This is a genomic window from Bacillus mobilis (genome assembly GCF_001884045.1).
Classification (GTDB): Bacteria; Bacillota; Bacilli; order Bacillales; family Bacillaceae_G; genus Bacillus_A; species Bacillus_A mobilis.
The window spans coordinates 57,672-100,856 of record NZ_MACF01000078.1 but is presented as its reverse complement, the minus strand read 5'-3'; the positions used below and the strand labels follow the sequence as shown (position 1 = coordinate 100,856).

Annotated in this window: 33 protein-coding genes and 5 pseudogenes; 4 read left to right on the top strand and 34 right to left on the bottom strand. The window is 34.5% G+C overall.

Annotation, left to right across the window (positions count from 1 at the left end):
* On the bottom strand, positions 1-563 hold a 563-nt coding region (locus BAQ44_RS14430; protein ID WP_148662574.1), incomplete at its 3' end, for an alcohol dehydrogenase catalytic domain-containing protein.
* Between the two features lie 124 nt (positions 564-687).
* Between BAQ44_RS14430 and BAQ44_RS14425 the strand changes: the two genes are divergently transcribed.
* The 4 genes from BAQ44_RS14425 to BAQ44_RS14410 all read left to right on the top strand — a co-directional run bounded on the left by BAQ44_RS14425 (position 688) and on the right by BAQ44_RS14410 (position 4,853).
* Positions 688-1,050 carry a winged helix-turn-helix transcriptional regulator gene (locus BAQ44_RS14425; protein ID WP_000234131.1) on the top strand — a complete coding sequence of 121 codons (363 nt, stop codon included), beginning with the start codon at positions 688-690 and terminating at the stop codon, positions 1,048-1,050.
* Positions 1,051-1,679: 629 nt separating this feature from the next.
* Positions 1,680-2,828, top strand: coding sequence for a zinc-dependent alcohol dehydrogenase (locus BAQ44_RS14420; RefSeq protein WP_000649094.1), 1,149 nt, complete (start codon positions 1,680-1,682; stop codon positions 2,826-2,828).
* Between the two features lie 80 nt (positions 2,829-2,908).
* The gene (locus BAQ44_RS14415) at positions 2,909-3,343 is read left to right on the top strand and encodes an ASCH domain-containing protein (protein WP_000866541.1); all 435 of its coding nucleotides are present in this window, start codon (positions 2,909-2,911) and stop codon (positions 3,341-3,343) included.
* Positions 3,344-3,755: 412 nt separating this feature from the next.
* Positions 3,756-4,853, top strand: coding sequence for a hypothetical protein (locus BAQ44_RS14410; RefSeq protein ID WP_001273064.1), 1,098 nt, complete (start codon positions 3,756-3,758; stop codon positions 4,851-4,853).
* A 1,346-nt stretch (positions 4,854-6,199) separates the two neighbouring features.
* On the opposite strand, the gene BAQ44_RS14405 is transcribed toward BAQ44_RS14410, so the two are convergent.
* The 33 genes and pseudogenes from BAQ44_RS14405 to arsA all read right to left on the bottom strand — a co-directional run bounded on the left by BAQ44_RS14405 (position 6,200) and on the right by arsA (position 43,173).
* The gene (locus BAQ44_RS14405) at positions 6,200-8,482 is read right to left on the bottom strand and encodes an ATP-binding cassette domain-containing protein (protein WP_000930527.1); all 2,283 of its coding nucleotides are present in this window, start codon (positions 8,480-8,482) and stop codon (positions 6,200-6,202) included.
* A gap of 245 nt (positions 8,483-8,727) precedes the next feature.
* A pseudogene (locus BAQ44_RS31420) lies at positions 8,728-8,880 on the bottom strand (CPBP family intramembrane glutamic endopeptidase); the annotation flags it as partial.
* 737 nt (positions 8,881-9,617) lie between these two features.
* Positions 9,618-9,920, bottom strand: coding sequence for a DUF3947 family protein (locus BAQ44_RS14400; RefSeq protein ID WP_373983968.1), 303 nt, complete (start codon positions 9,918-9,920; stop codon positions 9,618-9,620).
* Between the two features lie 771 nt (positions 9,921-10,691).
* A pseudogene (gene dsdA, locus BAQ44_RS14390) lies at positions 10,692-11,597 on the bottom strand (D-serine ammonia-lyase); the annotation flags it as partial.
* A 108-nt stretch (positions 11,598-11,705) separates the two neighbouring features.
* Positions 11,706-12,410, bottom strand: coding sequence for a CPBP family intramembrane glutamic endopeptidase (locus BAQ44_RS14385; protein ID WP_000675653.1), 705 nt, complete (start codon positions 12,408-12,410; stop codon positions 11,706-11,708).
* A 49-nt stretch (positions 12,411-12,459) separates the two neighbouring features.
* The gene (locus BAQ44_RS14380; RefSeq protein ID WP_000425110.1) at positions 12,460-12,852 is read right to left on the bottom strand and encodes a hypothetical protein; all 393 of its coding nucleotides are present in this window, start codon (positions 12,850-12,852) and stop codon (positions 12,460-12,462) included.
* Between the two features lie 236 nt (positions 12,853-13,088).
* A complete protein-coding gene (locus BAQ44_RS14375) occupies positions 13,089-13,484 on the bottom strand; it encodes a hypothetical protein (RefSeq protein ID WP_000594391.1) in 396 nt (131 codons plus the stop codon).
* 53 nt (positions 13,485-13,537) lie between these two features.
* A complete protein-coding gene (locus BAQ44_RS14370; RefSeq protein WP_001041411.1) occupies positions 13,538-13,939 on the bottom strand; it encodes a YoqU family phage-derived protein in 402 nt (133 codons plus the stop codon).
* A 66-nt stretch (positions 13,940-14,005) separates the two neighbouring features.
* A pseudogene (locus BAQ44_RS14365) lies at positions 14,006-14,494 on the bottom strand (hypothetical protein).
* 71 nt (positions 14,495-14,565) lie between these two features.
* Positions 14,566-15,807, bottom strand: a complete 1,242-nt coding sequence (locus BAQ44_RS14360) for a glutathionylspermidine synthase family protein (RefSeq protein ID WP_000886565.1) — start codon at positions 15,805-15,807, stop codon at positions 14,566-14,568.
* Between the two features lie 18 nt (positions 15,808-15,825).
* Entirely contained in the window at positions 15,826-16,461 is a 636-nt protein-coding gene (locus BAQ44_RS14355; RefSeq protein WP_000784093.1) for a hypothetical protein, read from the bottom strand.
* A gap of 87 nt (positions 16,462-16,548) precedes the next feature.
* Positions 16,549-16,854, bottom strand: coding sequence for a DUF2325 domain-containing protein (locus BAQ44_RS14350; RefSeq protein WP_000426064.1), 306 nt, complete (start codon positions 16,852-16,854; stop codon positions 16,549-16,551).
* Positions 16,845-17,228: a hypothetical protein gene (locus BAQ44_RS14345; protein ID WP_001237723.1), complete on the bottom strand. Its 384-nt coding sequence runs from the start codon at positions 17,226-17,228 to the stop codon at positions 16,845-16,847. Before BAQ44_RS14345 ends, BAQ44_RS14350 begins: the two co-directional genes overlap by 10 nt.
* Before the next feature lie 164 nt (positions 17,229-17,392).
* Complete coding sequence (locus BAQ44_RS14340; RefSeq protein WP_033656677.1) at positions 17,393-17,968, bottom strand: hypothetical protein; 576 nt, start codon at positions 17,966-17,968, stop codon at positions 17,393-17,395.
* Positions 17,969-17,984: 16 nt separating this feature from the next.
* Positions 17,985-20,198, bottom strand: a complete 2,214-nt coding sequence (locus BAQ44_RS14335) for a lysozyme family protein (protein ID WP_000081395.1) — start codon at positions 20,196-20,198, stop codon at positions 17,985-17,987.
* Positions 20,195-24,175: a TrbL/VirB6 family protein gene (locus BAQ44_RS14330; RefSeq protein ID WP_000884600.1), complete on the bottom strand. Its 3,981-nt coding sequence runs from the start codon at positions 24,173-24,175 to the stop codon at positions 20,195-20,197. Before BAQ44_RS14330 ends, BAQ44_RS14335 begins: the two co-directional genes overlap by 4 nt.
* Positions 24,176-24,205: 30 nt before the next feature.
* Positions 24,206-25,348 (bottom strand): annotated as a pseudogene (locus BAQ44_RS14325) (VirB4 family type IV secretion system protein); the annotation flags it as partial.
* A gap of 116 nt (positions 25,349-25,464) precedes the next feature.
* Entirely contained in the window at positions 25,465-27,297 is a 1,833-nt protein-coding gene (gene ltrA, locus BAQ44_RS14320) for a group II intron reverse transcriptase/maturase (RefSeq protein ID WP_000914978.1), read from the bottom strand.
* Positions 27,298-28,030: 733 nt separating this feature from the next.
* Positions 28,031-28,984: pseudogene (locus BAQ44_RS14315) on the bottom strand (VirB4 family type IV secretion system protein); the annotation flags it as partial.
* Between the two features lie 2 nt (positions 28,985-28,986).
* Positions 28,987-29,901, bottom strand: a complete 915-nt coding sequence (locus BAQ44_RS14310; protein WP_046199529.1) for a hypothetical protein — start codon at positions 29,899-29,901, stop codon at positions 28,987-28,989.
* Positions 29,902-30,252, bottom strand: a complete 351-nt coding sequence (locus BAQ44_RS14305) for a PrgI family protein (RefSeq protein ID WP_046199528.1) — start codon at positions 30,250-30,252, stop codon at positions 29,902-29,904.
* A gap of 66 nt (positions 30,253-30,318) precedes the next feature.
* Positions 30,319-30,654, bottom strand: a complete 336-nt coding sequence (locus BAQ44_RS14300; protein ID WP_071722025.1) for a hypothetical protein — start codon at positions 30,652-30,654, stop codon at positions 30,319-30,321.
* Positions 30,655-30,888: 234 nt separating this feature from the next.
* Positions 30,889-31,077: a hypothetical protein gene (locus tag BAQ44_RS14295; RefSeq protein WP_044797362.1), complete on the bottom strand. Its 189-nt coding sequence runs from the start codon at positions 31,075-31,077 to the stop codon at positions 30,889-30,891.
* 206 nt (positions 31,078-31,283) lie between these two features.
* Positions 31,284-32,171, bottom strand: coding sequence for an Rpn family recombination-promoting nuclease/putative transposase (locus BAQ44_RS14290; RefSeq protein WP_046199526.1), 888 nt, complete (start codon positions 32,169-32,171; stop codon positions 31,284-31,286).
* Between the two features lie 107 nt (positions 32,172-32,278).
* Positions 32,279-32,440 (bottom strand): hypothetical protein, encoded by a 162-nt coding sequence (locus BAQ44_RS31055; protein ID WP_169833827.1) that lies wholly within the window; start codon positions 32,438-32,440, stop codon positions 32,279-32,281.
* A gap of 641 nt (positions 32,441-33,081) precedes the next feature.
* A complete protein-coding gene (locus tag BAQ44_RS14285) occupies positions 33,082-34,965 on the bottom strand; it encodes a TnsD family Tn7-like transposition protein (RefSeq protein ID WP_000888139.1) in 1,884 nt (627 codons plus the stop codon).
* A gap of 6 nt (positions 34,966-34,971) precedes the next feature.
* The gene (locus tag BAQ44_RS14280; protein WP_001285624.1) at positions 34,972-36,612 is read right to left on the bottom strand and encodes an ATP-binding protein; all 1,641 of its coding nucleotides are present in this window, start codon (positions 36,610-36,612) and stop codon (positions 34,972-34,974) included.
* A complete protein-coding gene (locus BAQ44_RS14275; RefSeq protein WP_000631828.1) occupies positions 36,605-38,749 on the bottom strand; it encodes a TnsB C-terminal domain-containing protein in 2,145 nt (714 codons plus the stop codon). Before BAQ44_RS14275 ends, BAQ44_RS14280 begins: the two co-directional genes overlap by 8 nt.
* The gene (locus tag BAQ44_RS14270) at positions 38,730-39,569 is read right to left on the bottom strand and encodes a heteromeric transposase endonuclease subunit TnsA (RefSeq protein WP_001129155.1); all 840 of its coding nucleotides are present in this window, start codon (positions 39,567-39,569) and stop codon (positions 38,730-38,732) included. Before BAQ44_RS14270 ends, BAQ44_RS14275 begins: the two co-directional genes overlap by 20 nt.
* Positions 39,570-39,687: 118 nt before the next feature.
* Positions 39,688-40,116, bottom strand: a complete 429-nt coding sequence (locus BAQ44_RS14265) for a protein-tyrosine phosphatase family protein (protein WP_033695785.1) — start codon at positions 40,114-40,116, stop codon at positions 39,688-39,690.
* A 27-nt stretch (positions 40,117-40,143) separates the two neighbouring features.
* Positions 40,144-40,425 carry a HesB/IscA family protein gene (locus BAQ44_RS14260; RefSeq protein ID WP_001027747.1) on the bottom strand — a complete coding sequence of 94 codons (282 nt, stop codon included), beginning with the start codon at positions 40,423-40,425 and terminating at the stop codon, positions 40,144-40,146.
* A gap of 16 nt (positions 40,426-40,441) precedes the next feature.
* Positions 40,442-41,386: a thioredoxin-disulfide reductase gene (gene trxB / locus BAQ44_RS14255; protein ID WP_000549739.1), complete on the bottom strand. Its 945-nt coding sequence runs from the start codon at positions 41,384-41,386 to the stop codon at positions 40,442-40,444.
* 23 nt (positions 41,387-41,409) lie between these two features.
* Positions 41,410-43,173: an arsenical pump-driving ATPase gene (gene arsA, locus BAQ44_RS14250; RefSeq protein ID WP_000182869.1), complete on the bottom strand. Its 1,764-nt coding sequence runs from the start codon at positions 43,171-43,173 to the stop codon at positions 41,410-41,412.
* Positions 43,174-43,185: the final 12 nt, after the last annotated feature.

Below are 43,185 nucleotides of genomic sequence, written 5' to 3'. Positions count from 1 at the left end.
GCCCCTTCTTCTACTTTTGCTGTGTTGTGTACCGCACCAATCCCAGTAGTCACACCGCATCCAAATAGGCCAACCTTATCAAGCGGCGCCTCTTGGTCAATTTTTGCTAAAGAGATTTCAGGAACGACTGTATATTCACTAAACGTACTTGTTCCCATGTAATGATAAATAGGCTCTCCATTATAAGAGAAACGAGTTGTTCCATCAGGCATTAAACCTTTACCTTGCGTTTCTCGTACGGCACTACATAAATTTGTTTTACCCGAACGACAGAACTTACATTCTCCACATTCAGCCGTGTATAGTGGAATCACATGATCACCAGGTTTTACTGAAGTCACTTCATCACCTACTGAAACGACAACACCGGCACCTTCATGACCTAATACAGCAGGAAATACGCCTTCTGGATCGTCACCTGATAATGTAAAAGCATCTGTATGACAGACAGAAGTATACAGTATTTTTACCAATACCTCTTTTGCTTTTGGTTCTTCTACATCGATTTCTACGATTTGAAGTGGTTCTCCTGGCTTAAATGCAACAGCAGCTCTACTTTTCAATTGAATCCCTTCTTTCTTTTGTTTTCTAATTTACTTTTCCATAATTACATATTATAATTCACTAGACAATACTGACGTTTTTGTCACTATAAACAAAACCCTAATAGAAAGAAGTGGTGATATAATGGTTATTGATTATAAAGAAAAAACTTTTTTCACTAGCAAAGATTTGGCTTTATCCGTTATAGGTGGACGTTGGAAAATAGCGATTATATGGTGTTTGCTCCAACAGGCTCCATTAAGGTTAAGTGAAATACAAAAATACCTTCCCGATGTCAATCAACGCATGTTAATTAGACAATTGAGAGAATTAGAAGAAGATGAAATAATTACTAGAGTTGTATACCCCGTTGTACCTCCTAAAGTAGAGTATCAACTGAGTGAAATTGGTTTACTTCTAGAACCCGTTGTAAACTCTATCTGTGATTGGGGAGATGATTTCAGAGAATTTTTAGCGAAAGATTCTAATAAAAAATCAGTTGAATAAAATCTAAGTTGATTCAAATTGGTAAGAGGATATACAGAGGCTGTAAACAATCCATTTCCATAAAAATCGATACAAATGTTAGGATAACGAAGGAATCGAATAATAATACTCAATTTTCTTATGTATACGATTTACACTCAAAAGAGGAAGAAATTCTTAAATGATGTGTTTGAAACATCTAAAAAACCACGAAACGCTTTCATATCAAGGTGTTTCGTGGTTTTTTTCATTTTCTCAACCCTTCTCTTCCCCTTTTCTTTTAAGTGTATTTTTCTATAAATCAATTTTCTTATTGAGCTTTATTCCATAAATAGAAGTGCAAGAGTTTCCAGAAGTACATTAATGCATAAAGAATAAAGGATGTTTTTCGTCATTTTTTAGCTGGAACAACCTATGAAATCCCCTCAGTTTTTTCGTTCATTAGCAGAGAATACGGCAGAAACTTTCATCGCACAATAATACAATTAACAAGTTTATGAGCGTAACATGTGGATGATCCCTAATCCAAAAAAATCTCATTGCAGTACGCTGAAAAAAATTAAATTGAATCAATACAAATGTATATACTTAAATTTACTGGACGATACTATAATGAAATTTCTGAGCAAGACAGACTAGGAGGTAAAGAAATGAAAGCAGTGACGTACCAAGGGGTAAGAGATATGCAGGTTAAAAATGTCCCAGATCCAGTTTTAATAAAAAACGATGACATTATCGTAAGAATCACATCAACTGCGATCTGTGGTTCCGATCTCCACATTTATCAAGGCGCATTACCAGCTCAACAAGATTATGTAGTTGGTCATGAGCCAATGGGAATTGTTGAAGAGGTTGGCCCAGAGGTTACACACGTGAAAAAAGGCGATAGAGTTGTATTACCTTTCAATATTGCTTGTGGTCATTGCCAATATTGCCAACAAGATATGGAAAGTCAATGCGATAATGCCAATACTGACCCTAACCCTTATAATATAGATACGGGCGGGTACTTCGGTTTTACAGACCGCTACGGGGATTACGTCGGAGGTCAAGCGGAATTATTACGTGTACCATATGGGAACAATATTCCCTTCATTATTCCGGAATCATGCGAGCTGCCCGATGAGTCAGTATTGTTCCTATCTGACGTATTACCAACAGCTTATTGGAGCGTCGTGCATGGTGGAGTAAAAAAGGGTGATACTGTCGTTATTCTAGGTTGTGGACCAATCGGCTTAATGGCACAAAAGTTTGCTTGGATGCATGGAGCTAAACGTGTTATTGCTGTTGATCGCCTACCATACAGATTACAAAAAGCAAAACAAATGAACAATGTGGAAACAATTAACTTTGAAGAATTCACTGATACCGGACTATATATCCGTGAACTAACAAATGGCGGAGCGGATGTGGTTATCGATTGTGTAGGTATGGATGGTAAAAAAACAATGCTTGAATCTATTGAACAAAGTATGATGATGATTGGGGGGACACTAAGCCCTCTCAAAATCGCCTCAGATGCAGTCCGTAAATGTGGTACAATTCAAATCACAGGCGTTTATGGTTCCACATACAATCAATTCCCTCTCGGTAATATATGGGAAAGAAATATCAATTTAAAAATGGGCCAAGCCCCTGTTATACATCTCATGCCAATGTTATTTGAAAAAATTACATCCGGCGAACTAGATCCAACTCAAATTATTAGTCATCAAATCCCATTGGATCAGGCAAGTGAAGCTTATCGGATTTTTAATGACCATGAAGATGAGTGTACTAAGGTTATTCTCAAACCATAAATATAAAGCAAAGTCGTGTTTGAAAGAACACGACTTTGCTTTATATTTCAATGATATTAAAAGAAAGTGGGATTACTTACATGAAGGTACTTTCAATGATTCAACCATGGGCTAGCCTTTTTCTGTCTAATGAAGCTCACTATGAAACAAGGACATGGAATACTAAATATCGTGGTTCATTGGCAATTCACACGAGTAAAAAGATTGATAGTAATGCTTGCAACAATGAAATAATTCATTCTATACTCAGCAAACAAGGATTGAACACCAACAATCTACCAACCGGTAAGATTATTGGTGTATGTAATCTTATAAATTGTTTAAAGGTAATAGAAGACAACCAAACGAATGCAGTATTGGAAGATGGACGTATAGTTTCAGGAAATGACTACTTTTTAGGGGATTTTAGGGTTGGGAATTATGCTTGGGAAGTTTCTAATAAAGAAATGTTAATAAATTATATACCCGCTAGGGGGAAGTTAGGCTTGTGGGATTATGATATTAATTCATTGTAGCCTAACTATAGGATAAACAAGCTACGCATTCTCTACCTGTCCTGATTGTCAAGTGACAATATTGTTGTTTAATAATAAATAAAGCCGTTTACATAACAATTAAGTTGTTATCATTTACAATAATTGCTTAGCTTTTTACAGCTAGTACATCTACCTTCCCTTGCATATTTAGCAAGGGTTTTACAATGTAAATTATATAGTTATTAAAATTCCTACATACAAAAATTAAACAACTTTATTTTCATTAGAAGACTATTATCTAACGTAATAATCCCGATCCATCAAGTGAATATTAAATGATGTGTTTATGGGTTGGGTGAAGCAGTTAAATGTATCAGTATGATAAACTTTATTTAACGACAATTATTGGAATCAATGAAAATTAATAGATTTTTGGGAGGATAAATTAAATATGTCAGCCATTCACGCTGCTTATTATGACTTAATGGGAATGTCCTATTTGTTAAGACTACAAAAGAACCAAAAGAATAATGCTGTACATATATTCCCTTTAGCTAGGGACATATGTCTAATAATATATCAAATAAATAAAGAACTCTTTGATGATTCTATTTCTATTGATCCAAACATAAAAAAAATTAGACATCGCGTCAAATTATATGAAAAGCGCGATAACATAAAAATATATAATCGAATAATGGATTTTCATATTAATCAATTTGGTAATGATATAGATAATTTAGGCTTTTATTTAAAAGAAGGACAGTTAGTAGGGAGTACTATCTATCCAACTTATATATTTATTGATACTGATTTTTTTCCGGATTTATCACAAGAAAGTCAAATTGACCTTAAGAGTTTTTTTGTAAAGGTCGGTGAGACAATAAACTTACTAAAGGAAAAGCTAGTAATAGATTCTAATGGTACATTAAAGTACTCAGAATTCCCGATATTTGTTCATAATGATGAAAAGAATTATAGAGATAAGGATATTCATGATTCAGTGTTTTTTATTGGAGAGGCAGAAGAAAAAATAATAATAACCAGGTTAATCTTGTCTCTTCAGGAGGCTTCGACTTGTATATGGCTTTATAATATACTTCAATTGAATACAACTGAATTAAATCTAGATAAATATATTTTAATGAGATTATCATCTATAAAAATAGATGAAGTTATGGACAATATAAAAAACATGAATAAATTTTTGAAAGGGAAATTTACTCAAATAGATGAAAGTTACAATTATGAATTTTCTCGTTTGATAAGTGATTATGATAAAGATATTGGAGAAGAATGTAGGGTATTAAGGAACATGATTCATTATAATAAAAATGATGTAAACTTTCTTGATTATTTACATATAAAACTAGCTGATGATAGTACATATATCGATGGACTATTAAACAAAATAATAAATAATTATATGGAGCCATTATGTCTATTAATAACTAATTACCTGGATGTTGATAATAAGAGAAGTATGAATGACTGGGAAAAGATTTCCAAACGGCTTTATTCAAGGCTAAGTGGGATTCTAAGGAGGTAAATATCATCTATTATATAGGGAAATTCTTTATTAGTATCGAGTGACAATATTACTTTTAAATTAAAAATAAAATCGTTTAAATAACGGTTAAGTTGTTATCATTTACAATAATTGCTTAACTTTTTACAGCTACTACACTTACCTTCTCTTGCATATTTAGCGAGAGTTTTACAATTTTTTTATATAGCCATTACAATTCCTATATAAAAAAATTAAACAACTTTATTTTTACAAAAAGACTATTATCTAGCGTAATAATGCCAATCCATCAAGTAAATATTAAGCATCTTTATTGTCACTGTACACCAATAGAAAATTCACTGTTTAGAGCAACTTCTAAGTACATACTAATGATTCATAAAAAATATTGAACTTACATTTCTTTTCTCTAAACCTATATTTTTCAACTCTCTTTGTAGTTCCTTGAAAGTTCCCTTTATAATACTTGTAGCAATCCACACTGCTATATTCATTCATGCAAATTTAACACGTGACATGATGTGTTAGTTTCTCTATCCGCTTTGCTAATCAAAAAGTCTATTTTTTCTGTCGTTGACTTCAAGAATAGCGAAATCCCTATGCTATTCTTGAATCTCATACTATCATTTAGGAATGCCAAATTTCTATTTTTAACTACTTATACAAAGAAATAACATTGATAAATATATCGCCATAATGGACCACCATTCCATTATTTTGAATGCCTACTCTAAATCAATCGTTTAAAATCCCTTTCAAGCTGATATATCCCTGCATATTATTTATAACGATTTATCGTTTTTGCTGCCCACATAAACAACGATATATATCCATCATAAATATAACCATAGTGATTTCATTACAGCTAGAGTAATAAGTGTAAATATTCGTTTCCTGATAATCTGCAATAAAGCTTTTAAGACATTATAACAACTAGCTCAAATTAAAGGACTTGGAGTAGAATTGTCCTTACAATCTTCTCAACTAAGCATACTTCGATATCTTAGCTATAGATATTCGATTAGCTAAGACATCTATCACTCCGAACGATTGTTGATTTGTAAGTCTGTAAAAATGAACTAGGTCAGCAGCCACTACATTAATACATGTAAAACTTGGACTGTGAATATCTTACAAATAAACAGTCGAAGTTTTTAAAATTATGACCACTAATATGTATTAATTAAGACAAATCCCATTGACCGAAATCCATGTTAAAAGTTTATTAATAACAGATAAGTGTATTGCACTCCTTATAAAAACGTCTTTAAAACACAATATCAATACTACATAAACTTTAATAGATATCGGCCAGTAGAAGTTAGAACGTCTCTTTAAAATAGTCTCAACAAACAAAATTTATATTTTTAATAATATTCATCCGAATAAGACATAGCTACACGTAACGCTTCGCCAGTACGTGATCCCTTGTTTTGAATAGAATCCGATGGTATTCCCGAGTAACAGATGCGGCCTCCATATTTACCCGCATCTGGACCCATATCAATCAGCCAATCTGCTTGTGAAATAACGGTTAAATTATGCTCAATCAACACTAAAGTATTCCCCTTATTTACCAAATCATTAAATAACCTAAGCAACTTTAATGTATCCTGTAAATGAAGTCCGGAAGTTGGTTCATCCAAAAAATAGATTTGACCAGTATTCTCCAACTGAAATGCTAATTTTAAACGTTGCAACTCGCCACCAGATAAGGTAGTCATTGACTGACTTAGATTTAAATAATCAAGTCCTACCTGTTTTAAATTATCTAGCTTTTTATAGATATTTGAAATGTCTTTAAAAAAATCCAAAGCTTCATAAATCGGTAATGAAAGTACTTCATAAATATTTTTTCCTTGATATTTATATTGGAGAGCTTCTTTGCTATATCGTTTTCCGTTGCAAAGTTCACATGTTTGAGTCACAGGATCCATAAAGGCCATTTCTGTAATTGTCACCCCTTTTCCTTTACATTTTGGACAAGCCCCTTTTCCATTAAAACTAAATAGTTGTATGGATACATTATTCTCCTTCCCAAAGAGTTTTCTAATTGGAGATAATATATTTAAATAAGTTGCTGGTGTCGACCTTATATTTATACCTATGGAGTCTTGTTTTAAATCAATATAAAGGTTCGGAGAAACCTGCCGTTTCACTGCGTTAACTAAAGTACTTTTTCCCGAACCTGCAGGACCTGATATTACTGTCATAATTCCAACTGGAATTTTAACATCTACATCATGGACATTATGAGATTCAATATGATTCACCTGAATATATTTAGAAAAAGATCTTGTTTTTTTGAATTTTATGGGTTGTTGAAGCATTCTCCCTGTTATGGTATCCGATTCTAATAACTCTTGATAACTTCCAGTAAATGTTATATAACCTCCGTAAGTCCCAGCTTTTGGTCCCATTTCTACAATATAGTCAGCCATTTCTATGATGCTAGGATTATGTTCAACTAATATAACTGTATTACCTTGTTCTTTTAGCTTAGTTAGTGCTTGTTTAATAAGGATAATATCATGTGGGTGTAACCCAACACTAGGTTCATCAAAAATATAAACTAAATCAGATAATGAACTGCTTAAATATTTTGCAATTTTTATTCGCTGAGCCTCGCCACCTGATAAAGTGTCTGTTCCACGATTTAGGGATAGATATCCTAAACCAATATCAATTAATGCGTTTACTTTTGATAATATTTCACGCGTTACACCCTTGGCTATTGGTTCTGTGATTTTCTGAATAAATCCAACAAGATGAATTAAATCCATGGAACAGACCTCTGCAATATTATATCCATTAATTCGGCTTGTTAATGTTTTTGAATTTAACCTTGTCCCCTTACAATTCGGACAGTTTTTTTTAGTAACAACAGCTTCAATTGCTGCTTTGTGATGTCGACCTTCAGCGCTTTGAATAATGGAACGTTTTATCCTAGGTACCAAGCCTTCATATAACGCAGTTTTCCCCCATTCTTTAGGAGGGTTTTCTAATTTTTGACGCGGGGCATGCATAAACATTTCAAATTCTTCTGGAGTATAGTCTTTAAGTGGTTTGTCCAAATCAAATAAACCACTATTGGCGTATCCTTCCCATCGCCAAGTTCCTGGTCCAAAACTAACGAAAGTAATAGCTCCTTCATTAAGTGACTTGTTCTTGTCAATTAATAGGTCTTCGTGAATCTCATCGATATATCCTAATCCTTGACAGGTAGGACACATCCCTTGAGGTAAATTAAAAGAATAATGTTCAGAATATCCAATGAAAGGTTTGCCAATCCTAGAAAACATTAATCTTATTAACGAATAAATTCCAGTATAGGTTGCTAAAGTGGATCTAGCACTTTTTCCAATCGGTTGTTGTTCGACCACAATTGCTACTGGTAAATGTTTAATATTTTCCACATGAGGTTGACCATATTTCGGTAAATATTGTTGTGTAAAACTTGGAAATGTTTCATTTAACTCCCTCCTTGATACTGCAGCTAGTGTATCAAAGACAAGTGATGATTTTCCCGATCCTGAAAGACCAACAAACACTGTCGTCTTTTTCTTTGGTATCTTTAAATGAATATTTTTCAGATTATTTTCTGTAGCATTAATTATTTCAATAAAATTATTTTCAAAAGCATTTAACATGATATACCCCCTTTTTATCCACCAATATAAGTAAGTAGAAATGTCTCTTTTTTAGTATCAATATTAGCATTAGCTTTTTTAGTTAGTGTACGCTTTCTTATCTTTTGTAAACAACATTTTTTTACAAAAATAAAATATTTATGTAACATCATTATCCATTCTAAGCCCTCTCTTCTTTTAAAGTGGCACTCATTATTAATTCACTAAATGGTTCTTATTTCAAATAAATACATCTGTAATGGATGGAATATACTCTTATCTAAAATACTACCGATCATCTGCGCTAGAAATACTAATATGATCCCCTTTAAAATCTATATGATTGCATTTCTTGATAATTAAATTGATAGCTTGGAATTATTAATGATTTATTTATTATATATAAGAAAATAGATTATTTGTGTTATTATATTTACCTCTCGTCTTTTATTAAATTTACGATTTTATAGAAACTTAAGTATATAAGACAATTTGTATTAATCTCCTGTGTATATGTCATGCTTTCTAAATAATAAACTAAAAATATTCTTCAACATATATTTTTTAAACGACTTCTTGATATGAGAAATACCTTCCCAATACTCTTTCTCTTTCTACAATTGACTCTCAACAAAATTCCATTCGCCTTTAAGATCAATAACATGCATTGAAAAACAAATTCTTATTTCTTTAACTTAGGACTTCCAATCCTCCTATTGCAACAAATAATGGTATTGTAATAGGAGGATTTACAATTTTCCCATTATCAAACTGATAAAATAGCCAGTACAAAGAACCACCTCTCTTTTTCAAAAATAAAGATTTTATTGGATTCCATCACCATTAGGCAAAAGTCACATATATTATCATGGATTGTTATTCATAGTTATGGTCGGAGCACCCTGGTCAGGTGCTCTTTTTTTACCCATTTAATAAAATCGTTATTTCAAATGAACACTTACTTATCAATTAATCACCTCTTTTTTCAAAAATAAAGATTTTATTGGATTCCATCACGATTGGGCAAAAGTCACATATATTATTATGGATTGTTATTCATAGTTATGGGCGGGGCACCCTGGTCAGGTGCCCTTTTTTTACCTATTTAATAAAATCGTTATTTCAAATGAACATTTACTTATCAGTTAAAATCTTTCTATAAATTGTATAGAGTTCCATGGGGAATTGTTGATATATATAACCCATCTGCTGAAATCACTATAGGATTGTAATATCCAGTAGATGTATAATGTTGTTGCATATGAGGATACATATAAGGATACGTGTGTTGTTGCATATGAGGATGCATTTGTTGTTGCATTTGCATTGCATGATGAACAGCGTGAAGAGTACCTTGCGCTGCACTATATGATATAGCCGTGGTACCTGCTTGAGGACGATACCTTCTAATTAAGCCATTAATACCAGGATAATCCATAAATATCCAACCCTCTTTCATTTGAATTACTACAATTTATGTTATGACGATGGTTTTCTAAGTGTTAAATATAGAATCTAATTTATTTTTTTATTACCTACCTAGTAAGGGTTTTATTTAAACTCGTACATACAATACAATCGTAGTCACCTATTTTCATCATTAGCCTTGGCCATAAAGCGCCTCTCTCCCAAGGTACTCTTTAATTTTAAATAAGGATTTTGAAGAATATATTTTACCTCAAGACAACTAGAAGACTTTTCTAATTCTATTTTCTGCTTCAAACCACTATAAACATATATGTATAACTATTTTCTATAGAAAACCAACTCAACTTTGACAGAGGCTCCCAAAATAGACATGGTAAAATTTTATCGGAATATTTATTTTTTAAAATACATGTAGTTCCTGGAAATGATATTATTACTGCACTTAATTCTTTACTATCACGAAATCTTTTATTGTGTCCCATCTTTATCGCTTTCCTTCCAATTCCCTCACTAATACTATGAAATTCGAATACAGGAGCTTCTATCCATAAAACGCACGACATATTTCCTTGGAAGTAAATCTACCTCTAAATGTTCATAGTGGATGCACATTTTCTTTACCAAGCCCTAAACGGAAAAATTGAGTTTTGATAACACCGAAGTTCAGTTTTATCGTTTAGAAAAGGATCTACTTTCTTGAATTGATGGACATGGAGTACCAGAAAATGGCCATCATCCAAAAAACGAAAATGAGTTCATCTTCTCATAGGTAGCCATGAAAAATGAACTCATTTTATATCTATCAATATTTTTTATTGATTAACTGAGAACCTGCCTGATAGTATACTTTCATTACCTCTTTTGGAACCATACTCCCTCCAGTTCCCCATACTATATGAATACCTTGGTTCAATTTTTTTGTTAAGTCATTATTTGTTATATATCTTTGTCCTTCTTTAAACAATTTGATTGGCCCAATCATACCCGCTAATGCTGATGGTTCCAACTCTATACCCTCTGTATCTACTAACCCTTTTAGTAACTTATATAGGTGATTATCGCTAATTGTATATATACCACTTAAAAATGGCTCTATTGTTTTACCTACAAATCCAGATGCTCTTCCCACCGCAAGTCCATCTGCATCTGTTTTATTGTCAATTCCAAAATCTTGCACGGAGATTCCATCATGCAATCCTGTCATCATACCTAATAGCATACAAGGAGAATGAGTAGGTTCTGCAAAAAATACATGCGCATTATCACCATACAATAACTTTAAACCAAACGAAACACCACCTGGACCTCCACCTACTCCACATGGCAGATAAACAAATAGAGGACAAGACTCGCCGATTTTTATTTGAAATTTCTCTAATTGTGTATGTAAGCGCGCAGCGGCTACAGCATAGCCTAAAAATAAATGCCTTGAATTTTCATCATCGATAAAATAACACATCGGATTCTTATCAGCTTGTTTTCTTCCTTCTTCTACGGCTTTACTATAGTCCGCTGTATATTCTATAACATTAACTCCTTTACCTCGAAGTAAATCTTTTTTCCACTTTTTCGCATCTGCTGACATATGAACAGTCACATTAAAGCCTAACTTCGCACTCATAATACCAATACTTAAACCTAAATTTCCAGTGGAACTCACAGTAATAGAATAGTTTGAAAAGACATCCTTGAACTTTTCACTATCTAGTCCCTATGGTTAACTTTAATGTAACAGAACATTAATTACATTATCACGATCTAAAAATATTGCCTTCTTTTTCGTCAAGTTACGCTCTCCTTACCTACATATTTTCTATCAAAAAATCTGCAGTATAACAATTATTAAGTTCATAGTAGCATGAATGATAAATGAGACTAGTAACCTATTAGTACGTACATATATTGCGGCAAGTACAAGTCCGATTAGAAAATATCCAAATACAAAAGGAAAATCAAAATGCATGATAGAGAAAAAGACTGAGCTAATTAATATACACCCAATTTCATTAAATTTACGACTTAGTATATTTATGGCCGCGTAACGAAATACCAGTTCCTCAACTAACGGAGCAAGAATTACAATTGATATAAGAGCAAGAGGAGCTATAGTTGCAGCTTCAATATTACTTGATGTATTTACTGATTGTGTAGTTAAGTGAAATATACTCTTATCTAAAATACTACCAATTGTCTGCGCTAAAAATACTGCAACAATTCCTATTAAAATCCATACGAATGAGTTTCTTGATAATTTAATCGATAACTTCGAATCGTTCATCGCTTCTTTCTTATATACAAGAAAAGTGAATGTTAATATGAGTGAAAACCCTATTAGTTCCCAATGAATAAGTAGTTGCTGAATTGCTTGCTGTTGATTTCCCTTAATATCATACCAACCTGTCTTTGCTAACAATTGTACTCCTATAATCCCAACAAATTGAGTCATTACAAAGTATATGAGTATAACATAACCTGATTTATGTAAATTACTATGATTCATTTTACTATATTCACCTTTCATTTACCTCCAAATATTATATTATCAGAATTTTAAATCCAAATAGTATTATCTACTCTTCTTTAAGAATTTTATATATACCTGTAGGTTTATACATAACAAGATCCCCTTCACTATTGCTGACTCTTTTTGTTTCAAAGTAGATTCGGTATTCTTCCCCATCTTTTTTTATCTCTGATACTAACTCTTTAGTTATCCAGTAACTTCGATTCAGCAGATCTCCTGGTACAGCAGTCATTCGAAAATTTTTATTATCTGTATTTAATTCTTTCGCAACCATATCCTCTGCAACTTTCACGTTACTCCTAGTTAGTTCCATCCTTATCTCATGATTCTTTTCTTGTTCCGCCCTAAATTCCTGAGCAAATCTAGTACCGATACAGAGTAATAAAATTATGCCCATAAATATAAAGAATGCTTTTGCATTGAACTTTTCCATTTCCATAACATCAAATCCTTTCACTTCTTAATAATGCGAAACTATTTTATTATTGTTTACGGTGAGATAACCGAGAGAAACAATATATAACTACTGCTATATATAGAAAAACCGTAAAATTATCAATAGCTATTAACGTTTTTTCTGATACGGCATCAATCATAATTATCCTCCCAATACCAATATTTTGGCTACTATAATAGTCCTAACTTTAAGTTTAATTTCCAGCTTTGTTTAGTTTTTTATAAATTCACATGTTGCAAATATTCAACTAAGAAGTATCCGCTAAATCCTTCTAAAAACACCACTTGCGAGCCACTACTCGTTTTGAATTGATCCGTCCGACATGTCCAAACTTTACCGTCATAGTGTGCCGCTTCTCCGCATGTATGCATCACTACTTTGTCACCTACTTTTAATTCATCTATTACTCCGAATATCGTTCGATAACCTTCTTTATATTTCCGCTTTATAAAATCAACTTGTTTCCAAGTTCTAACGTTTCCGAACCGTTCTTTCATGTAATCCAAGCAAACATGATCTATATCTTCCGGTGGACCAGAAAAGTAAGTGAAAGATTGCTTCCCTCCACTCGTTGTATAAATCATATCTACTCCGCCATTTTCATTCTTTATCATTTCAAATGAAGGTTTCTTTTCCGTTCCCCTTTTCGTTTAAAATAGCGCTTTTATTAAGATTTTAAGTATCCAATTTCTCTTGCATACTCACGCATGTTTTTCATCGCTTCTTCTGTCCATCCCCAATGCGTACAGTACAATCCTCCATAACCGTTTAATCCGTTCGAATTATCATTCCCATAAATGTAGTGTGTAAAATCCTTTACTAATCCCCACATTGTGCCGCCGCTTGAAAAGTACATTTTTTGTATTTTCGTTTTATAATCAATTCTTGTCATATTCATAGAAACATTTGTATAGTGATCAACAAACCGCAATGATTTACCATTGAGTACAAAATGAGCTGTTCTATCTTTATAGTGAAGTAACCCTTTTCCATTGAATGTATTTTTATCATTATTTGCAATGTATTTAATTAGTGCATTCACAATTTCAATCCGTTTTTGCTTGTTCATTTACTCCAGCTCCTTCTCGACAAAAATCAAGTAATTAAACAAATTCTTTTATTACGAAATTCATTTTTATTGAGTTGTAAGTAATCCCCCTTCTGGATTTAATAAAGGTTCTATTACAACTCCACCATCAAATCCTGCATTTCGAACTACTTTCAAATATTGAACTTTTGTTTCTTCATCAGTGATAATAAAAGTATATTTATCTATCTTTTTTGTGGAAAAACGATTATCTTTTACTTCTTCACCTACATATGGTTTACCATTCGCTTGAAACAAAGGTACAATATCTACTCCACCATCAAACCCTCCATTTCGAACTACTTTTAGCTATTGAACTTTTGTTTGTTTATCGATTAAGACAAGTGTATATTTATCAAGATTTATTGCCTTAAATCTTGAATTTGAATAATCGCTTTCTGCTGGTAATTGTGATTTAGTCCCAACAGAATTTTGTACTGTTGATTCTTTACTAGATATGTTAAAACCAGTGCATCCTCCTACCATAGAAAGTGCTATAACACATGACAATTTCATAATAAATTTTCTGTTTTTCATTAAACAATCCCCTTTTGAACAGTTTTCATCATAACGCTTTTGTACAAAACTCAAATTGTATTAAACTGATTTTATTCTGTGGTGATTCCAATAAACATTGATAAATTCCCAGTAATCTTTTCACCCACTCTTAAAAATAAACCCGCTGGTTCCCCACCAATTAAATGTGAACCTATTAATAATTTACCTGTATAATCTCCATCCCACGTATCTATAGTACAGTCGGGCATTTCTATATACTTTTGATAAATTTTATGTTGTTGCTCATAGTAAGGCGTTTTATCTGCGGCTACTTCTTTTCCATCATTAATGATGGAAACACCACCGCCTTCCCTTCCAAATGTGGCCTTTTTCACATAATCTATATCATTTTCTTCAAATTTGTCCTTTGAGAAATAACTTGGTAAGAAGTACTTTTCTATAATTTTATGTTCTTGTTCTGTAAACCATTTATTTTGCTCGTGAAGTTGCCAGATAAGAGCTAGTACACCTTTATTTTGAATTAAGAATGCTGAAGGAGGATTAATGATTTTCACTCTCCCCTGTGCAATATGATCTAAAAACATAAGGCCAATTGATTTTCCGCTATAGTCCTTATCTTCTAATAAGTACTCTAATGGATATAATCGATACAAATATTCTATTTTGACACCATCTGGTGTATATAACCCATCGTCTGCAACTATAATACTCTGTATCCCCACATAATCACTGGGCTGAGGGCAATATTCTCGAATAAATTTTACTGTTTGATAGTCTTCTTCATGCCAATCATAACTAGTGAAATGTATAACATCATGAGGCTTTAATTCATAATCAGTAATAATTTTATACCACGTTTTTTCTAGCTTCTCTTCTATGCAGTTTGGATTTATAACTTGATGATGATCACATAATACTTGATTAGCTACAGATGGCTCCAAATAGCCGGTGGGTGTGTCTGCATTAATTTCTATTAGTTTGATTTCATTGTTTGCAACAATGAAATCAAACCTAGTGAAATATGAAAATAAAACATCATAATTTGTTCTAGTCACTTCCCATAATTCGGTGGGCAATTTTAATTGTAAAAAACCATCGTGACTTTCTAGTAAATATTTATAAACCTTTTGAAAAATGGTTTTTACTAATTCAGTTACTTCTATAATATTATTATATTCCTCTTTTTTGATTTTTTTGATACCAGTAGACATATACTGACACCATTCATTATGCTCTAATAAGCTTGGCCAAGTAAAACCACGTGTACAAGCTTGCTCAGATAAAGCAAACCATTTTTTCATATATTCTTGTTGCTGTTGATTGTCTAACATTTTGTCTCCTCCTATAAATTAAGATCCAGCTGGAGCTTTTGCATTTCCGATACCACTAGAACCACTAGTAACCTTGCTTGTTGAAGATGGTTTTGATGGTTGAGTTGGATTAGTTGTTTTCGGTGTAGATGCGTTACTTTTATTCGTGTCACTTTTATTTGTAGAAGTAGAATTATTTGCACCTCCACTACTTGTAGCAGCACTTGTACTTGTCCCTCTCCCTTTTTCCTTCTCTTTTTCTTTCGGTACTTCTGGTAAAGGTTTTTGTGTCATTGGTGGTCTATATGTATGGTTAGTATTATTATTAATTTGCCCTGGATTTTTCTTATTTAATGAATTAATTAACATCATACCAGCTGCACCTGCGGCAAACGGAACTAAGGCGGAACTCCAACCATTATCATGCTCTACACTCGGATTATTCTGTTTGTCTTCGTGCTTAACAGGTCCTGCAGTTGGCATCTCTTCAAAACACTCATTTTCATTTATTTGATTAGAAGTACATTGTTTTTGTGTTTCTTTATTATCAGTTGTGTCTTGGTCAACTGATAGTGAATTATTTTCTTCGAGATCTCCTACGCATCCCGTTAATAAAGCTGTTGAAATCCCAAGGTTTGCAGCGATTTTCATAAATTTTTTATTACTCATTTTCATAACTAAAGAGCCTCCAATATTAACTTTATAATTTTTATATAAGGATTATATGATTATATAATCAAAAAAAATTCCCTACTACCTAATTTATGCTGCTTGCAAATGCTTTAACCCAATCTCTAACGCACCTGTTCCTCCAAAACCCTGATTGAATAAAAGTGGGACATCATACTTCTTTGCGTATTCTTTTGCTACATCAATAGACACATGGCCACATGCACCTTTCTGCACTACAATAACATCACATTTTTTTATAACACTACGAAACGTTTTCTTTACACCACCATGATTTTTCCCATCATGAAAAATTACCTGACAATCTCTTTTTTTCGCCAATTTCTCTAATGTTCTACCATTTGAACCACCTAAAACTAGAATTGTACTCATTTCCATTCACTCTCCACATCTTTAGTTTTTTTATATGTACTTGGTGATACTAATAATACAATTGTGCAGATGACAATATTCAGCAATACCACACCCACTATTAATATAATTGCGAAGATTGGTAACAATAGCATGAAAATAAAACCACTTACAAGCAAGCAGATGAATATAAATCCATTGCTCATGTCTTCATAACCATCTAATCCTGTTACAATATCTAAACTGTGCATCCAAACTGTGATACTATCCCAATTTGTGATCAACAGGTATCCACTACCTACTAATAAAGCCCAGCCAAATAATGTCCCTAAAAGCCCCGAGCCTCTTCCAGAAGAATATCCTGCAAAATAGTTTGCTGCGGTTCCAAATAATAATCTCATTCTTTTTACCTCCACATCTATATCATTTCACTAATATATATAAATATCATTTAACCATAACTTTATTATATCAGAAGATTATGAATATTCAATAAATATTTTTAGGTACTCTTTATATTTTTTAATAAGGGTTGTGATTTTTATTCACAACCCTTATCTTTCAGTTAATCCACAGGTACTTCTTCTTGACCATGTGGTATTTGTTCAATTGGTGTTACAATTTGCGCATACTGATTTACCTGAATTTTAAATTGTCGTGGTTCCAAGAAGTTTACCTGTTGTATTAAAACCTCTATATGAAATGTATCTACTTTTTTCCCACGGTCAATTTTGGTAATACGTGCATTGTAAAACTTATCTCCTTTTAGGAAATATCTTTGAACAGCTTCTGTAGCAAGCATACGTTCATTACTTGTCATTTTCATTGGTTCAATACCAAATCCAGCCTTAGAAAACAAATACGGAACATCATAACTACTATTAGAAATTTTTAGTAGTAAATCCTCTACAGTTTTTGTTTTCGCAATATATTCTTCTTCTTTTGTATCAAATCCCTTTGGTTTATCTCCAAGTATCTCGATTTCATCTTGATTTACTTGTTCTTCCTCTTGCACTTGTGATTTCAGCATATAATCATGAATGGTATTATAGGTGGCAACACCTGCCACTAATACGATAATCCCCAATATGACCAAGTACTTACGAGGCATATTGGATAAAATGTTGATTATTTTCTTCATCTACTCTCGTCCCTTATCAGTCTATTACATTACGGATTTGCGACATATGTTGTCCTCTTGCCGTATAGTTTAGACCTGTAATTTGTACACCCTTATTATCACCAATATGAATCATTTTCTGATTCCCTAAATAAATAGATACATGGTTAGGATTTTCATAGAAAATTAAATCTCCTGGTTGTGCACGACCGATATCTGGCACCTGTTTTCCTTGTCCAATTTGAGCGCCTGTCCAATCTCCTAGCTGGACACCTATACTGGTTTTAAACACATATTGTGTGAATCCAGAACAATCTGCACTACCTGCAGCTGGATTTCTAGCACCGGATACATAGCTCACTTTCCCTTGTCCAACCCATTTTTTTGCTTCTTCCAATACCTTTTGTCGTTTAGCATTTGCCATTGTAGGAGAACCACCAGATGATAACCCCGGATCATCATTTTTCTTAAAGAATTTCATTGGATCCGTTGGTTGGTCGTTAATACGAATTTGGAAATCTAAATGGACGGCGTATCCATTCATATTAAGTAAACCAGTATCTTTATTATAGTTAGAACCACCCATCTCCCCAATAATTTGCCCTTTTGTAACCATAGTTCCTGGTGCAACTGATATTTTACTCAAATGTAAGTAACGAGATACAATACCATTTCCATGATCTACATAGACACCTAGACCACCACCATTTACATTTCCTGTTTGGGCTGTTACAATACCTACTTCCATTGACCATACGGGGTCTCCAGCTTTTCCAGCAGTCATGGCTCCAATATCAACCGCATTATGTTGTTTTCCACCACGAACTGCATCAAACGTATCTGTAATACGACCTGATTTCGTTGGCCATTTCCAACCTTTATCAGAAATCCATTCGCCTGATGCGTCTGCCACACACCCTAAATCTTTGTAATACTTCAAAACTTTAGAAACGTACGTGTAATCCCCGTAGCACGCGTTAACCTTTGTCCTGAAGTTATTTGGATCGGAGCAACCAGCTGGGTTTAAATGATTCTTACTTCTTGAGAACTCAATGGCTGTTTCTTCTGAATAACCACCCTTCGCTAATGCATAGCTAATGAATCCTGACCCGAAATTATACGATTGTAATGCTAGGGCTATATCTCCATTCGCCTTTGCTAACACATCTTTAAATTCTTGTACGCCTGCTTCAATAGAAATGTTGGGATCTTTAATACATCCTACACGTGCATTCCCCTTTACACCTATACAAGATGGACTCATGTCTCCATAATGCCCCTCTGAAGCCTGCATCGGGTCATTTCCTGCTCCACCTGATTCCTGCATCATTTGGGCAGCCAAAATACCAACATATTGAGCAACACCATGTTTTTCTGCCATTTCTTTAATTTTAGGAAGGTATCCTGTAACTTTTGCATTAAGGTTAACAGGCTCTCCACCAGGACTCACATTACCTACACACATACCACCAATAAATCCACCAGTAGTAGGAGCAAGATGTCCATATAGCCCTTCTAACATCCCTGCGGCTAATATCTCACGAGCACGGTCTTTTTGACTCTCACTAAATTTTGCAAGTTCCATCGCTTTATCTAAACCGTGAGAAGATACTGTTACCTTTTTACTTCCGCTTGCATTAATTTCATCTATTTTTTTCTTAAAATCTGTATCTCCCAATATCTTTTTTACATCTGGTCCGGAATAACTTTCAGATTTTGTTTTTTGCATCTCCTTTTTCTTTTTTTCACAAGGACCATTCGGTCCTGCCTCACATACCTCTTTTTCCGTATATTCTTCATATTGGATATCCAAGAAATATGATATAGCATCATGCGGATCTTTACCAGTCAAATCGTTATCATACCGCGCCATGTCAAAAGCGACAACCTCTTTCCAATCCGCGTTTAGAGCCATTGCAATTTCTATATACTTTTTCACTTGTTCCTCTGTTTTACTTTCATCATCGGTAAATGGTACAAAAGATGCTAAAATAACACACACCGTAATAATAAGAGCCATAATACAAGCAACAGGTAATCCTACGGCTCCCACAATGGCTCCTACAATTTTCACTACACCAGCTTTTAACAGTTTGGCAGCAGCTTTCGCTGCCGCCCTCCCTGCTTTTCCTGCCATTTTTGCCATTTTCCCACTTGCCTGCATCCCTTTTTTCTTAATAAAGTGAGATGTCGCATCTTTTAAAGGGTTACTTTTCTTCTGATTATTTGGATCGTTAGGATTTTGACTCATAGACTTGTCACTCCATACTTTCCATTTTCATTATTTCTGCTTCTTCGCTGTGCTAGGCGAGGGTTTGGCGCAAATGGAATCAGGTTTTGTGGATCATGTTCTGATAAATTCAAATGTGTCTCTGTGCGTACAACTTCTTCCTGTGTATGAGTTACTAGGATTTCTTCTCTAGGTTTAATACTGCTATCTTGCACTTCACAAACCCTTTCAATCCTTTGATTTGCTTGTAATCGCGTATCTCCTTTTCCGAACGGAGAAATACGTGACACTGTGCCATCTGTTGTGGTAGCGACCATATAACTACGATCTCTTTCTACCACCATTTGCACATTCTGGTATCCCCCTTGGTCTAAATCAGACATATAGAAGTGACCATTGTCTACCTTATGACTTACTGTAAGTGGCGGTTCAGTAAATACTGGTTTCTGTTGTAAAGGTCTTTGATTTTGATTTCCTACTAATTGATTTGGATTAATATTGATAGAACGATTGATACTAATTTTCCCGCCACTAGAATCTTGAATATACGCTGGCATAGCTTTCATACCATTACGATGCTGTGTTAATTGACCGTCTGAAATATTTAAATCTTGATATACCACTTGTCCCGAACGAATACTACTATCTCCACTACCATAACGAGATACAACTTGTGTCATTCCACTGGAATCTTTCGCTTCAATCCATGATTTATTATTTGTCGTAACAAGACGTACTGCACCTTGAGCAACTGATTGTCTTCCAGTAGCATCCGTTGTTGTTGGTACCATTTTCAGAATCTCTTGAATTTCTGTTGCCTCTGCTTGGACAGCTTTGTTATAAGGATTATGTTTGCTTACCGTACGTGCAGTTGCTTGATAAGCACCTACACCACCAATTACACCTGCTGCATAGCTTAATCCTTTTGTCACATTGTAATGGCGTTCTGCTGCGTTACCTCCTAACGAAGTATGAACGGCAGCTGCAGTTCCACTCATCACTCTTTGTACTGCATTTCCACCAGCCTGCTGAACAGCACTAGACGCATTAAAGTATGCTTGTGATACATTTTCCATTCCTTTTGTATGCACGAGATGTTTGGCACCTTCCATCATACTTACACCAACCATCTTACTTTGCTGTGTCATACGTCCCACTGCAGAAGTTGGAATCGTCATTTTCCCAGCACTTTGCGAAATATTTGCTACACTAGCTGATGCATCCGCATACGAGCGCTCAATTTCAGAAACAGACAGATTCCCTGCACGTGCCATACTCGCTTGCGTTTGTGTAGCTGCAAATACAGCTTTATTGATTGCGCCACCTGTCGCAACACCGTGTGAACGAACCCCTTGAATCGCACTAGTAATTCCAGAACCTACTTGTTGACTCACTGTTCCAAGACTAGCATGACTTTGTAAACCTTTCGTTAATTGCGAAGCAAAGGCACCTTTATTAATATACGATTGATTATGTAGACTCTTACCACTCGTATCTTTTGCCTGTATTGGCATCGCCCCCGCTTGTACCGCCGCTTGCTGAGCGACTGCTTTAAATTCATTACCTTTATCATTTAAATGAGATTGCCAAGCTTCTACTTTTTGCGTTTGAGACATAGTTGGAGACAAGTTTTTCATAAAGTTTGCTTTGTTCTCTGCTGCATATCCTTGTTTAAATGACTCTGTAGATGCTTGTACTAAATTCCCGACATTACTTACACCTTTTTGTTTCTGATTTCCATATCCATTTGCTAAACTATGTGTTTTTACACCATTTACCGCTTTTTGAATGCCAGATACACTAGATACACCCATTGCATTTATATTTGGATTGTTTTGCAATTGTTGCGATAGCTGAGAAGCAAAAGCTTCCTTATTGGCATAGCTAGTCCCATCTTTTTGTTGCACAATCCCTGCTTGTTCGGCAGCTTTCTGCGCATGATTTTTAAATCCTTGCACTTTTTGACTCAAGTGTTTGTTCCATGCAGCCTCTTTTTCTTGTTGTGGTACATCTGCAGGGAATTGCTTCATGAATCCTGCCTTATGATCTGCTGTATATGCCTTTTTAAATGCAGCAGTGGACGCACCCACAAGTGAGTCTACTTGTCCCATATTTTGATGGCCACTCTCTAGTGTTTCTCCTTTTACTCCTTCAACTGCTTTCCCAACTTTTCCAAGTGCAAGTTGAGAAGCAAAGGCATCTTTATTTACATAGGACTTATCAAACAGGTTGTTGCCTTGCTTATCTTTCGCATCAACTGGCATTGCTCCAGCCTTTGTTGCCGCTTGTTCTGCATGATTTCTAAATCCTTGAACTTTTGAGTTTAAATGGTCATTCCATTTTTTCTCTTTCTCTTCCGCTGACATGTTTTCTGGTAATTGACTCATAAACGCATCTTTATGGTCTGCCTCATATCCTTTTTGGAATGCGTTAGTTGCAGCGTTAACTAAATCTCTAGCGTTTCCATATGGTGTAGCATTTTTCTTCATATTTTGTAAATCTTGTTTTCGCTGATTTTTGAAATGAGACATTTGATCACTATTTGTTTTTGCTACTTTTTTTGCAATCTCTGCATCGGATGCACCAGGGAATGCTTGTTTTAAACGACTCGCAACTGCAGAATCAGGATTATCCGCTTTCCAATTTTCAAAATCTTTCGTAGCTAAGTCTTGTGCAATATCTTCATCTGTTAACTCTGGATATTGTTCTCCATTTAACCCTTTATACGTATCTAGACCTTTCTTCACACTGGAACCAATATGCTTCCCAGCACTAGTAACTCCTTCAACTCCAGCTGCTAATGTTCTTCCAGCTACTGCACCAGGAACACCACCTGCTTTACTTCCAGCAAATGTTCCTACTGCCATTCCTTCTGGTCCAAGTCCTGCGCCCATTGCTAATCCTGCGAGTCCACCCGTTGCTTTTCCAACCATGCTTCCAATTTGACCTGCTTTTAACATACGAGCTGCACGAGATGTTGTACCTATATCTGTTCCTAAATTGGCTCCTAACGCATTTTTAGGATTATCAGCATCTTCTTTTTTATCTTCCTCGCCTTCTTTTCTAGCTTTTGTCTTCTCTTTATTACTACGATGGTCATCACGTATTCCTTTAATGATGCCCGCCATACTTGCTAAGGCACCCATTCCAAGCATTGTACCTGCTCTATTTACTGCTCCCACCGTATTTGTACTTAAACCAATGAATCCTTTTACAATTTCACCTATAGGAATAAACATAGCAAATAAGATTAATTTAATAATGGTATTATCTGATTTGCCTACTAGTACAAAAATCAACCATATAGTAATCGCATGGATACCTTGTATGAGTACTGTACCAACAAATTCACGCATCCAATATAGAGTTTGTTGTTTCTTTTGCGGAAATAGCCACATACCGACCATAACCGGTCCCATTAACATCAAAATATAAAGAGATACCGCCCGCATTAAATAGAAGAAGTTTGCCCAAAGTGATAATCCTACTTCAATCAACATCGCAAAAATTTGAAATAAATAATCATCCTTATTTTTATCCATAGACAATTCGGCAATTGTCTGACCTGGTTTAAAAACATCTAGCGATTGTTCTCCTATTGCTCTTTTAAACTCCGATGCTACCCAAGTATTAATATCAAATACAATGTTATAGAAGAAATCTAAATGCCATATACAAATAGAAACGATCATTAAATCCTTCGCATATTCAATGATATATGTTCGATTTGTTGGATTAATGGCAGCAGCTGAATACTTTGCTCCAGCAATTACAGCACTGACTAAGACTAAAAAGGCTGCAAATTTAAACATGACTGGTAATCCCGTATTTAATACACTCCCAGCTGTATCGTCTTTAAATAAAAAATTTAATTTTGCACTATCCCCACCAAAAATTAAATCGGGGATAGAATCAATTAATTTATAGATTGGAGAAAGAAAGGTCTTGACCATAGAAACAATTAAGCCGCCAACCCATCCTATTATCTTATCAAGCATAATTTCACCTTCCTTTTCAAAGGTACGCTATTATCCTGCATACCCTTGTACTTTCTTCATGTTATTTAAAAGCTCTTGTAGTACCGCTTCATTTGATTCAATGAACATCATTTCTTTATCTGATGGATCTGTTTGAATCCAAACCGAACTATCTCCTATGCGGAAAATCCCTTCACCTTTCCCTGGATTGTTGAGAATAATGTCAAGCTCTCCAGCAGTTAAGTTAAAGTTCTCTTGGATTTTTTTCTTATCAATCTTATTTTGTTCTAAGAAGAAATAAGAGAAAGTAGATTGCAAGATACCACGTGCTTTCACATTTTCTAAAATACGAACAAAGTCCTGACTTGCCCAACACATACCGGCATTTCTTTTACGTGAACGACGTGCTACTTTTTCTAAGAAGTTAACCGTTTGTTCATAGTCGATAAACTGCCACATCTCATCCACATATAACACTTTTCGTTTGATAGCGTGTTCTGGACTCTTAATCCAATGCTCCCAAATATAGTTCAGGATAACGTGGAAGGCGATTGGCTTTAAGAATCCCTCTTCTAAATGACTAATATTAAAATTAACAACACGTGATTCATTTAACTGTGTTTCTACACCGCGTCCAAAATTACTTTGTCCATCAAATAATGGTTTTGAACCATCACGTAAGAACGGACGAATCGCAGCAATTAACTCTTCTGCTTTCACATCGTCTCCATGGTTTTCCACTATCACATCATAAATTTCTTTTAACTCTGGCTCTGGCTTTCTCACTTGAGACTGAATTAATTGTCCGTCTACCTTCTTCACTTCATCCGTATATAAAGATGAAGGGTGAGAAGTGATACCATGTTTACTGAATACTTCACGAATCGCATCTTCTAACATTGTGCGCTGGAATACATTTAATCCTGGTTGATCAAAATCTTGTCCGCGAATAATAATGTCAAAGAAGCCTAGTATTTCATTGATTTTCTCTAAAATAGGTACAAATCTTACATACTTAACGCCATCACGCTCAACGAGTTCTTTCTTGTCATATTGTTCAAGCGCTTCTAGCTCTTCATCTTTATCCGTAATCTGAAGTTCTGTTACTGCAATTGCACAAGGATTAATAATGATATTACTTTCTGGTGAAATATTTAAGTTAATACCACCTAATCGTTTGGTGATTTTTACGAATTATGATGATAGGTAAGGCTTTGATGTAATCTCCACCTTTTCCCCCACCTCACACCGTACGTGCTAGTTTCCTAGCATACGGCGTTCCATCGTTTCCAACTGACTTTAAAATCAAATTATGTTACTATCGGTTCATTTCCAGCTTTAGTTCTTAGCACATTCAGTTTATCCATTTGTTTCTTGTTAAGTTTAAAAGACCGAAGGTAATGTGTAATCTTATTAAGATTCGTCATGTGAATCAGTTTGTGTATAAACCAATCTACAATTACCAAGTTGTTGTACTTGTCATCCCCACCTTGTTTAATGGGAACAATGTGATGACAATGAACACGTTCAATACCAATTTCCTCACCAGTTACATAACACTTACCATATTGAGCAACGTATTTTGATATCCTATTATCGTTGTACTCAATACTTTTATTCTTCGAATAAGTCCTCATAACTTGGTTGAGAACATCCTTAGGTATTGCCTTAAGATTACTATGTACTTTATTACGCCCCGTTTCCGTATAGTTACAGATAACCTGCGAAAAATTCCACGGGTTTTTATGATGTATTCCTGTAACTGGTAAGAGTGGAGTGTTCTGTACAACGTAAATCTTAGTGTTAGGTTGTATTCCTTTGGTCTTCCTTTTAAAATTCACAGATGTTTCACAGAACTTCATGTGCTTCATATTGTTTCTAAGTCTGGTTCTTATGACTCTTCGCAGAGAGTAATTTACCTCCGTTAAATCCATGTAAATTGTAACCGCATATTTAAAGTAATTTTGTATACCAAGAAGGGTTGAATTAAATTGAGTAACTTTCTCTGAAGTGGGCTCCTTTTGAATTCCTTTGATTCGTTCTTTTAGTTGTCTTTTAGCTTTTGTAATAGCTTTGTCGGACATACTGGTTTTTGCAATATATCCAAATTTAGCTTTACCTTGTTTAACCACTTTGATTTTGAATCCAAGGAAAACTGACGAGTTTTTCTTGAGATTAACCACTTTGGACTTTTTGGGGTTAATTTCTAATCCCAAGCGGGATTTGAGAAAATCAACTGTCGCATGATAAAAGCGTTGTGCTTCATCATAAGTCCGACACATTATTTTGAAGTCATCCGCGTATCTCACTACATAACCACATTTTAGATTCGTGTACTTCCTAGCATATTGTCGAAACCCTAAATGCCGAGTAGAGATTCTGTGAGGTTTGTAGGTTTCCCATTGGCTACTTATCCACCAATCAAGTTCATTTAGAACAATGTTGGAAAGTAAAGGAGAAATAATTCCTCCTTGCGGAGTACCCTTATTGGGAATACCCTCTCCTTCTATCTCAGATTTAAGGATTTTTGAAATAACACATAGAAGTGATTTGTCTCTTATTCCCAGAGTCCACATTTGCCTTAATAGCTTTTTGTGGCATACATTATCAAAGAACCCCTTAATGTCAATATCAACACAGTAGTGTTGGTGACCTATGTTAATAAGACTTACAACTCTACTTAGTGCATGGTGTGTACTTCTGTTCGGTCTAAATCCATAACTATGGTTATGAAACTTAGCTTCACAAATAGGTTCCAATACTTGGAGGATAGATTGTTGTACTAATCTGTCCCAAATTGTTGGAATCCCCAGGGGTCGCTTCTTATCACTGCCCTCTTTTGGGATAAGGACTCTTTTAACTGCTTGTGGTTGATAGTTATTTAATCGTTTCCTAACTTCATGAATAATCTTTGTATCGTTTAGGTGCCAAATATCTTTAATGGTTAAATTGTCAACTCCAGCCGTGTTACTCCCCTTATTAGTTTTGATGTTGCGGTATGCTAATCTAATATTTTCTTCCGAACCGATAATATCAATTAATTTATAGAAATTGTTACCATTAAGGCTATTAGAATATAACTCATCATACTTTCTTTGCATGTCGTAATATTCACTGTGCCTTAGTTTAGTTTTCTTTAACATGGGCTGTAACCTCCCCTTATTTACTGGAGGTTTACATCTCTTTAGTCTTACTCGAAACCATGTCAACCATAAGTAACAGTCAGTTTTCAATCGACTAGTGGCTATCCCTCCACGTTCATTACACGTTTCATAGGTACTGTGCCACCACTTTCACTGTCATAAACCTAGGTTATACAATTTACAATTGTTTTCCCTAGAACCACTTCATCGGAAGCAAGCCCTCAGTGTTGACAGCTTACCACGTTCCGTCATTCCTATCTGTGCATATACCGTTAGGTTTCTCCTATGAGCCTGCTACCTTGATATTGCCTGTAACAATATATGGACTTTCATAAAGGCGAGTTTTACTCATCCACAGTAGCGACACTAATTGTGTCAGTAAGCCTTTCGACTTACTTCCGATATAGACCCGTACCATCAGAGATTCGTCCGCACATACCATACTCTATTGGTTCATAGTGCATACTAACCATAGGTAATTTATAGACTTCCGGTTTATAGGTTACACCACCCACCTCTGAGTGACTTTCGTATCCTATAGGATTACGGTAACTCTCAACCGACTTCACCGAGCTTCATACAGTTCAGTTCTTGCTAACTTCACTGCATGTCGGAGTATTAAAGGAAGCCCTTCAAGGCGTTACCCTATCATTTGACTTCTTGGAATGACAGTTCACTGTTGAACTGTAAGTTCGACAATGCCTAAGCTTTTCACTTAGGAACGTGTCGCACCACCCTCTGGATCTATGATCATCGCATGTGTATCTGCAAGTGATGTTTCACGAGCTAGCTTCATTTTTAAAAGTAAACTTTTACCGGAACCTGAAATCCCTGTCACACCAATGTTATAGTTTGGTGGACGATAATCTGCGTTACCAAATGAATTTAAAAATTCTACTTGTCCAGTTATTTTGTTTTTTCCTATTGGTATACCACCGTTAAATCTTCCGGATCCTGATACAAAGGGGGCAAATGTACATAGAGCACGTCTATCGATATTTCGGTATGTATCTTGCAGAGTATTTGGTGCACCTAATGGCATAACCGCTTTTAAGCCACTCTTCACACGATTCCAAGTGCTCGCTATCTTAAAGTGAGATGCTTGCATTTCATCTTCAATATACTCACATAAAACATCTAATTCTTTCTTTGAATCAGCATACGCAACCGCCATCGTACTTACCATATAGGAGTCATTTTCATTAAATTGAATTTCATCCATTAGATTGTTTGTATCCTGAATTTTTGCATCTAAGTCTTTTTCCTGGTCAATATTTCCGCGTGTACGTTGGAAAGAAAGGTTCGAACGTAACATTGTCAGCTGCATATCTAACGATCGCATCGCTTTTGCTTTTGGCTCTTTATGAATATCAATCATGACATCAACCTCTCCAGCTGAAGTTAACATGTTCAGCCAATTGGTCTGCATCATACGAGGGTATCCATCACGTGGAATATAAAATGGACGGAAGAAAGTATTACTTCCCAAAGACTGCTTAATTACCCCATAGTCTTCTGAATCAATTTTCATTCCTTCTGGGGCAATGACATCAAACACAGTTGTTTGATTGTCTATTTGAGGCGGAACTTCTTCTTGTTCGTACCCTTCCTCCTCTAGTTCCAATTCGTCATTCTTTTCAGCTTCTAACTTCTTTTTTTCTTTTTTCTTCTTTCCAAACAATTTCATACTTATGCCACCCCGTTATTTGATTTTTCAGCTTTTTCTTCCGCTAGAACTTTCTTCATTAACTCTAGTTTTCTCTCATTTGTGTCACCTGTTGAATACAGAGAGAAGTTCTCATTTTCAATTAAATCTTGGAAACGTGCTTTCACCGCTTTACGACGGTTAAACGCTACGTATAAGAGTTCTATTAATTTATCTTTCGTTAACATTTCTACACTAATTTTTGCTTTCGATAGTAGATTTCGGGAAGCATTATAACGACGATATAATTCGTTAAACGCTTTATCTACAATCTTTTCTTCCAATTCATCCTCTGTATCAGCTGTAATCGTACTAATATCCACTTTGTATGGATAAATTAAATATCGCTTTTGCTCATATCGAGGCTGCGAACGTTGCCAGTACTCTAAGTTGTCGATAACTTCTTGCCCATAAAGTACTGTCTCTGGTGTAAGGTCCTTCGCACCTTTCATTGTTTCTGTCATTTTTCGTACAGGATCTGTTAAATCTACAAACTTACTTTGGATATATACCTTCGTATTAAACTCTAATGTGGTTAACCAGGATTCAATTTTGATATCAATCGCTTCTTGTTCCGCATTAGAAAGCAGGTAATAGTTTACTGGGTGTGCCTCAGCGATTAGGACAAACGTATCATCATGATAACGAATCATATGATTTTCAACTTCCTTAATGTCTTCTACAAAAGCACTAAAGAAATCCACATTATCCTCATCAATTTCCTCTGTAGCAGGCGTATTCTTTTTATTTTTCTTTCCATTTTTTTCAGCAGTACGTTTCTCTACCCCGTTCTGACTTTTGCCCTTTTTCTTAAAACTAAATAGCGGTTTTCCATTCATTTTCCGATAAAAGAAAAACCCTACAATGGCTACCAGTGCAAAATATATCATTTCTAACATCTATAAATTCTCCTTTACCCATGTAATTGGCTCATACCCTTTTCTCCACTTGCCTTTTTCAGAACGGCTACGCATTTTGATAAGTAAAAATTTGTCTAAATACATGTGTTGTTTTTCTTTATAAATAAAAGCAAACGTTATTACAACTACTACTGTTGGTATTGCTAAAATTAAGCAAATAAAAAATGCTACTGCCGCATTAAAAGGTGCAAATAGCCGCCATAAGAATGGTACATATAAATAAAGGGATGCTCCTCCACCTAAAAGATAAATCAATTGGCGTTTGCTCAGCACACCTAACAGCGTTTTTTGTTCCGAAGTCATATCAACAGGAACGGTAACCTTTCTCATTTTGTTTCCTCCCTTATATAAGAGAAGCTCTCCCCAAATAGAGGAGAGCTTTTATAAACTCTTATGTTAAATTTTTGTAACCCAAGCAGCGATGTCGTATGCTTTGATCATGACAAAGCCTCCAATTGCCGCACAAGCCAAACCAATCATGGCTTGTGTACGGTTTTCAGGGTTTTTCCCTTGTGCACCAGATAGTTTAATAGCTGCAAATACAACGCAAGCCGCTACCCAAATCCCCCCAAAACCAATTAATGTTGTTACAAGGGTATTCATGCTTTTTTGTACAGTGGTAGCATCTGTACCACTGGTGTGCCCAGTAAGACCTTTCTCAAAACTAGTTTTTGCCAGCAGAAAATCTCCTACCGGTGTTGTCATAAGTTTTGCAGACAACCAATTCAACATAATTCCTGCACCTCCGGGTGTTTTTTGCTCGCAAAACGCAAAAAGACCCCAATACACGCACACGTCCCCTAAGGACATGGCGCATATTGAGGTCTTCTCTTATATGCGAACTGATTAATTTTTTATTTTATTGTTAAATCTTATTACGTTTATATTATAGCAATACGATTTTAAAAAAACAAGCCTTATTTACACCTAAAAAATAAAATTGGACTTTTCGTGTTCCATTTTACTTCATTTCTTTTTATCATCTTTGTTTGGATCGTACCATACCATTTGAATTTGAAAAATATCACTGTCCTTAAGACCCAAAACATTCATTTCCTCTTTCAATGAGCGCCATGGTTCTATTTTTATCGATTTTGTACTTTTGTCTCTAAGCGTATATACATGTACATAATATGCTTCTTTTTTCTTTTTCATAATACAAATAACTTCCCCTTATATTCTTTATATTTTTTTAATAACAGAATAAATAAGTATGTAAAAATTACACACTTCATTTAACATTCCCTCTTGTCACTTTCATAACTATTCCCCCTACCTTCACATATATTCACTTACTTTCATTAAATCAAAAAACAGGTAATCATGTTTAATCACAATTACCTGTTTTTTATCATTTATATCTATTTTTTATTTCTTAAAATCTCATTAACCTCTTCAACACTTAATTCTGCAGCCTCTGCAACTTTCTCTAAAGGTACACCTACTTTAATCATGTTTTGAATTAGTTGTATTTTGGCTTCTTTTGCACCTTTTTCTTCTGCTGTTTCTATTTCAGATATTCTATCTTTTATTTCTTTTTCTCTAGCCCAATATAAGCGTAAAAAATCCTTATCGCTACTTAAACGCTCCCAATCCTCTATCGCTTTTTTTAAAACTGGATCTTTTTCCATTGCTATCGCCTCCAGGATTGTTGTTAATCTCTCATCCTCATGCGCAGGAAATAATAGTAACCAACGCGCTAAAGAATCTTCCCACGGATCCATTCGTTTCCCTTGCCATTCTTGAATCACTTTTGGGATTTCAAGAAAATGCAACTGCATATTTTCGGTAATGATACGTTTAGATTTTTTGTTCATCACTGTATTAACATTATGAAACTCCTGCTCCTCTGGAAATAGAATGAAATCCACTATATTAATACAAATGGTTGGTCTTAATTCTGTATATTTCATCCCTTGAGTCATTTGAGAATAATACATACCTGACCAATAGAACAAAGAACGCTCTATCATATCTTTTTTGTCTCGAACTTGAATCTCTATATTAATTTTTATACCACTATTTAGCGTAGCTCGCAAATCTAAAATAGACAATTTATCATCCTTCTGCTCTCTTGGAAGATGCGGATCATCTAAGTGCAAAGATGTAATTTCTTCATCAATAGATGATTGTAGTACCGCGTTAAGAAATCCAATTAATATATCTTCATTTCCTTCTACTCCAAACAAACGCTTAAAAGCATAATCAACTCGTAAATTTACTAGATTCTTTTTTACATATACACTCATGTTCTCCCTCTACCTTTCTCGTTTTAAAATTGTATTTAAGAGCATAAAAAAAGATAGAATTACAATTCTATCTTTTTCTCCTCTATTCATCTCATCAAATATGGCTACTAGTTACTTAATATATAAGAAATTTCCTCTTCACACATATTTGTCGCATTTGCAATTGTCGTGATAGAAACTCCCTCATTATAAAATCGTTGAATGAGTTCCATTCTTTCTCGTTCCCTAGCTTTTTTATCTACGTCCATTAATTGTTGCATAATATCCATATACTTAATACACACCTTTCTTTTATATAAAGTCCCCTAGTTAAACTGTTACGTGTATTGTTAAAAGAAAGTTTTACACTAATACTGCTACTTTGTTGTAAAATGTACAACTTTCTTTTAAGTTCACAACGTGTTTAATTACAACAAACCCTTTTACTAATATGCTTTTAAACCATTATATTTAAGGCCCTTAAGAGAAAATAATTACAAGAAAGTTGAACACTAATGTATTTCCTTTAGGAATGCATACTATCTTAATTATTACAAGAAAGTTATGGACTATCCTACTAAAATAAATTATTAAAAATTTATACACTCCCACTCAATACTTGAGCATAAATAAAGAGTGTGTTCTGAAAAGGATCAAAACACACTCTTTATATTTTTTCTTGTAAAACAAAAGTTCAGAACAAAATGGGTTAACTTTCTATCTATATCCCCTTGTTTGTTTATACATTCGATATTAATTTTCTTCTTCTCTTATTTATTCATCATACTCACTATATCTCAATAAAAAAACCGAAATCATAGAAAGATTTCGGTTTATCCTTTTTATAAAAGAGTTATATTTATTTTAAACTCACGAATGAATTTTTTTGTTTTAAAAACGATGATTTATAATCCTTAGCCCATACTATCTTTTAGTTTGTTTGATTATGAGCTTTGATCAATTTTTCAACGTATTCTTTTATATCCCCTTCGCCTTCCCTTACAGCCACCTTTATACTTGCAGCCTCTTTTATTTTAGATAAAGTAACTACTTTATCTTTGAATTTTGTATTTAATAAATATCGAACTCTTCTTTTTTGAAAATCTTGTAAAGATTCTTCAACTGTGACAATGTAACTTTGTAATAAAGAATGATTTTTCTTTTTTTGACATTTCTGGTATACACCTAATATTTTCGTAACAGCTGCATACGTTTTTCTAATTAACTTACCTCTGTTTTTTTCATATTCATCCCAGTTATCAACTATTTTTTTTGCTTCTTCGATTAATATTAAATCTTCTCTATTGTAGCTTTCTACACTCTTTTTTTTTGAATGCTTCCCCAAAACCTTAAGTGGTGAATGTTCCTCTAACCACGCTCTCTCATAATTGCTTAGCCACGCATATGCAGCTCTATTTAAACCACTTAATTTCGCTCTCGTATACGCTGGATATTTATTTCGTAATTGTATCCATTTATGCTTGTACTGAGCTGTTTTCTTTTCTCGAGCGACCTTCAAACTGTCTTCTCTCGATTTTTTAATTGGGACATTTTTACGATCCTTCAATATTTTTCGTATAGTCGGTGGTGTAAAACCCGTTTTCATAGCTATTTCTTTTTGTGTTAATCCACTAGATAAAAGTTTGCTAAACTCCACTTCCCATACGTGGCCTTTTTGAATAATCCTATTATTAAAGAATGCAACTTCTAGGGGGTTTTGCTCCCATTCCCTAAGTCTATATATATAACCACAATCACACTCAAAATCCCCTTGAATTTCTCGATTCAATCCGTGAACACTGATTTCCACCTTATCTACACATTTTTGTAAATAATGATTCGATAGGGAATTCATGCATAACCATGGACCTTTTCCAAAGGGTTCATACAAATATTCATTTTCAAAAAAATTTTTTACTGAGCCACACAAACATCGCATAATCAATATATGCCTAATGGGATGACAAAATTGTATACTACCTTTCCCCAGAATATAATTTACCCATGATAATCTTTCATCTATTTTAAATGAGGATTCTAACATCCTTAATAGGGTTTGCGAATAATGATCTTGAAGTAACTCCCTTAAGCGCTGATGTCTTTTTAAAGTGGGGTATCCAATCCCTTTAACCTTCAAAAGTGTCTCATATTTCTCAACATAATAATCTTTTGAAAAAGACGAAAAATTTTTATCTAGCAAATATTTTACATCTTCTGCAATTCCTATTAATTCATCCACAAGTTCACTTTCCATGAATATCTCATTGCTGTTACTATCCTTTAGATTTGGATAGATAAAATTATGAGACCGAAAAGTCATAATATTAACCGGATGTTTCTTTAGAGGTAATTGATGTTTAATGCATACAAAAACTCCTGGAACCTGATGTACTCTATTCCAATACCCTTCACCATAAAGTTGATATTGTTCCTTTACGCATACAGAGCAATAATATAAATGCTCTTTTGACTTTATATTCCCTTTTTTCAAACTAAATAAACTCTGATAAACTTTTGAAGAGATTCCTATGCTTAATTGTTCGTACCATTCTTTTGTTTTAAATGGTCTTATAAGTGGAATCAGTGAATGCCTTTCTATAAAATACTTTTCAGTAAACACATCTGAAAACACTTGTAAATTATCAACTAAATATTTTAATTCACCAATGGATTCAATCCCGAAGAAACAGCCACTTTTATTAAACAACTTCTTCATAGTATGCTTTTTTGATAAATCTGGACTTCGAATATGATATCTAGAGACTATACTATAAAACAATTCATCCTCATACGGTACAGGAAAATAATCAAGCATTTTACATCACCTTGATTCTTTATAATTAAATTCTTTTAAAGGGTCCTTAATATATCCTTCACCATTGAGAGCCTCATACGCAGACTGTCTATTCTTTTTACCTTCATCAATGATACACTTTAATTTATTTTTATCCTCTACTACAACTTTTTTCTTTTTGCTTCCTTTGTCCTTAATATATTGTAAAGCTTCTTTCATCAACTCACTAATTTTAGAGTTAGGTGATTTATTTAATACATATTTTGTTGCTCTTTCTGCATCCTTTTCGTTTATATCTAAGTTTATAAGGGAAATAATCAATTTCTCTACCTTTGTTGGTTCTATTTTCTGACGCTCTTGTGCGATTTTTTCTTTTTTATCTTGGAGTTTGGCTCTCATATCAATTACTGGAAGTTTATTAAATATATAATCTTGTATATCTAACGATACAAGATCTTCATACTTTGCAATTTCTGTTTCACAACCAGATTTAAGAGCTTGAAGCATAGGTTGAACAAGTCTTAAATCTTCTTTACCCACTTTTCTGATTAATTCTGATGAAATTTTTTCTATGCCCGTTTCAATCGCTCGCCCCTGTGCTAGTAAAAACAACTTTATAGCTATATCAGTAATACCCTCGCTTTCCTCGTAAATAACATCTAATAAATCTTGATTTAGTTCCACATGTTGCTTTGTCCACTGATAATCCCACATACTTGTAATTAAAACTTCCCAATCTTCTTTATTGCTCATTTGTTGCCAGACCATATCACCTTGTCCACTACCACGACGTGCTTGTCTAAAATCTTTTTGTAAAAGGCTCCTAGCCCTCATGGTTCCAATTATCATTACCGGAATACCAATTTCATTAATAAGGGTAACAAAAAAATTCATCATTTTCTCAGAGGCATCCCCTGTCGCTGCCAACAGATGTTGAATTTCATCTATGATCAATGCACCAACACAATGTAGTCTAGAAATTTGCCCCATCCTAGTTACCATTGAACTTATAGAATTAGAGGATTTCCCATAACTTTCGAGATAGTTTGTGCCAATTAATTGATCTATCTTTTCAAAGAAGTTTTGACATAATGACTTTAACGACCCATCATGTGGGCAATTTAATTTTAACCAAACAATTTGAAGCGTATTGAGGGGATCTCTATGAATAATAAGTTGAGGATATAATGAAAGTATTCGTTCTATAGCTGTTGATTTTCCAATGCCAGAGAAACCCATTAATGTAAAACTAGATGCAGTAGCCCGTATATCCGCCGGCAGACTTAAATTATTTCTTTCTACTAATTGATGATGTAATTCATTTAATACTTGAACGTGTTGCTTTTGAAGAGGATTCCGATTCACATATCCATAGCGTAAAAATCTTGAAAAACGTCTTTCCAAGTCTAATGTTTGAGAAATTGGTTGAAAAAAACGAGTTAAACGTAATAAGGCATGAAATCGATGATGATCTGATAAATTTCTTTCTTTTTCATGATAATTGGGTAGGAAGCTAAGTTGATCAAAAGCTTCTTCATATGACAATATGCCAGGTAAAGCTTCTATCAGCGGATTCCCCTGATAATCAACTAATTGCTGTTGCTGATATTGAGCTAGAAAAGCGTATGTCCCATTATCTAACTGTATTTCTCTTAGAGTGTCACTCATGCTTATGCCTCCTCCTTTTATTAAATAATTCTTTAACTGAGCGACGCTTGAATTCATCTTCTTGTTGTTTATCCAAATGAATAACCTCTGGTAGAGCCTCTTCTTCATTGTTATCAAGTTGAAATACTTCCTCAGTTCTTCGCATTTTCCTCTCCAATTGGGTATGATGCTTGATGTCTTTAATTTTCTTTCTCTTTATTACATGCTTTGTTTGTTTTTTGCTTGCTTCCTTAACAGCTTCTTTAACAATCGATTGAATATTATCAAAAAAGTTAATTTCATTTTGTAGTAATATATGTTCTTCTTCTTTGTAACCTTTACTTTCTAAGCTATTTAACTGTCTAACCTCCTCTAAGGCTTTATCTTGATATCGCTCTTGATGTTTTAATAAATAGCAGTTTTCAAATATCTTTTCATCCTTTGTATGAATATAAATATTATTCATATTTCGAGGATCATAAGAAGCATCCACTTTCCAACTTTTCTTTGTTCTTGCTGTAGCAAACCATGATTGTTGTATTGCCGTGTCACAGCTATACAACATTTTTTCAAATCTGATTCCTTTTGCAGTGATTCTAGCAACACCTCTCGGCATTAAATAAAATTTCATGATATCAGGATGAACGACTCGTAATTTCCCAGAGCGATTTTTTATTCCCCATTTCCACAATTCAATTGGTGTTGGTTTTACATTATCAACTATCATATCTTTGTCCCGTATATAATTCTTCATATAGAAATTTTTATTGTAATGCAGAATAAAATTGATAATAATTTTTGTATATTGTTCTATATTGAGTTTCGCCTCTAAACGTGGATCTTTTGCCCCTCTTTCACCCCAATCTTTTAAAACATATCCAGGTAAAAAGGGGCGTATTGTTTCTTGAGATGTATCAAATAATTTTTCTACAATGCCTTTCCAGTCTGGACGAAAGGATGGATTATTTTCCACTGTAATATTAAGCCCTTGTATCAAATGATTTACATTATATCCTTCTAACTCTCCGCGATCTCCTAAAATAATCTCTGGTAGATGTGCTGCTGGCCAACAATTATCTGTAATATTAATACCATAATCCGCACAAAAGTCCTTTTTATAAACTGTAGAATTCAAAAGTGCCATCATCATTCCAGTCCATGAGGGGCCTTCAAGCCCAATATAAAAACCAGTAATTAAATGGGTAAAGACATCCGTTACATAGTATATAGTTGGTCTCTTCAATACCCAATCAGAATTATAACGAGAAACTATATATACGTTAGCGATTGTCGCATCAATTTGATATCTGGATCCCGGTCCAAAAACTTCAAAAGAAGACGAACCTAAAACAGCCCTATGATCTCTTTCGAATTTCTTTCTCCCATGCTTAGCTGACGTAATTTCTTCAACTCCATATTCTTTATGAAACCAATAATAGAACTGTCGAAAAGTAGGAATGGTATCTGCGTCTTCAATCACAATATACTTTGTTCCATCTTGATAACGAATGCTTGCCTGAAAAGCATCCCTAATCATCATTTTGTATGTATATGTCAGTGTATTTTCTGGACTTGTAAAATAATAATTTTGTATAGCTTTCTTGAATATTCCTTTTAATTCCGATGTAATATTGATTCCCGTGCTATTAGTCATTCTCGGTCTACCCGTCTTATTTCCGCTCCAATTCTTCGACTTCCCCTTATTACCGCAATTTTTAAAATCAGGAAGTAGGCTATCTCTGACCTTTCCTCTTTGCCAATACCGCTTTAAATATTTGTAAATCGTTTGTTTTGAGCACCCAAAATTCCCTCTCGTTTGTCTAATTAACGTACCTCTTTTATCTCTTTTATAAATGTTAGGTTCTTGAATTATTAAATCTTGTATAATATTCCATGCCTTATCTCTCATAAGTATATCTTTTTCTGTCAATTCTTGATGATTTACAACTGGAAATACTTCATCATTGCTTACTTTCATATACTGTCCATTCGAAAAGCCTTCTTGAAGACTTTTCAGTGTATCTACAAAAGGCATAGCTTTTTCATCATATACATCGATTAAATATGTAATAACATTACTTTCATCTATCCAGAGTAATCTGTATATCTTTGAATCATCAATTGACTTAAATATTTCATTAACTGATAGCGTAATCAAAATTCTCATCGCCCCTTTCACTAAAAGCTAGTTCGCTTATATGTAAACCTCGCATATTTAATTTTTGCGTATTGATATCTACAGAAATTAACTTTCTAGCTACTAAATATTTAAAATAATTAATTGACGAACCTTGTTCCAAATTATACTGTTCTTCAAACTCATTGCAGATTTCTATAAAGCTCTTATCCACATTTTGAAACGTCATTAAGTAACTAAAAAAGAATTTCACAAAAGTTTCATCCTCAATTTCTTCGAGATAATAATGGTTATGAATCCACGAAATATTCTGACTCATCGTATCGGGAATATCCTTTTCTGTTACAACTCCCCAATCGATTCCTTTCCTTTCCCAATATTCTCTTTCTATCTCAAACTTTTCAATTACCCTTTCATTTTCTAATTCACTACTAGGCTTTATAGTCCTAGCAATATATTTAATTTCTTTTCCGTCTCGAACCGTCAGGAAAAAATCTGTTGTCAGAACTATTAACGTTTCAGTTCCTTTACAAATAGGATGATGTATCCCTTTTTCTTCAGCAATTTTATATGTCAATTCTCGATTTAATGGAAATTGTTCACGAATATCAATAACTTCTTCTATCCATTCTAATATAAAAAAGTAATCCCTCTCTAAATCCGACAGAAACTCATGTCTCCTATTAGTTTTCCACCCCATTATACGAGAGCTATTCCCCGTTGAAGATACATTTTGTATCGTTAACCAGGGTTTATAGTTATTTAACTCCCCTTGTCCTCTGCCTTCTTTTATATACTTCTCTATTTTCTTTTCCGTCCAATCATTTTTACGCTTTGCCATTTACATATCCCCTCTTAAAAAATTTTTATCATTTCCATTATCGGATATTTTTATGCGTACAATACATATTCTTGTTTATAAAAAAACGGATATTTTATAAAAAATATCCGTTTCACTCTTAGTGTTGATATAGGTTTTGTAATACTTGTTTTAACTCTGGTTTAATTGCAATAATAGAACGAACTGTTTTTACTTGTTGTTCTGCATCTTCTACATTAGAAGCATGACCTAATTCTAATAATAATCCTGTAGCAACCGTACCAGTACGATTTCGTCCACCAGAGCAATGGAAAAATACTTTTTCTCCTCGTTCTACAGCTTCTTTAACGGCTCCAATTGCACTTTTAACAGATTCATCTTGCCCTTCTACACCCTCTACAATTGGATAAGCATGTCGCTTAGCTTCACCTGGAAATCCTTCTGGCTCTTCTCCTCCAGCACGTAAATCAAACACCTCTGTAATCCCATGCTTTTTTACTGCGTCTTGTATAGCGTCTACTCCACCAATATATACTTTTCCTTTTACAAGTTCGTGATAGTTCGTCATGTTTGTTAGTCTCCTTTTATTTATACTTTAGCAGCAGTTAGATCCGCCACTAATAACAAGGCCTGCACCTTGTTGATCTTCTACATAGTCTAGTGTCAATGTATTTACAATTTCAACAACCTTTGGATCCATTGCAACTTGAATACCGTTTACTGTTTCTGTGACATCATTTTCTTGTGCTTCGCCTAGATTAATACCGTAGCTAGGACCACAGCAGCCAGCACCATCAAATGTAAAACGTAATGTTGTAACACCATTTTCTTTCATAGCAGTTTCAATAAACTCTTTTGCTTTATCTGTAATATTCATTTTAACTTCCCCCGTTTTATAAAGATTGACTCCAATCATGCACAGCATGATTTTCTAAGAAGCGTTCGGAATCCAATGCAGCCATACAACCAGTTCCTGCAGCCGTAATTGCTTGACGATACTTATGGTCTTGCACATCTCCACATGCAAATACTCCTGGTATATTTGTCTCTGTCGTTCCTGGTTTTACAACAATATAACCAGCTTCATCTATCTTAACTTGACCATTTAAAAACTCTGTATTTGGACGATGGCCAATCGCAATGAAAATACCGTCAGTTTCAATAATTTCTTCCTCACCAGTTTCGTTATCTTTCACTTTTAGACCTGTAACTTTTCCATCTGCTATTACTTCTATCGGTGTTTTATTTAATCCCCAAGTAATTTTCTCGTTTGCTTTTGCACGATCTTGCATGATTTTAGATGCACGTAGTTCATCTCTACGATGTACAATATGAACTTCTGTTGCAAACTTTGTTAGGAAGTTTGCTTCTTCCATTGCAGAGTCTCCACCACCAACTACAATGACTTTTTTACCACGATAGAAGAATCCATCACATGTTGCACAAGTTCCTACTCCACGACCCATATTTTCCTTCTCTCCTGGAATCCCGAGTAATTTAGCAGAAGCACCTGTAGAAACAATAATGGATTCAGCTTCTATCTCTTCCATTCCAGTTACAGTGATTTTAAATGGTCGCTTAGATACATCCACTTTTTCTACCCAACCATTTTTAAACTCTGCACCAAATCGTTCTGCTTGTTTCCTCATATTGTCCATTAGCTCTGGTCCCATAATACCATCAGGGAAACCTGGAAAGTTCTCTACATCCGTTGTCGTAGTTAATTGTCCACCCGGCTGAGTTCCTTCAATAATAAGTGGATTCATATTCGCACGTGCTAAGTAGATAGCTGCTGTTAATCCGGCTGGTCCTGTTCCTAAAATAACGACTTTATGCATTGTGAATGCCTCCTAATGAACAATTATTGAACTGTCAATTCTTTTAGTTTTTCATATCCAATAACATCTTCTGATTGCCAAGGAATAATCACACTATTATGTTTTGATTCTTTTTGAACTTCTTGAATCCATTGCACTTCAGATTGTGATCGTCCCTTTAATACTGGGTCTATTGTATGCGTTGCATAAAAGCTTTGATTAATTACCCACCATTTCGGATAAATTTCTGCACGTTTTAAATCCTCTTGTAGACGACTTGCTTCATGAACTGGTGTCGCTTCTGCTAACGTTACAATTACAACACTTGTTTCCTCTGGATTACGAAGACGTGGTAGTAAGTTTTTCACAGACTGCGGTACTTCACCTGAAGATCTTGCGATTTCTTTATGATACGTTTGCGCCGCATCTAGTAACAATAATGTGTGACCTGTTGGTGCGGTATCAATTACCACGATTTCATCATTTGCTTTTTCAACAATATCAGCTAAAGCACGGAATACCGCAATCTCCTCTGTACAAGGAGAACGTAAATCTTCTTCTAAATACGCTAACCCTTCTTCATCTACTGTATCTTTCGCCTGCTCAATAACTTCCTTACGGTAATTTTCTACTTCTAGTTTTGGATCAATACGGCTTATCGTAATATTCCCTTGTTCGCCATGCATAACATAATCAATATGTGCCGCTGGATCCGTTGTAGTTAAATGTACATGATGTCCTTTTTCAGCAAGCCCAACTGCAATTGCTGAAGCTACAGTTGTTTTTCCTACTCCACCTTTTCCCATTGTAAAAATAACTCTTTTTCCTGTCTTAGATAGGTCTGTAATCAAGTTTTGAAGAGGTGGTATAGAAACATTGTGTTGTTCTTCATCTGAAATTGAAAGATTTTCTATTGGTTGAACCAACTTTCTCATATTCTCTATGCCAGTAACATTAAACGGCACTAATGGAATTTCATAAGCTGGAAGATCTTTCAGTTCTTCTGTCATGTTTTCTAACGCACGTACTTGTCTTGTAAACAATGCTTTAGAAACACTATCATTTTGCACATAGTTCGTTAAAACACCATTTACTAGCAAATATTGATTACTAACTCCAATTTCTTTTAACTCTTTGGCTGCACGTTCTGCTTCTTGCAACGGGGAACTATCAGGACGTGTCACAAGCATTAACGATGTTTGCTTTGGATTAGATAACGCTTCAACAGTTTGACTATATAATTCTTTTTTATCTCCAAGTCCCGCTAACGGTCCTAGACAAGAAGCTCCATGTGTACTTTCTTCTAGGAATCCGCTCCAAGCTGTTGGAAGTTGAAGAAGACGGAGCGTATGTCCTGTTGGCGCTGTATCGAAAATAATGTGATCGAATTTCGATGTTAATTCTTTATTTGTAAGTAACGTAGAAAACTCATCAAAAGCTGCAATTTCTACTGTACACGCTCCGGATAATTGCTCTTCCATTGTCGCAATAACCGTATCAGGTAGCTTTCCACGATATGGACCAACAACACGCTCTTTATATTCATGAGCAGCTGTTTCAGGATCTAAGTTAGCTACATGTAGATTCGGAACATTAGGAATGACTTTTGGTTTATTGGTTAGTTCGATTTCAAATACGTCTTGCAAATTTGAAGCGGGATCAGTACTAATTAACAAAACACGTTTCCCCATATCAGCTAACGTTATGGCTGTTGCACATGCGGTTGATGTTTTACCTACGCCACCTTTACCAGTAAAGAATAGAAATGGTGTAAATGTCATTGTGCTTGGATTAAATAGGTTTGTCATTGCCTTTCACTT

Bases quoted from the DNA above. Each gene is read 5' to 3' on its own strand.
- BAQ44_RS14330 (WP_000884600.1), bottom strand. From the start codon at position 24,175: ATGCTTGATAAGATAATAGGATGGGTTGGCGGCTTAATTGTTTCTATG.
- BAQ44_RS14385 (WP_000675653.1), bottom strand. From the start codon at position 12,410: ATGAAAGGTGAATATAGTAAAATGAATCATAGTAATTTACATAAATCA.
- BAQ44_RS14350 (WP_000426064.1), bottom strand. From the start codon at position 16,854: ATGGAAATGAGTACAATTCTAGTTTTAGGTGGTTCAAATGGTAGAACA.
- BAQ44_RS14370 (WP_001041411.1), bottom strand. From the start codon at position 13,939: ATGAACAAGCAAAAACGGATTGAAATTGTGAATGCACTAATTAAATAC.
- BAQ44_RS14380 (WP_000425110.1), bottom strand. From the start codon at position 12,852: ATGGAAATGGAAAAGTTCAATGCAAAAGCATTCTTTATATTTATGGGC.
- BAQ44_RS14415 (WP_000866541.1), top strand. From the start codon at position 2,909: ATGAAGGTACTTTCAATGATTCAACCATGGGCTAGCCTTTTTCTGTCT.
- BAQ44_RS14400 (WP_373983968.1), bottom strand. From the start codon at position 9,920: ATGAAAGAGGGTTGGATATTTATGGATTATCCTGGTATTAATGGCTTA.
- BAQ44_RS31055 (WP_169833827.1), bottom strand. From the start codon at position 32,440: ATGGATATTATGCAACAATTAATGGACGTAGATAAAAAAGCTAGGGAA.
- BAQ44_RS14310 (WP_046199529.1), bottom strand. From the start codon at position 29,901: ATGTTAGAAATGATATATTTTGCACTGGTAGCCATTGTAGGGTTTTTC.
- BAQ44_RS14420 (WP_000649094.1), top strand. From the start codon at position 1,680: ATGAAAGCAGTGACGTACCAAGGGGTAAGAGATATGCAGGTTAAAAAT.
- BAQ44_RS14360 (WP_000886565.1), bottom strand. From the start codon at position 15,807: ATGTTAGACAATCAACAGCAACAAGAATATATGAAAAAATGGTTTGCT.
- BAQ44_RS14335 (WP_000081395.1), bottom strand. From the start codon at position 20,198: ATGAGTCAAAATCCTAACGATCCAAATAATCAGAAGAAAAGTAACCCT.
- ltrA (WP_000914978.1), bottom strand. From the start codon at position 27,297: ATGTTAAAGAAAACTAAACTAAGGCACAGTGAATATTACGACATGCAA.
- BAQ44_RS14265 (WP_033695785.1), bottom strand. From the start codon at position 40,116: ATGACGAACTATCACGAACTTGTAAAAGGAAAAGTATATATTGGTGGA.
- arsA (WP_000182869.1), bottom strand. From the start codon at position 43,173: ATGACAAACCTATTTAATCCAAGCACAATGACATTTACACCATTTCTA.
- BAQ44_RS14300 (WP_071722025.1), bottom strand. From the start codon at position 30,654: ATGTTGAATTGGTTGTCTGCAAAACTTATGACAACACCGGTAGGAGAT.
- BAQ44_RS14280 (WP_001285624.1), bottom strand. From the start codon at position 36,612: ATGAGTGACACTCTAAGAGAAATACAGTTAGATAATGGGACATACGCT.
- BAQ44_RS14270 (WP_001129155.1), bottom strand. From the start codon at position 39,569: ATGGCAAAGCGTAAAAATGATTGGACGGAAAAGAAAATAGAGAAGTAT.
- trxB (WP_000549739.1), bottom strand. From the start codon at position 41,386: ATGCATAAAGTCGTTATTTTAGGAACAGGACCAGCCGGATTAACAGCA.
- BAQ44_RS14340 (WP_033656677.1), bottom strand. From the start codon at position 17,968: ATGAAGAAAATAATCAACATTTTATCCAATATGCCTCGTAAGTACTTG.
- BAQ44_RS14295 (WP_044797362.1), bottom strand. From the start codon at position 31,077: ATGAAAAAGAAAAAAGAAGCATATTATGTACATGTATATACGCTTAGA.
- BAQ44_RS14345 (WP_001237723.1), bottom strand. From the start codon at position 17,228: ATGAGATTATTATTTGGAACCGCAGCAAACTATTTTGCAGGATATTCT.
- BAQ44_RS14260 (WP_001027747.1), bottom strand. From the start codon at position 40,425: ATGAATATTACAGATAAAGCAAAAGAGTTTATTGAAACTGCTATGAAA.
- BAQ44_RS14410 (WP_001273064.1), top strand. From the start codon at position 3,756: ATGTCAGCCATTCACGCTGCTTATTATGACTTAATGGGAATGTCCTAT.
- BAQ44_RS14285 (WP_000888139.1), bottom strand. From the start codon at position 34,965: ATGCTTGATTATTTTCCTGTACCGTATGAGGATGAATTGTTTTATAGT.
- BAQ44_RS14425 (WP_000234131.1), top strand. From the start codon at position 688: ATGGTTATTGATTATAAAGAAAAAACTTTTTTCACTAGCAAAGATTTG.
- BAQ44_RS14355 (WP_000784093.1), bottom strand. From the start codon at position 16,461: ATGAAAATGAGTAATAAAAAATTTATGAAAATCGCTGCAAACCTTGGG.
- BAQ44_RS14405 (WP_000930527.1), bottom strand. From the start codon at position 8,482: ATGTTAAATGCTTTTGAAAATAATTTTATTGAAATAATTAATGCTACA.
- BAQ44_RS14290 (WP_046199526.1), bottom strand. From the start codon at position 32,171: ATGAGTGTATATGTAAAAAAGAATCTAGTAAATTTACGAGTTGATTAT.
- BAQ44_RS14305 (WP_046199528.1), bottom strand. From the start codon at position 30,252: ATGAGAAAGGTTACCGTTCCTGTTGATATGACTTCGGAACAAAAAACG.
- BAQ44_RS14375 (WP_000594391.1), bottom strand. From the start codon at position 13,484: ATGATAAAGAATGAAAATGGCGGAGTAGATATGATTTATACAACGAGT.